This window comes from Variovorax sp. RTB1, from assembly GCF_035018765.1.
GTDB lineage: Bacteria > Pseudomonadota > Gammaproteobacteria > Burkholderiales > Burkholderiaceae_C > Variovorax.
The window spans coordinates 55,566-110,493 of record NZ_JASJXG010000005.1; the positions used below are offsets into that span (position 1 = coordinate 55,566).

Annotated in this window: 61 protein-coding genes and 1 tRNA gene (2 of these 62 only partly in view); 38 read left to right on the forward strand and 24 right to left on the reverse strand. The window is 63.0% G+C overall.

Annotated features, from left to right (window positions below):
• Together QN397_RS05385 and queA are read right to left on the reverse strand one after the other, a co-directional pair.
• Window positions 1-716 carry the 5' portion of a PQQ-dependent sugar dehydrogenase gene (locus QN397_RS05385; RefSeq protein ID WP_323500298.1) on the reverse strand. The gene continues 508 nt to the left of window position 1, outside the view, so only the first 716 of its 1,224 coding nucleotides appear in the window; the start codon lies at window positions 714-716; its stop codon lies beyond the left edge, outside the window.
• Window positions 713-1,774: a tRNA preQ1(34) S-adenosylmethionine ribosyltransferase-isomerase QueA gene (queA, locus tag QN397_RS05390; RefSeq protein WP_323500370.1), complete on the reverse strand. Its 1,062-nt coding sequence runs from the start codon at window positions 1,772-1,774 to the stop codon at window positions 713-715. Before queA ends, QN397_RS05385 begins: the two co-directional genes overlap by 4 nt.
• Before the next feature lie 137 nt (window positions 1,775-1,911).
• Here queA and QN397_RS05395 point away from each other — a divergent pair, with 137 nt between their 5' ends.
• The 5 genes from QN397_RS05395 to ubiA all read left to right on the forward strand — a co-directional run bounded on the left by QN397_RS05395 (window position 1,912) and on the right by ubiA (window position 7,692).
• Window positions 1,912-2,880: a TIGR01777 family oxidoreductase gene (locus tag QN397_RS05395; RefSeq protein WP_323500299.1), complete on the forward strand. Its 969-nt coding sequence runs from the start codon at window positions 1,912-1,914 to the stop codon at window positions 2,878-2,880.
• Window positions 2,881-2,933: 53 nt separating this feature from the next.
• Entirely contained in the window at window positions 2,934-5,045 is a 2,112-nt protein-coding gene (gene recG, locus QN397_RS05400) for an ATP-dependent DNA helicase RecG (RefSeq protein WP_323500371.1), read from the forward strand.
• 43 nt (window positions 5,046-5,088) lie between these two features.
• Window positions 5,089-6,054, forward strand: a complete 966-nt coding sequence (locus QN397_RS05405; protein WP_323500300.1) for a LysR substrate-binding domain-containing protein — start codon at window positions 5,089-5,091, stop codon at window positions 6,052-6,054.
• 102 nt (window positions 6,055-6,156) lie between these two features.
• Window positions 6,157-6,741, forward strand: coding sequence for a Dps family protein (locus tag QN397_RS05410; protein ID WP_323500301.1), 585 nt, complete (start codon window positions 6,157-6,159; stop codon window positions 6,739-6,741).
• An 87-nt stretch (window positions 6,742-6,828) separates the two neighbouring features.
• Window positions 6,829-7,692 carry a 4-hydroxybenzoate octaprenyltransferase gene (gene ubiA / locus QN397_RS05415; protein WP_323500302.1) on the forward strand — a complete coding sequence of 288 codons (864 nt, stop codon included), beginning with the start codon at window positions 6,829-6,831 and terminating at the stop codon, window positions 7,690-7,692.
• A 36-nt stretch (window positions 7,693-7,728) separates the two neighbouring features.
• Here ubiA and proC read toward each other — a convergent pair whose 3' ends face one another.
• Both proC and QN397_RS05425 read right to left on the reverse strand, forming a co-directional pair.
• Window positions 7,729-8,586 (reverse strand): pyrroline-5-carboxylate reductase, encoded by an 858-nt coding sequence (proC, locus tag QN397_RS05420; protein ID WP_323500303.1) that lies wholly within the window; start codon window positions 8,584-8,586, stop codon window positions 7,729-7,731.
• On the reverse strand, window positions 8,583-9,746 hold the full coding sequence (locus QN397_RS05425; RefSeq protein WP_323500304.1) for an esterase-like activity of phytase family protein: 1,164 nt from the start codon (window positions 9,744-9,746) through the stop codon (window positions 8,583-8,585). Before QN397_RS05425 ends, proC begins: the two co-directional genes overlap by 4 nt.
• A 259-nt stretch (window positions 9,747-10,005) precedes the next feature.
• Here QN397_RS05425 and rplN point away from each other — a divergent pair, with 259 nt between their 5' ends.
• From rplN to QN397_RS05515, 18 genes are all read left to right on the forward strand, one after another.
• Complete coding sequence (gene rplN, locus QN397_RS05430; RefSeq protein ID WP_187054103.1) at window positions 10,006-10,374, forward strand: 50S ribosomal protein L14; 369 nt, start codon at window positions 10,006-10,008, stop codon at window positions 10,372-10,374.
• 12 nt (window positions 10,375-10,386) lie between these two features.
• Entirely contained in the window at window positions 10,387-10,704 is a 318-nt protein-coding gene (gene rplX / locus QN397_RS05435; protein WP_187054104.1) for a 50S ribosomal protein L24, read from the forward strand.
• An 11-nt stretch (window positions 10,705-10,715) separates the two neighbouring features.
• Entirely contained in the window at window positions 10,716-11,255 is a 540-nt protein-coding gene (gene rplE / locus QN397_RS05440) for a 50S ribosomal protein L5 (protein ID WP_187054105.1), read from the forward strand.
• Window positions 11,256-11,263: 8 nt separating this feature from the next.
• Window positions 11,264-11,569, forward strand: a complete 306-nt coding sequence (gene rpsN, locus QN397_RS05445) for a 30S ribosomal protein S14 (RefSeq protein WP_068630277.1) — start codon at window positions 11,264-11,266, stop codon at window positions 11,567-11,569.
• 20 nt (window positions 11,570-11,589) lie between these two features.
• On the forward strand, window positions 11,590-11,985 hold the full coding sequence (gene rpsH, locus QN397_RS05450) for a 30S ribosomal protein S8 (RefSeq protein WP_187054106.1): 396 nt from the start codon (window positions 11,590-11,592) through the stop codon (window positions 11,983-11,985).
• A 25-nt stretch (window positions 11,986-12,010) separates the two neighbouring features.
• Window positions 12,011-12,544, forward strand: coding sequence for a 50S ribosomal protein L6 (gene rplF, locus QN397_RS05455; protein WP_323500372.1), 534 nt, complete (start codon window positions 12,011-12,013; stop codon window positions 12,542-12,544).
• A 14-nt stretch (window positions 12,545-12,558) separates the two neighbouring features.
• Complete coding sequence (rplR, locus tag QN397_RS05460) at window positions 12,559-12,924, forward strand: 50S ribosomal protein L18 (protein WP_187054852.1); 366 nt, start codon at window positions 12,559-12,561, stop codon at window positions 12,922-12,924.
• A 29-nt stretch (window positions 12,925-12,953) separates the two neighbouring features.
• Window positions 12,954-13,472 carry a 30S ribosomal protein S5 gene (rpsE, locus tag QN397_RS05465; RefSeq protein WP_187054107.1) on the forward strand — a complete coding sequence of 173 codons (519 nt, stop codon included), beginning with the start codon at window positions 12,954-12,956 and terminating at the stop codon, window positions 13,470-13,472.
• A 24-nt stretch (window positions 13,473-13,496) separates the two neighbouring features.
• A complete protein-coding gene (gene rpmD, locus QN397_RS05470; RefSeq protein WP_187054108.1) occupies window positions 13,497-13,682 on the forward strand; it encodes a 50S ribosomal protein L30 in 186 nt (61 codons plus the stop codon).
• A gap of 11 nt (window positions 13,683-13,693) precedes the next feature.
• A complete protein-coding gene (gene rplO, locus QN397_RS05475) occupies window positions 13,694-14,125 on the forward strand; it encodes a 50S ribosomal protein L15 (RefSeq protein ID WP_187054109.1) in 432 nt (143 codons plus the stop codon).
• Window positions 14,126-14,154: 29 nt separating this feature from the next.
• Complete coding sequence (gene secY / locus QN397_RS05480) at window positions 14,155-15,468, forward strand: preprotein translocase subunit SecY (RefSeq protein WP_187054110.1); 1,314 nt, start codon at window positions 14,155-14,157, stop codon at window positions 15,466-15,468.
• 63 nt (window positions 15,469-15,531) lie between these two features.
• Window positions 15,532-15,645, forward strand: coding sequence for a 50S ribosomal protein L36 (gene rpmJ / locus QN397_RS05485; RefSeq protein WP_017760906.1), 114 nt, complete (start codon window positions 15,532-15,534; stop codon window positions 15,643-15,645).
• A gap of 23 nt (window positions 15,646-15,668) precedes the next feature.
• The gene (gene rpsM, locus QN397_RS05490) at window positions 15,669-16,034 is read left to right on the forward strand and encodes a 30S ribosomal protein S13 (protein ID WP_093243005.1); all 366 of its coding nucleotides are present in this window, start codon (window positions 15,669-15,671) and stop codon (window positions 16,032-16,034) included.
• 12 nt (window positions 16,035-16,046) lie between these two features.
• Window positions 16,047-16,451, forward strand: a complete 405-nt coding sequence (rpsK, locus tag QN397_RS05495) for a 30S ribosomal protein S11 (RefSeq protein ID WP_009124825.1) — start codon at window positions 16,047-16,049, stop codon at window positions 16,449-16,451.
• Window positions 16,452-16,611: 160 nt separating this feature from the next.
• Window positions 16,612-17,235, forward strand: a complete 624-nt coding sequence (gene rpsD / locus QN397_RS05500; RefSeq protein WP_187054111.1) for a 30S ribosomal protein S4 — start codon at window positions 16,612-16,614, stop codon at window positions 17,233-17,235.
• A 130-nt stretch (window positions 17,236-17,365) separates the two neighbouring features.
• Complete coding sequence (locus QN397_RS05505; RefSeq protein ID WP_187054112.1) at window positions 17,366-18,355, forward strand: DNA-directed RNA polymerase subunit alpha; 990 nt, start codon at window positions 17,366-17,368, stop codon at window positions 18,353-18,355.
• An 81-nt stretch (window positions 18,356-18,436) separates the two neighbouring features.
• Window positions 18,437-18,838: a 50S ribosomal protein L17 gene (gene rplQ, locus QN397_RS05510; protein ID WP_187054113.1), complete on the forward strand. Its 402-nt coding sequence runs from the start codon at window positions 18,437-18,439 to the stop codon at window positions 18,836-18,838.
• An 18-nt stretch (window positions 18,839-18,856) separates the two neighbouring features.
• Window positions 18,857-18,933: transfer RNA gene (locus QN397_RS05515), tRNA-Met, on the forward strand.
• 177 nt (window positions 18,934-19,110) lie between these two features.
• On the opposite strand, the gene QN397_RS05520 is transcribed toward QN397_RS05515, so the two are convergent.
• From QN397_RS05520 to QN397_RS05545, 6 genes are read right to left on the reverse strand one after another with little or no spacing between them, the layout of a single operon-like run.
• Complete coding sequence (locus QN397_RS05520) at window positions 19,111-19,506, reverse strand: RidA family protein (RefSeq protein WP_323500305.1); 396 nt, start codon at window positions 19,504-19,506, stop codon at window positions 19,111-19,113.
• On the reverse strand, window positions 19,503-21,116 hold the full coding sequence (locus QN397_RS05525; protein WP_323500373.1) for an AMP-binding protein: 1,614 nt from the start codon (window positions 21,114-21,116) through the stop codon (window positions 19,503-19,505). Before QN397_RS05525 ends, QN397_RS05520 begins: the two co-directional genes overlap by 4 nt.
• Window positions 21,117-21,136: 20 nt before the next feature.
• Window positions 21,137-22,336 (reverse strand): acyl-CoA dehydrogenase family protein, encoded by a 1,200-nt coding sequence (locus QN397_RS05530; protein WP_323500306.1) that lies wholly within the window; start codon window positions 22,334-22,336, stop codon window positions 21,137-21,139.
• A gap of 6 nt (window positions 22,337-22,342) precedes the next feature.
• Window positions 22,343-23,197 carry an enoyl-CoA hydratase family protein gene (locus tag QN397_RS05535; protein ID WP_323500307.1) on the reverse strand — a complete coding sequence of 285 codons (855 nt, stop codon included), beginning with the start codon at window positions 23,195-23,197 and terminating at the stop codon, window positions 22,343-22,345.
• Window positions 23,194-23,673 (reverse strand): MarR family winged helix-turn-helix transcriptional regulator, encoded by a 480-nt coding sequence (locus QN397_RS05540; protein WP_187054117.1) that lies wholly within the window; start codon window positions 23,671-23,673, stop codon window positions 23,194-23,196. The genes QN397_RS05535 and QN397_RS05540 overlap by 4 nt, the downstream gene beginning before the upstream one ends.
• Before the next feature lie 4 nt (window positions 23,674-23,677).
• Window positions 23,678-26,044 (reverse strand): bifunctional salicylyl-CoA 5-hydroxylase/oxidoreductase, encoded by a 2,367-nt coding sequence (locus QN397_RS05545; protein ID WP_323500308.1) that lies wholly within the window; start codon window positions 26,042-26,044, stop codon window positions 23,678-23,680.
• A gap of 96 nt (window positions 26,045-26,140) precedes the next feature.
• Between QN397_RS05545 and QN397_RS05550 the strand changes: the two genes are divergently transcribed.
• Both QN397_RS05550 and QN397_RS05555 read left to right on the forward strand, forming a co-directional pair.
• Window positions 26,141-27,409: a class I SAM-dependent methyltransferase gene (locus tag QN397_RS05550; protein ID WP_323500309.1), complete on the forward strand. Its 1,269-nt coding sequence runs from the start codon at window positions 26,141-26,143 to the stop codon at window positions 27,407-27,409.
• Complete coding sequence (locus QN397_RS05555; RefSeq protein WP_416352307.1) at window positions 27,406-27,744, forward strand: DUF1840 domain-containing protein; 339 nt, start codon at window positions 27,406-27,408, stop codon at window positions 27,742-27,744. The genes QN397_RS05550 and QN397_RS05555 overlap by 4 nt, the downstream gene beginning before the upstream one ends.
• Here QN397_RS05555 and QN397_RS05560 read toward each other — a convergent pair whose 3' ends face one another.
• The 4 genes from QN397_RS05560 to QN397_RS05575 all read right to left on the reverse strand — a co-directional run bounded on the left by QN397_RS05560 (window position 27,745) and on the right by QN397_RS05575 (window position 32,239).
• Window positions 27,745-28,767 (reverse strand): tripartite tricarboxylate transporter substrate binding protein, encoded by a 1,023-nt coding sequence (locus tag QN397_RS05560; protein WP_323500310.1) that lies wholly within the window; start codon window positions 28,765-28,767, stop codon window positions 27,745-27,747.
• A gap of 106 nt (window positions 28,768-28,873) precedes the next feature.
• On the reverse strand, window positions 28,874-29,845 hold the full coding sequence (locus QN397_RS05565; RefSeq protein ID WP_323500311.1) for an alpha-ketoacid dehydrogenase subunit beta: 972 nt from the start codon (window positions 29,843-29,845) through the stop codon (window positions 28,874-28,876).
• Window positions 29,836-30,855: a thiamine pyrophosphate-dependent dehydrogenase E1 component subunit alpha gene (locus tag QN397_RS05570; protein ID WP_410003071.1), complete on the reverse strand. Its 1,020-nt coding sequence runs from the start codon at window positions 30,853-30,855 to the stop codon at window positions 29,836-29,838. The genes QN397_RS05565 and QN397_RS05570 overlap by 10 nt, the downstream gene beginning before the upstream one ends.
• A gap of 73 nt (window positions 30,856-30,928) precedes the next feature.
• The gene (locus QN397_RS05575) at window positions 30,929-32,239 is read right to left on the reverse strand and encodes a GAF domain-containing protein (RefSeq protein ID WP_323500312.1); all 1,311 of its coding nucleotides are present in this window, start codon (window positions 32,237-32,239) and stop codon (window positions 30,929-30,931) included.
• A 114-nt stretch (window positions 32,240-32,353) separates the two neighbouring features.
• On the opposite strand from QN397_RS05575, the gene QN397_RS05580 reads away from it, so the two are divergent.
• A complete protein-coding gene (locus tag QN397_RS05580) occupies window positions 32,354-34,447 on the forward strand; it encodes a PQQ-dependent dehydrogenase, methanol/ethanol family (RefSeq protein WP_323500375.1) in 2,094 nt (697 codons plus the stop codon).
• Between the two features lie 29 nt (window positions 34,448-34,476).
• Here the strand turns inward: QN397_RS05580 and QN397_RS05585 are convergent, their stop codons facing one another.
• On the reverse strand, window positions 34,477-35,451 hold the full coding sequence (locus QN397_RS05585) for a tripartite tricarboxylate transporter substrate-binding protein (protein WP_187054124.1): 975 nt from the start codon (window positions 35,449-35,451) through the stop codon (window positions 34,477-34,479).
• 68 nt (window positions 35,452-35,519) lie between these two features.
• Window positions 35,520-36,470 carry a MerR family transcriptional regulator gene (locus tag QN397_RS05590; RefSeq protein ID WP_323500313.1) on the reverse strand — a complete coding sequence of 317 codons (951 nt, stop codon included), beginning with the start codon at window positions 36,468-36,470 and terminating at the stop codon, window positions 35,520-35,522.
• Window positions 36,471-36,614: 144 nt separating this feature from the next.
• Here QN397_RS05590 and QN397_RS05595 point away from each other — a divergent pair, with 144 nt between their 5' ends.
• Both QN397_RS05595 and QN397_RS05600 read left to right on the forward strand, forming a co-directional pair.
• Window positions 36,615-37,127, forward strand: a complete 513-nt coding sequence (locus tag QN397_RS05595; RefSeq protein ID WP_323500314.1) for a DUF393 domain-containing protein — start codon at window positions 36,615-36,617, stop codon at window positions 37,125-37,127.
• Window positions 37,128-37,157: 30 nt separating this feature from the next.
• On the forward strand, window positions 37,158-38,255 hold the full coding sequence (locus QN397_RS05600) for an NAD(P)/FAD-dependent oxidoreductase (RefSeq protein ID WP_323500315.1): 1,098 nt from the start codon (window positions 37,158-37,160) through the stop codon (window positions 38,253-38,255).
• Between the two features lie 19 nt (window positions 38,256-38,274).
• On the opposite strand, the gene QN397_RS05605 is transcribed toward QN397_RS05600, so the two are convergent.
• The 7 genes from QN397_RS05605 to QN397_RS05635 form a co-directional block, all read right to left on the reverse strand.
• A complete protein-coding gene (locus QN397_RS05605; protein ID WP_323500316.1) occupies window positions 38,275-39,525 on the reverse strand; it encodes a phenylacetate--CoA ligase family protein in 1,251 nt (416 codons plus the stop codon).
• Window positions 39,522-40,358 (reverse strand): ABC transporter ATP-binding protein, encoded by an 837-nt coding sequence (locus QN397_RS05610; RefSeq protein WP_323500317.1) that lies wholly within the window; start codon window positions 40,356-40,358, stop codon window positions 39,522-39,524. The genes QN397_RS05605 and QN397_RS05610 overlap by 4 nt, the downstream gene beginning before the upstream one ends.
• A 47-nt stretch (window positions 40,359-40,405) precedes the next feature.
• The gene (locus QN397_RS05615; protein ID WP_323500376.1) at window positions 40,406-41,671 is read right to left on the reverse strand and encodes an ABC transporter substrate-binding protein; all 1,266 of its coding nucleotides are present in this window, start codon (window positions 41,669-41,671) and stop codon (window positions 40,406-40,408) included.
• A gap of 135 nt (window positions 41,672-41,806) precedes the next feature.
• Window positions 41,807-42,871: a branched-chain amino acid ABC transporter permease gene (locus QN397_RS05620; RefSeq protein WP_323500318.1), complete on the reverse strand. Its 1,065-nt coding sequence runs from the start codon at window positions 42,869-42,871 to the stop codon at window positions 41,807-41,809.
• 13 nt (window positions 42,872-42,884) lie between these two features.
• Entirely contained in the window at window positions 42,885-43,814 is a 930-nt protein-coding gene (locus tag QN397_RS05625; protein ID WP_187054132.1) for a branched-chain amino acid ABC transporter permease, read from the reverse strand.
• A gap of 1 nt (window position 43,815) precedes the next feature.
• A complete protein-coding gene (locus tag QN397_RS05630) occupies window positions 43,816-44,640 on the reverse strand; it encodes an ABC transporter ATP-binding protein (RefSeq protein ID WP_187054133.1) in 825 nt (274 codons plus the stop codon).
• A complete protein-coding gene (locus QN397_RS05635) occupies window positions 44,637-46,619 on the reverse strand; it encodes an AMP-dependent synthetase/ligase (protein WP_416352311.1) in 1,983 nt (660 codons plus the stop codon). Before QN397_RS05635 ends, QN397_RS05630 begins: the two co-directional genes overlap by 4 nt.
• Window positions 46,620-46,742: 123 nt before the next feature.
• Between QN397_RS05635 and QN397_RS05640 the strand changes: the two genes are divergently transcribed.
• From QN397_RS05640 to QN397_RS05680, 9 genes are all read left to right on the forward strand, one after another.
• A complete protein-coding gene (locus tag QN397_RS05640) occupies window positions 46,743-47,546 on the forward strand; it encodes a Crp/Fnr family transcriptional regulator (protein ID WP_323500319.1) in 804 nt (267 codons plus the stop codon).
• A gap of 73 nt (window positions 47,547-47,619) precedes the next feature.
• Window positions 47,620-48,225: a hypothetical protein gene (locus QN397_RS05645; RefSeq protein ID WP_187054136.1), complete on the forward strand. Its 606-nt coding sequence runs from the start codon at window positions 47,620-47,622 to the stop codon at window positions 48,223-48,225.
• A gap of 95 nt (window positions 48,226-48,320) precedes the next feature.
• Complete coding sequence (locus tag QN397_RS05650; protein ID WP_323497109.1) at window positions 48,321-48,527, forward strand: hypothetical protein; 207 nt, start codon at window positions 48,321-48,323, stop codon at window positions 48,525-48,527.
• 116 nt (window positions 48,528-48,643) lie between these two features.
• Window positions 48,644-49,066, forward strand: a complete 423-nt coding sequence (locus tag QN397_RS05655) for a hypothetical protein (RefSeq protein ID WP_323500320.1) — start codon at window positions 48,644-48,646, stop codon at window positions 49,064-49,066.
• A 34-nt stretch (window positions 49,067-49,100) separates the two neighbouring features.
• Window positions 49,101-49,358: a hypothetical protein gene (locus QN397_RS05660; protein WP_323500378.1), complete on the forward strand. Its 258-nt coding sequence runs from the start codon at window positions 49,101-49,103 to the stop codon at window positions 49,356-49,358.
• A 48-nt stretch (window positions 49,359-49,406) separates the two neighbouring features.
• On the forward strand, window positions 49,407-50,309 hold the full coding sequence (locus QN397_RS05665) for an SDR family oxidoreductase (protein WP_323497107.1): 903 nt from the start codon (window positions 49,407-49,409) through the stop codon (window positions 50,307-50,309).
• 114 nt (window positions 50,310-50,423) lie between these two features.
• Window positions 50,424-51,134 carry a GntR family transcriptional regulator gene (locus QN397_RS05670; RefSeq protein ID WP_323500321.1) on the forward strand — a complete coding sequence of 237 codons (711 nt, stop codon included), beginning with the start codon at window positions 50,424-50,426 and terminating at the stop codon, window positions 51,132-51,134.
• Window positions 51,131-52,009 (forward strand): phytanoyl-CoA dioxygenase family protein, encoded by an 879-nt coding sequence (locus QN397_RS05675; RefSeq protein WP_323500322.1) that lies wholly within the window; start codon window positions 51,131-51,133, stop codon window positions 52,007-52,009. The genes QN397_RS05670 and QN397_RS05675 overlap by 4 nt, the downstream gene beginning before the upstream one ends.
• An 11-nt stretch (window positions 52,010-52,020) precedes the next feature.
• Window positions 52,021-53,379: an NAD(P)H-dependent oxidoreductase gene (locus tag QN397_RS05680; protein WP_323500323.1), complete on the forward strand. Its 1,359-nt coding sequence runs from the start codon at window positions 52,021-52,023 to the stop codon at window positions 53,377-53,379.
• 62 nt (window positions 53,380-53,441) lie between these two features.
• Here the strand turns inward: QN397_RS05680 and QN397_RS05685 are convergent, their stop codons facing one another.
• A complete protein-coding gene (locus QN397_RS05685; RefSeq protein WP_323500324.1) occupies window positions 53,442-54,263 on the reverse strand; it encodes an IclR family transcriptional regulator in 822 nt (273 codons plus the stop codon).
• A gap of 192 nt (window positions 54,264-54,455) precedes the next feature.
• Here QN397_RS05685 and QN397_RS05690 point away from each other — a divergent pair, with 192 nt between their 5' ends.
• Window positions 54,456-54,928, forward strand: the 5' portion of a protein-coding gene (locus QN397_RS05690; protein ID WP_323500325.1) for an acetyl-CoA acetyltransferase. The gene runs 694 nt beyond the window's last position; the window shows 473 of its 1,167 coding nt (coding positions 1-473); the start codon lies at window positions 54,456-54,458; its stop codon lies off the right edge, out of view.

Genomic DNA, 54,928 nt, shown 5'->3' on the forward strand with positions numbered 1-54,928 from the left:
AGGACGGTCAGCGCGACCGAATTGCGCAGCCCGGTAGCGAACGGCTTGAAGCTTTGCAGCTTGAAACCCGGCGTCGCCAACACGGCTTCGTAGACCGCCGCGCGCGGCTTCGGTCCGGCCAGGTCGGGGCAGGGCAAGGGAAAACGCTTCGACGTGTCACGGCAATTGTCGGAATCTGAGCCGACGTTGACGAAGAGATGTCCGTCCGGCGCGAACGCCAGTTCCTTGAGAGGATGCGTGCCGTTGCCGGGCAGGCCGTCGATCAACGGCTCGCGCTGCAGCGCGCCGCCGAGAGCAGGGATCGGCGTGCGCCAGATCGCGCTCGACTCCCCGATGTACGCCTTGCCATCCGGTCCGATGACGAGTCCCAAAGGGCGATCGAGCTGCTCAGCCAGTACGGTGAACCGCGCCCGCCGCGGGGCCGGGCCGTCGGTCGGCAGCGTCATCTCGAGCAGTCGGCCATGGCGCGGCTCCCATGAGCCCATGTCGACCACCCAGTAGCGGCCCGGCGCTACTTCGAGGATGCGGCGCGGTGCGCGCAGGCCCTGGGCCTCATCGGCCAGCAGCGCGACGCAGGTGCCGGTAGGACTCGTGATGTCGAGCCGTGCGTAGTCGCCGCACATGCCTTGCGGTGTGTAGCCGCGTGCTTGACCGGCGAAAGGCGCCAGCCCGCACAAAGCCAGCGCGGCAAAGGATGCAAAGCGGGTGAAGGTCATGACGGTGCGCGCGCCAGAAGCATGGCGTCGCCGTAGCTGAAGAATCGATAGTGCTGAGCGATGGCGTGCGCATACAGCCCCATCACGTGTTCGTAGCCGGCGAAGGCGCTGACCAGCATCATCAAGGTGCTCTTCGGCAAATGGAAGTTGGTGACCAGTACATCGACATGCTGGAAGGCGAAACCGGGCGTGATGAAGATGCGCGTATCGCCCGAAGCCTCACCGCTTCTCGCCCACGATTCGAGCGTGCGCACCGTGGTCGTGCCGACGGCGACGACTCGGCCGCCGCGTGCCTTGCAGGCGGCAATGGCGCGCTGCGTGGCCTCGGGCACTTCGTAGCGCTCGGCGTGCATCGTGTGCTCTGCGATGTTCTCGGTCTTGACGGGCTGGAAGGTGCCGGCGCCGACGTGCAGCGTGACGCTCGCGCGCTCGATGCCGCGTGCTGCGAGTTCTGCGAGCAGGGCTTCGTCGAAGTGCAGCGCGGCCGTCGGCGCAGCGACCGCGCCGGGCACGCGCGCGAACACGGTCTGGTAGCGACTCTCGTCGTCGGCCGAGTCGGTGTGCGTGATGTAGGGCGGCAAGGGCACGTGACCGCAACGGCTCATGAGCGCGTACGGGTCTTCGTCGGCTTCACTGCCGAAAGCAAAGCGGAACAGCGCGCCTTTTTCATCGGGCCAGCGTCCGAGCAGCGTCGCGCTGAAGCCGCCGACCATCTGCAGCGTGGTGCCGGCCAGCGGCTTTTTGCTGACCTTCATGTGAGCCACGACTTCGTTGCCGGTGAGCACGCGCTCGACCAGCAGCTCGAGCTTGCCGCCGGTCGGTTTCTCGCCGAAGAGGCGGGCCTTGACGACGCGCGTGTCGTTGAAGACCAGCAGGTCGCCCGCGCGCAGCAGCGAAGGCAGGTCCTTGAAGATGCGATCGACCGCCGTGCCTGCTGAGCCCGCTGTAGCCGCGGTGCTATCTAGCAGGCGGGACGACGTGCGTTCGAGGGCCGGGTGTTGTGCCACCAGTTCAGGGGGCAGATCGAAGTCGAAATCGGAGAGCGTGAAGTTGCGCATGCGCTTGAGGGCTGGACAGGCCCGTTCCAAGGTGGCGGCGAGTGTGCCGGGAAAAAATCAGGACGGATTGTCCCACCCCCGATTCAACGCCACCGGTTCCCAAACTCAAATCTTGTTCAGGCGGCAGAATCGATTGCATGATCTCTTCATCCGACTTCGCGGCGCCGGTTCGTTTCGGCACAGGTCCCGCCCATGTGCTGGTCACCGGCGGGACCGGGTTCATCGGTCGACTGCTGATCGAGGCGCTGCAGGCCGACGGGCACTCGGTCAGCGTCTGGACGCGCGATGCGACGGCGGCCACGCAGCTCTTCGGCACGGGCGTGCGCTGCGTCCGGCGGCTCGAAGAAATCCCGCCCGCGCCGGCCGTCGATGTGATCGTCAACCTGGCGGGCGCGCCCGTCATCGGCCCGCGCTGGACCACACACCGTCGAGCCGAGTTGCTGGCCAGTCGTGAAGGGCTGACGCAAAAGCTGGTCGCCTGGATCGGCACGCGGGCGGTCAAGCCTTGGCTGATGCTGTCGGGATCGGCCATCGGCTATTACGGGGTGCAGTCACAAGACGACACTGCCGAGCTGACGGAGTCGAGCCCGCCGCAAAACATCTTCATGTCGCTTTTGTGCCAGCGCTGGGAGGCCGCAGCGCACACGGCGGCACGCCATGGCGTGCGCGTGGCGTGTCTGCGGTTCGGCCTGGTCCTGGGTCATGGCGGGGCGCTGCCCAAACTGCTTGCGCCGATCCGGCTCGGCGCCGGTGGACGGTTGGGAACAGGGCGGCAATGCACGTCGTGGATTCACGTGCATGACATTGTTCGCGGCATGGCGCACGTGTGGCGCGTCGCGGCGCAGCCCGATGCCCCGCTGGCACCGCAGGCCTATAACTTCACTGCGCCGGGTCACCTCTCGCAGGAGGCGTTCGCGCGTACCGCGGCGCAGGTTCTGCATCGGCCCTGCTGGCTGCCGACCCCAGCTTGGCCGGTCCGGCTGGCGCTGGGCGAGCAGGCGGACGTGCTGCTCGAAGGGCAGCGCGTGGTGCCGGCGAACCTCGAGAGAACCGGCTTCCGCTTTCGCTTCCCGGATGCGCTGAGCGCGTTGCAGGATCTTTGCTGACCGTGCCCAAGGCGTCGCTCCGGAAAAACAAGTCAGCGCCGGCGACGGCGGGTATGGCGGTCGCGACGCCCGCGGCTGCAGCCGGAGCACCCGCGCCACCTGGCGCCGGGCTCAGCCTCGTTCAGCGCGCACTGCGCAAGCTCGGCCTCGTGCGCGACATCGACTTCGCGCTCTACCTGCCGATGCGCTACGAAGACGAAACGCGCATCGTGCGGTTGGCCGACACGCGCGAAGGCGACCTGGCGCAGGTCGAAGGCGTGGTGACCGAAAGCGAAGTCGCGTTTCGTCCGCGCCGCCAGCTGCTCGTGAACATCGACGACGGCAGCGACACCTGCCAGCTGCGCTTCTTCAACTTCTATCCATCACAGCAAAAGCAGCTCGAAGTCGGAGCGCGGGTGCGGGTGCGCGGCGAGGTGCGCGGCGGGTTTATCGGCCGCACGATGATGCATCCGACCGTCAAGGCGGCAGGCACTTCGTTGCCCGATGCGCTGACGCCGGTCTACTCGACCATCGCCGGGCTCGCGCAACCGGTGCTGCGGCGCGAGGTGAGATCGGGCCTCGCGCGTGCTGCGCTAGACGAGACCGTGCCGGAGTCCGTCGGGATTTCGATCGATGCGCAAGAGGTGTGGGACTTGCGGCGCGCGCTGTCGTTTCTGCACTACCCGACGCCCGACGTGGCGATGGCAACGCTGGAAGATCGTAGTCATCCTGCCTGGCAGCGCATCAAGGCCGAAGAGTTGTTGGCACAACAGCTGTCGCAGTTGCAGGCACGGCGCGAGCGCGCCGCGCAGCAGGCACCTCCGCTGCGGTCGATGACGTCCGCCACTTCGTTGTACGCGCAGTTGATGGCGGTGCTGCCGTTCGGCCTGACCGGCGCGCAGCAGCGAGTCGGCGAAGAGATCACGCGCGACCTGGAACGGTCGATTCCGATGCACCGGCTGCTGCAGGGCGATGTCGGCTCCGGCAAGACAGTGGTCGCTGCGCTGGCGGCCGCACGCTGTATCGACGCCGGCTTTCAATGCGCGCTGATGGCGCCGACCGAGATCCTGGCGTCGCAGCACTTTGGCAAGTTGGTGGGCTGGCTCGATCCCTTGCTCGCGGAGCGCGGCTTGCGCGTGGCGTGGCTGACCGGCAGCCAGAAGAAGAAGGAGCGCGACGTCATGTCGGCAGCGGTGGAAAGCGGCGAGGCGGCGCTGGTCATCGGTACGCACGCCGTTATCTCGGAGAAGGTGCGCTTCAGGCGACTGGCGTTGGCCATCATCGACGAGCAGCATCGCTTCGGTGTGGCGCAACGGCTGGCGTTGCGCGGCAAGGCCGTCGGGCACCTCGAGCCCCACTTGCTGATGATGAGCGCCACGCCGATTCCGCGCACGCTGGCGATGAGTTACTTTGCCGATCTCGATGTGTCCACGCTCGATGAGCTGCCGCCCGGCCGCACGCCCATCGTCACCAAGCTGGTGGCGGACCACCGCCGCGACGAAGTCGTCGCGCGCATTCAGGCGCAGCTTTCGCAAGGGCGGCAGGTCTACTGGGTCTGTCCGTTGATCGAAGAAAGCGAAGCGGTCGATTTGCGCAATGCGACAGAAACGCGCGACGAGCTGGCAGACGTGCTGGGTCAGCTGGTCCATGTAGGTCTGCTGCATTCGCGCATGTCGACGCCAGACAAGCAGGCGGTGATGGCTGCCTTCACCGCCAATCAGATCCAGGTGCTCGTCAGTACGACGGTGATCGAAGTCGGCGTCGATGTGCCTAATGCGTCGCTGATGGTGATCGAGCACGCGGAGCGCTTTGGGCTGTCGCAGTTGCACCAGTTGCGCGGGCGGGTTGGTCGCGGCACAGCGGCATCGGCCTGCGTTTTGCTCTACGCGCCGAACGAAGCCGGCCGCGTCGGCGAGGCGGCGCGCGCGCGCTTGAAGGCAATGGCGGAAACCGGCGACGGCTTCGAGATCGCACGTCGCGACCTCGAGATTCGCGGACCCGGCGAGTTTCTCGGGGCGAAGCAATCCGGCGCGCCCCTGCTTCGCTTTGCCGATCTCGAAACAGACGCGTTGCTGCTCGATTGGGCGCGAGATCTCGCGCCTCGTATGCTGGATCAATACCCTGAGCTAGCGCAGAAGCACGTGGACCGCTGGCTCGGCACCAAAGCCGAATATCTCAAAGCATGAGCTCGCTAGACTACGGGGCGACTGCGCATAATTGTCGGAAGCTATGACCCTTACCGAACTCAAATACATCGTCGCAGTGGCGCGCGAACGCCACTTCGGCAAGGCCGCCGAATCCTGCTACGTCTCTCAGCCCACGCTGTCGGTCGCCATCAAGAAGCTCGAGGACGAACTCGAAGTGAAGCTGTTCGAGCGCAGCGCAGGCGAGGTCACGGTCACACCGCTGGGCGAGCAGATCGTGCAGCAGGCGCAGAGCGTGCTCGATCAGGCCGCCAGCATCAAGGAGATTGCCAAGCGAGGCAAAGACCCGCTGGCCGGCGCATTGAACCTCGGCGTGATCTACACGATCGGCCCTTACCTGTTGCCCGACCTGGTGCGCCAGGTGATCACCCGCACGCCGCAAATGCCGCTGATGCTGCAAGAAAACTTCACCGTGAAGCTGCTCGAAATGCTGCGCGCCGGCGAGATCGATTGCGCCATCATGGCCGAGCCTTTTCCGGACAACGGCCTGGCAATGGCCGCGCTGTACGACGAGCCCTTCATGGCCGCACTGCCGATCAACCACAAGCTAGCGGTGAAGGATTCGATCACTTCCGACGAACTGCGCAACGAGACGATGCTGCTGCTCGGAACTGGCCATTGCTTTCGCGATCACGTGCTGGAAGTCTGCCCCGAGTTCGCGCGCTTTTCGAGCAATGCCGAAGGCATCCGCAAGAGCTTCGAAGGCTCGTCTCTGGAAACCATCAAGCACATGGTGGCTTCCGGCATGGGTGTCACGTTGGTGCCGCGGCTGTCGGTGCCAGCAGAGGCGCTCAAGCCCAGAGGCAAGGGCAAGAAAGACAACGAGCAGATGGTGCGCTACCTTCCGGTCGTCGATGGCGAAGGCCGCGAGCCGCCGACGCGCCGCGTGGTGCTGGCATGGCGCCGCAGCTTCACACGCTACGAGGCGATCGCCGCGCTGCGCAATGCGATCTATGCGTGCGAGCTTCCGGGTGTGAAGCGGCTGTCTTGAAGGCACAGACCATCGCTGCCATAGCGACGTGCTGTTGCGGTACCAGCGCTCTGCTCACAGAATCTTAATTTTGAACTCACATCGAAAAGAGATCACATCGTCATGACCAAAGATCTGAAGAAAGCTAAATCGTCCAACCCCGTGGCTGCGTCCGGCAAGGTGCCCAAGAAGGGCGGAACGGTGGTGTCGACGGAGTCGGGCAGTCGCAACGCGCCGATCATCAACATCGGGATCGAACGGCAAGACCGCGCGGACATAGCCGAGGGTTTGAGCCGCGTGCTGGCAGACACCTACACGCTCTATCTCACGACGCACAATTTCCATTGGAACGTGACCGGCCCGCACTTCAACTCGCTGCACGCGATGTTCATGGGTCAGTACACCGAGCTTTGGAATTCGACTGACGTGATTGCAGAACGCATCCGCGCACTCGGCCACTACGCGCCGGGCTCGTATGCCGAATTCAGCAAGATCGCTACCGTGCCCGATGTGCCGCAGCAACCGCCGAAGGCGATGGAGATGGTCCGCATTCTTGTCAAGGGCCACGAAACCGTCTCGCGCATTGCGCGCGAGTTCATTCCGGTGGCCGAAGAAGCCGGCGACGACCCGACCGCCGACATGCTGACCGCGCGCTGCACCGTGCACGACCAGACGGCGTGGATGCTGCGTTCGCTGCTTGAAGACTGAGGCGATGGCCTGTTCGAGAAACGCCGCGAAACAGCCTTTGCCGGGCCGCTGGCGTTGCCCCCTCGGGCGGGGAAGCGGCTATATGAAGTGAGCAAGCTAAGTGGGTGGCATGGCTACCTTGATCTGATTCGCTGGAATCGGCCCGCCGGTTGGTTGCTGCTGCTCTGGCCCACGCTGGGTGCGCTTTGGTTCGCCGCCGATGGTTGGCCGGGGTGGCACTTGGTGATCGTGTTCGTGCTCGGCACGTTTCTGATGCGCAGCGCGGGCTGCTGCATCAACGACGTGGCCGATCGTGATTTCGATCGCCATGTGAAGCGCACCGCACAGAGGCCGGTGACGAGCGGCGCGGTGTCGGTGAGAGAAGCATTGACGCTGGGGGCAGTGCTGGCGCTGCTTGCTTTTGCTCTGGTGCTCACAACCAATCGGCTGACCGTCCTCTGGTCATTCGCGGCGCTCGCCATCACGCTCGCGTATCCCTTCGCGAAGCGCTTCGTCTCGATCCCGCAGGCGGTTCTCGGCATAGCTTTCAGCTTCGGCATCCCGATGGCGTTCGCGGCAGTGCAGTCGGCAGTGCCGGCCTTCGTCTTGCTGCTGCTCGTGGGCAATCTGTTCTGGGTGCTGGCCTACGACACGGAATACGCCATGGTCGACCGCGACGACGACTTGAAGATCGGCATGAAGACCTCTGCCATCACCTTTGGGCGCTTCGATGTTGCTGCGGTCGTGGCGAGCTATGCGGCTTTTCTGTTGCTGTGGACCATTGCGGGTGCGAGCCGCGGTCTGGGCCTGGTCTTCTTCATCGCTATTGCCCTGGCTGCTGCGCAAGCCGTCTGGCACTGGCGATTGGTTCGCACGCGCACGCGCGACGGCTGCTTCAAGGCGTTTCGCCTGAACCATTGGCTCGGCTTCACTGTGTTCGCAGGGGTCGTTGCCGGCTACGCCCTGCGCTGAGCGCGCTTCGCTCGAAAGGCTGGCTTCGGCCGGCAATCAGCCTTTGCCGAATTCTTCTCCCAACTCTGCCGCGCGTTTTTGCGCCGCGAGAATGGCGGTCTTGAACTGGGCTTTTACGTCAGCGGCTTCAAGCGACTTGATGGCAGCGTAGGTCGTTCCACCCTTCGACGTCACCCGCTGTCGCAACACCGACGGAGCCTCCGTTGCGCTCTGGGCCAACGCCGATGCGCCGGTGAAGGTGCCGATGGCCAGGCGCTGCGCCTGGTCGGCAGGCAATCCCATCTCGATGCCCGCCTCTGTCATTGCTTCGATGAAATAGAAGACGTAGGCCGGGCCCGAACCGGACATCGCCGTCACGGCGTCGAGATCGCTTTCAGCGTCGACCCAGAGCAGTTCGCCGGTCGGTGCCAGCAGCTGTGCGACGAGCGCGCGGTCTTCGCTGCTCGTTGCCGGTCGGGCGAAAAGGCCGGTCATGCCCTGGCCTACGAGCGCTGGCGTGTTGGGCATGGCGCGCACGATGCGCTCGCTGCCCAGCCAGCGCGCGATGCTGTCCGAGGTAATGCCCGCCGCGACGCTGAGGTGAAGCGCATCGGGTGCGAAGGCGCGTACCGGTTTCGCCGCGTCCGCAAAGGTTTGCGGCTTGACGGCCCACACGACGACGGCGCAGCGCGCGAGCGCAGGGTTCGCTTCAGTCAGAGCTGCGATGCCAAACTCATTTGCAAGCCGCGTTCGGGCCTCGTCGAATGGCTCGACCACCTCGAAAGTGCCGGCCACCGTGCCTTGGCGAATCAAGCCACCGATGATGGCGCTCGCCATGTTGCCGCCACCGATGAAGGCGATCGGTGGGAGTGGTGTGGCGGCGTTGCGGGGCAGGAAGGTGACGGCGATGGTCATGTGGTCATGGGTCGGTCGATGAACTCGAATGCGGCGAATTGGGTAATTTGCAGCGGATTGAAATTGTCGTCGCTGACGACCACCAGCGTGCGGCGCCCGTTGGCCAGCGGCGGGCCCCAGCACATGCCCTCACTGTTGTCGAGGCGCGAAAGGCCTAGCGTCGCAAAGTCGGCGACGAGCGTCTTGTTCGCTGGGCGATGGTTGGATGGCGTCAAAGTATCGAGCGCCAGCACGTCGCTGGCGGTGCTCGTGTCGATCTCGTAGAGACGCAATGAATTGCCGACGCCGAACGCGTACGCCCTCTCCAGAACCAGCATGCGGTGTGCATCGATCATCAGCACCTCGCTAACGCCGTTGTCCGCGAAGCCACCCGGAACGGTAGGGCGTTGCGGGATGGCGTCAGGGATGTAGGCGATCTGTCGCGTTGCGCGGCCCGAAGCGAGATCGATCTGCGTGAAGCGGCAGGGCCCACCGGGGGCTTCGAGTGTTGGCACGGGCCCGTCCTCTATCAGAGCGTTTTCCATCGCCAGCCAAGCGTGGCGGCCGTCCGGCGTCAGGGCAAGGCCTTCGAACCCGAGGTTGTCGCGTGGTCCGCGTCGCCTGGAGGGGTCGGCTTTGAACATCGAAGGCAACGTGAACTCGCGCAGGAAGCGGCCATCGCGTGTCGATTCATAAAGCGCCGGGCCGAAGCCGCGCGCCACGTCGCCTTCGCTGGACCAAAGAATCGTGCCTGTCGCAGGACGCAACCTCAGGGACTCCGGATCCGGAACGGGCGTGCCCTCGACGGCCTTGGCGCGCCCTGGCCACGGCCCGCTGCCCGGACGCTGCAGGAAAACGACGGAAACTGGTTCGGGCGGCGCGGTGGCCGGGTCACGCCACCGCGCCGTATAAAACCGAACTGGCGCAAGATCCGACCGGTCATCACTCAATAGCAGGTACTCACTGTTCGCGGCGTCGAAGTCGATTCCTGAGAGGCCGCCCGTGGGCGTTTCCGCTATTTGGATCCGGTGCGGCCAACGGGCTTCAGCGAGCAGGCGCAAGCGGACGGGTGAAAGCGGACCGGCGGTCCACTGGCCGCTCGACGAACCGTTACAGGCAGTCAACCCGAAGACGATTGGGTTTGCCGAGAGCAGCATGGCAAGCAGGCGGCGACGCGTCATCGCCGTCGAGATGGCTTGGTGCGGGTCGTTGTGTTGCTTGGTATGCACAGACGCCAGTCTAGTTTCTGGCTTCCATCGGCCAAGCGCAGTTGACGCACCGTCGAACGCATGGCACAATCGTAGGCTTCGCTCTAAACGAGTGAAGCTTCTGCCCAGCGGAAGTGCCCCGAGTGGTTCGGGGTGCGGACGACGGGCCCAAGACTGACTGCAGTGAATCCGCCTTCGGGTTCGCATCGGTACAAGTTGGGAACTATTCGAAATGATCCAAGCTGAATCCAGGCTCGAAGTAGCCGACAACACAGGGGCGAAATCCGTTCTGTGTATCAAGGTGCTGGGTGGCTCCAAGCGACGTTACGCCAGCGTGGGCGACGTTATCAAGGTCAGCATCAAGGAAGCCGCTCCGCGTGGTCGCGTCAAAAAAGGCGAGATCTACAGCGCAGTCGTGGTTCGTACTGCCAAGGGCATTCGCCGTGCCGACGGTTCCCTCGTCAAATTCGACAGCAACGCAGCCGTGTTGCTCAATGCCAAGCTGGAGCCGATCGGCACCCGCATCTTCGGACCGGTGACGCGCGAGTTGCGCACCGAAAAGTTCATGAAGATCGTGTCGCTGGCTCCCGAAGTTCTGTAAGGACAACAACGCATGAACAAGATTCGCAAAGGCGACCAGGTTATCGTGTTGGCCGGTCGTGACAAGGGTAAGCGCGGTGTCGTTTCGCTGCGCAAGGACGACTCGCATCTGATCGTCGACGGCATCAACACCGTCAAGAAGCATACCAAACCGAACCCGCTCAAGGGTACTACCGGTGGCATCGTCGAAAAGACCATGCCCATCCACCAATCCAACGTGGCGATCTTCAATGCCGCGACCGGCAAGGCCGATCGTGTGGGCATCAAGATCGCGGACGGCAAGCGCTTTCGCGTCTTCAAGTCCAGCGGCGACGAAATCAAGATCGCCTAAGGGGTACTCACATGGCACGTCTCCAAAAACACTTCCGCGAAAAAGTCTCCAAAGACTTGATCGAAAAGTTCGGCTACAAGTCGCCGATGCAGGTACCGCGCATCACCAAAATCACGCTCAACATGGGTGTGGGTGAAGCGGTTGCCGACAAGAAGGTTCTCGACAATGCTGTCGCTGACCTGACGAAGATCGCCGGCCAGAAGCCAGTCGTCACCAAGTCGAAGAAGGCCATCGCCGGATTCAAGATTCGGGAAATGCAGCCGATCGGTTGCATGGTCACGCTGCGCGGTGTGCAGATGTATGAGTTCCTGGACCGTTTCGTGACCGTGGCGCTGCCGCGTGTTCGCGACTTCCGCGGCATTTCCGGCCGTGCTTTCGACGGTCGTGGCAACTACAACATCGGCGTCAAAGAGCAGATCATTTTTCCTGAGATCGAATACGACAAGGTCGATGCCTTGCGCGGTCTCAACATCAGCATCACGACAACGGCCAAGACCGACGAAGAAGCCAAGGCGCTTCTCGCTGGTTTCCGTTTCCCGTTCAAGAACTGAGGCGAACCGTGGCTAAACAATCTTTGATCCAGCGCGAACTCAAGCGCGACAACTTGGTCGCCAAGTACGCTGCAAAGCACGCGGAATTCAAGGCAATCGCAAACGATGCCAAGAAGAGCGACGAAGAGCGCGCCGCAGCCCGTCTGGGTCTGCAAAAGCTCCCGCGCAATGCGAACCCTACGCGTCAACGCAATCGTTGCGCCATCACCGGTCGTCCTCGCGGCACGTTCCGTCAATTCGGTCTGGCTCGCGCCAAGATCCGTGAACTGGCTTTCGCTGGCGACATCCCCGGTGTCACCAAGGCCAGCTGGTAAGCCCGGCAGGAGCAAACAACATGAGCATGAGTGATCCCATTGCCGACCTGCTGACGCGTATCCGTAACGCGCAGATGGTGGCGAAGCCCAATGTGTCGATTCCGTCTTCCAAAGTGAAGGTCGCGATCGCACAGGTGCTGAAAGACGAAGGCTATATCGATGGTTTCGAGGTCAAGACTGAGTCCGGTAAGTCCGAACTGGTCATCACCTTGAAGTACTACGCTGGTCGCCCGGTCATCGAGCGCATCGAGCGTGTGAGCCGCCCCGGCCTGCGCGTCTACAAGGGCAGCGCTGCCATTCCACAAGTCCAGAACGGCCTCGGCGTCGCCATCGTCACGACCCCCCAGGGCGTGATGACAGACCGCAAGGCGCGCGCTACCGGTGTCGGTGGCGAAGTCCTGTGCTACGTCGCCTAACCGAGACATCGAGGAGTCACTGAAAATGTCCCGCGTAGGAAAAATGCCGGTCACCATCCCCGCAGGTGTGGATGTGTCGATCAAGGAAGACCAGATCAGCGTCAAAGGCTCGGGCGGAACGCTCAGCCTGCATCGCAATGTGTTGGTCAAAGTCGTCAGCAATGACGGCAAGCTCAATTTCGAACCCGCTAACGATTCGCGTGAAGCGAATGCGATGAGCGGCACGTTGCGCCAGCTGGTCAACAATATGGTTGTCGGCGTCACCAAGGGCTTCGAAAAGAAGCTCAATTTGGTCGGTGTCGGCTACAAGGCCGCTGCATCCAATAACAAGTTGAATCTGCAAGTCGGTTACTCGCACCCGGTTAATATCGAAATGCCTCAAGGCATCACGGTAACCACTGCGACCCCGACTGAAATCGTGATCAAGGGTGCCGATCGCCAACGCGTCGGCCAGATCGCCGCCGAGATCCGAGCTGTTCGTCCACCTGAGCCTTACAAGGGCAAGGGCATCCGGTATTCGGACGAGAAGATCGTGATCAAAGAGACCAAGAAGAAATAAGGGGCAGCAAAATGATGTTGACCAAAAAAGCACAGCGTCTGCGCCGCTCGCGCCAGACCCGCATTCGTATCGCGACCCAGGGCGTCGCCCGCCTCACGGTGAACCGCACCAACCTGCACATCTACGCCACGGTCATTTCCGACGACGGCTCCAAGGTGATTGCGACTGCATCGACGGCCGAAGCCGAAGTTCGCACGTCGTTAGGCGGCGCAGGCAAGGGCGGCAACGCCGCTGCCGCTACCGCGGTTGGCAAGCGCATCGCTGAAAAGGCGAAAGCGGCCGGCGTTGACAAGGTCGCTTTCGACCGTGCAGGTTTTGCGTACCACGGCCGCGTCAAGGCGTTGGCTGAAGCGGCACGCGAAGCCGGCCTGCAGTTCTAAGCGCAAGCAGCGAGTTCAAGGAATTCAAGATGGCAAAAATTCAAGCACGCACCCAGAACGAAGGACCGGAAGACGGTCTGCGCGAGAAGATGATCGCGATCAACCGCGTCACCAAGGTGGTGAAGGGTGGTCGGATCCTCGGTTTCGCAGCACTCACCGTGGTCGGTGACGGCGACGGCAAGGTCGGCATGGGCAAGGGCAAATCGAAGGAAGTGCCGGCTGCAGTGCAAAAGGCTATGGAAGAAGCGCGTCGCAACCTCTTCAAGATTTCGATCAAGAACGGCACACTGCATCATCGCGTGACCGGTCATCATGGCGCTGCATCGGTTGTCATGATTCCGGCCCCAAAGGGCACTGGCATCATCGCTGGCGGCCCGATGCGCGCTGTGTTCGAAGTCCTGGGCATCACAGACATCGTGGCCAAGAGCCATGGTTCTTCAAACCCCTACAACATGGTTCGCGCAACGCTCGACGGTCTGAAGAACTCGACCACGGCATCGCAAGTCGCTGCCAAGCGCGGCCTGACCGTCGAAGAAATCTTCGCGTAAGCGAAGAGACACCAGAAGACTCCCATGACGACGCAACAAACAACCCTCAAGGTGACCTTGGTAAAGAGCCCGATCGGCACCAAGGAATCGCATCGCGCGACCGTGCGTGGCCTCGGCCTGCGCAAGATCAACAGCGTGAGTGAGCTGCAAGACACACCCGCAGTGCGCGGAATGATCAACAAGATCAGTTATCTGGTCAAAGTTCTGTAAGGGAGACTGATATGGAACTCAATGGCATCAAGCCGGCCGCCGGCGCGAAGCACGCAAAGCGTCGTGTCGGTCGCGGTATCGGCTCCGGTATCGGCAAGACCGCAGGTCGCGGTCACAAAGGTCAAAAGTCGCGCGCAGGCGGCTTCCACAAGGTTGGTTTCGAAGGCGGTCAAATGCCTTTGCAACGGCGCTTGCCTAAGCGCGGCTTCAAGTCGCATCTGCTGAAGTACAACGCTGAAGTCACGTTGACTGCTCTCGAGCAACTCGGTCTTGCTGAAGTCGACATGCTGGCGCTCAAGCAAGCAGGTCTGGTCAGTCAGATGATCAAGGTCGTCAAGATCATTAAGACCGGCGAGCTTACCAAGGCTGTCAAGCTGACGGGCGTGGGCGCTACTGCCGGCGCCAAGGCTGCAATTGAAGCTGCCGGCGGCAGCGTCGCCTGATTTCCTCTTCGGACTGAAAGAACCTCTTCGTGGCAACTAACGCGGCAACGCTCGCAAAAACAGGCAAGTTCGGCGACCTCCGTCGTCGGCTGGTCTTTTTGCTGCTCGCCCTCGTGGTCTATCGCGTCGGTGCGCACATCCCTGTTCCGGGCATCAACCCGGACCAGCTGGCGCAGTTGTTTCAAGGTCAGCAGGGCGGCATCCTGAGCCTGTTCAACATGTTCTCGGGCGGCGCGTTGTCTCGGTTCACCGTGTTCGCCTTGGGGATCATGCCGTACATTTCGGCGTCGATCATCATGCAGTTGATGACCTATGTGTTGCCGACCTTCGAGCAAATGAAGAAGGAAGGCGAATCGGGACGTCGCAAGATCACCCAGTACACGCGTTATGGTGCGCTTGGCCTTGCAATGTTTCAGTCGTTCAGCATTGCCGTCGCGCTGGAATCCTCTGCGGGCCTGGTCATCGCACCTGGCTTCGGTTTCCGCATCACTGCGATGGTGAGTCTCACGGCAGGTTCGATGTTCCTGATGTGGCTCGGCGAGCAGATCACTGAGCGTGGTCTTGGCAACGGCATTTCGATCCTGATCTTTGCTGGCATTGCGGCGGGTTTGCCGAACGCGGTCGGGGGCTTGCTTGAACTGGTTCGTACCGGCGCCATGAACGTGATCGTCGCGTTGTTCATCGTCGCCGTTGTGGCCGGTGTGACTTACTTCGTGGTATTCGTGGAACGCGGTCAGCGCAAGATCCTTGTGAACTACGCCCGCAGACAGGTTGGGAACAAGGTCTACGGCGGCCAATCGTCCCACTTGCCGCTCAAACTGAATATGGCCGGCGTGATCCCCCCGATCTTTGCTTCGTCAATCATTTTGCTTCCGGCAACAGTAGTCGGCTGGCTGAGCACAGGCGAAGGTGGCTTCCGTTGGATCAAGGACGTGGCTGGCGCGCTGCGTCCAGGTGAGCCGATCTACGTGCTGCTGTATGCCGCTGCAATCGTGTTCTTCTGTTTCTTCTACACAGCCTTGGTGTTCAACAGCCGCGAGACGGCCGACAACCTCAAGAAAAGCGGCGCCTTCATTCCTGGCATTCGCCCGGGTGATCAAACGGCCCGCTATATCGACAAGATTCTGGTTCGCCTGACGTTGGCCGGCGCGGTGTACATCACCTTCGTCTGCCTGCTGCCCGAGTTCCTGATTCTGAAATACAACGTGCCGTTTTATTTCGGTGGGACCTCTCTGTTGATCATCGTGGTCGTCACGATGGACTTCATGGCCCAGGTACAGAACTACATGATGTCTCAGCAGTATGAATCGCTGCTCAAGAAGGCGAACTTCAAGACGTCGTAGCGCTGGGTTTCAGTATTGAGTTCGGGCGTTAGAGCGCCACGTTTAAAGTTTTAGGAGAATCAAATGAGAGTTTCGGCTTCGGTCAAACCCATCTGCCGTAATTGCAAGGTCATCCGCCGTAAAGGCGTGGTGCGTGTGATTTGTACCGACCCGCGCCACAAGCAGCGCCAGGGTTGATCCAAGAGTATTAGAGGACGCACATGGCACGTATTGCTGGCATTAACATTCCACCGCACAAGCACGCTGAAATTGGCCTGACCGCTATTTTTGGCATCGGTCGCACGCGCGCCCGTCAAATCTGCGAAGCGAGCGGTATCGAATATTCGAAGAAGATCAAAGATCTAACCGACGGTGATCTCGAAAAGATCCGCGATCAGATCGCTCTCTTCACTATCGAAGGCGATCTGCGCCGCGAGACCACGATGAACATCAAGCGCTTGATGGACATCGGTTGCTATCGTGGCTTCCGCCATCGTCGCGGCCTGCCGATGCGCGGTCAGCGCACGCGCACCAATGCCCGTACCCGCAAGGGTCCGCGCAAGGCTGCGCAATCCCTGAAAAAATAAGGACAGACCAGCATGGCTAAAGCTCCTGCAAACAACGCCGCACAGCGCGTTCGCAAGAAGGTTCGCAAGAACGTTGCGGACGGTATCGCTCACGTACATGCCTCGTTCAACAACACCATCATCACGATCACCGACCGGCAGGGCAATGCTTTGTCTTGGGCTTCGTCGGGTGGCCAGGGCTTCAAGGGCTCGCGCAAATCAACACCGTTCGCCGCGCAGGTCGCGTCCGAAGTTGCGGGCCGTGCTGCTGTCGAACAAGGCATTAAGAATCTCGACGTCGAGATCAAGGGCCCCGGTCCTGGTCGCGAATCGTCGGTGCGCGCATTGGCAGCGCTCGGCATCCGGATCAATTCCATTGCCGACGTCACGCCTGTGCCGCACAACGGCTGCCGCCCTCAAAAGCGTCGCCGAATCTGACCGCTTTGCGGTCAGGCGTTGAGGCTCTCCAGTTTCAGCGCCCGGCGCAGTCTGCCTCGCGGCGGCTGCGCATTTTGTTTTTATCAAGCCCACCGCCATCGGCACGCCGCTGATGGCTCCCGCAGTTCAAAGCTGCGGCAGATGACACAAAGGAAATCACGTGGCACGCTACCTCGGCCCCAAGGCCAAACTCTCCCGCCGTGAAGGCACCGACCTGTTCCTGAAGAGCGCTCGCCGTTCGATTCAAGACAAGGCTAAGTTCGATTCCAAGCCCGGCCAGCACGGCCGCACTTCGGGTCAGCGCACCTCGGACTTCGGTCTGCAACTGCGTGAGAAGCAGAAGGTCAAGCGCATGTACGGCGTTCTCGAAAAGCAGTTTCGCCGCTACTTCGAAGAAGCCGATCGTCGTCGTGGTAACACCGGCGCCAACCTGCTGTTTTTGCTCGAATGCCGCCTCGACAACGTCGTGTACCGCATGGGGTTTGGCTCGACGCGTGCCGAAGCTCGTCAACTCGTGTCGCACAAGGCGATTACGGTGAACGGCCAGTCGGTCAACATTCCGTCGTACTTGGTTAAGACCGGCGACGTGATCGCTGTACGCGATAAGTCGAAGAAGCAAACGCGCATTGCCGAAGCGCTTCAGTTGGCTCAGCAAGTCGGCATGCCAGCTTGGGTCGAGGTCAACGCCGACAAGGGCGAAGGCACCTTCAAGAAGGTTCCTGACCGCGACGAATTCGCAGCCGACATCAACGAATCGCTGATCGTCGAACTGTATTCGCGTTAAACGGACGATAACGAGGCTGCTGCGCCGCCTCGTCCTTGTGATTTTTTTGTTCCCTCCGCGCTGCACCGCGACAGGGCACTTCACCAGCCTTACCGGTGTAACGAACCGGGGGTATTGAGAGGAAGTCTGCATGCAAACCACCCTGCTGAAACCCAAAACCATCCAAGTCGAGCAACTTGCGCCAAACAAGGCCAAGGTTACTCTCGAACCTTTCGAGCGGGGCTACGGCCACACGCTCGGCAATGCGCTGCGCCGCGTTCTGCTGTCGTCCATGGTCGGCTATTCGGCCACCGAAGTGACTATTGCCGGCGTTCTGCACGAGTACTCGTCGATCGACGGTGTGCAAGAAGACGTCGTCAATATTTTGTTGAACCTCAAGGGTGTGGTGTTCAAGCTCCACAACCGCGACGAAGTCACGTTGAGTCTGCGCAAGGACGGCGAAGGCCCGGTGTTGGCTTCTGACATTCAGACGCCGCACGACGTTGAAATCATCAACCCGGATCACGTGATCGCGCACCTGTCGCAAGGTGGCAAGCTCGACATGCAGATCAAGGTCGAAAAGGGCCGCGGTTACGTTCCGGGAACGATGCGCCGCTATGCGGATGAGCCGACGAAGTCGATTGGCCGCATCGTGCTCGACGCATCGTTCTCGCCAGTCAAGCGCGTGAGCTACACCGTCGAAAGCGCTCGTGTAGAACAGCGCACCGATCTGGACAAGCTGCTTGTCGAGATCGAAACGAACGGCGCGATCACCGCTGAAGACGCAGTGCGCGCTTCGGCGAAGATCCTGGTCGAACAACTCGCAGTGTTCGCACAGCTCGAAGGTGGCGAACTTGCCGCCTTCGACACGCCAGCGCCGCGCAGTGCACAGCAGTTCGATCCGATCCTGCTGCGTCCGGTCGACGAACTCGAGCTCACAGTGCGTTCGGCAAACTGCCTGAAGGCCGAGAACATCTACTACATCGGCGACCTGATTCAGCGTACCGAAAACGAGTTGCTCAAGACCCCGAATCTGGGTCGCAAGTCGCTCAACGAGATCAAGGAAGTCCTCGCTTCGCGCGGCCTGACCTTGGGTATGAAGCTCGAAAGCTGGCCGCCGGCCGGCCTCGACAAGCGTTAATTTTCAGAGAGCCTTCAAAAAGCTCAGTGCACGGGCAGTACCTGATACGGCTGCCTTTTTAATAAAGTAAAGGAAAGCACCATGCGCCACGGTCACGGCCTCCGCAAACTCAATCGCACCAGCTCGCATCGTCTTGCGATGCTGCAAAACATGATGAACTCGCTCATCGAGCACGAGGTCATCAAGACCACGCTGCCGAAGGCGAAAGAACTGCGTCGCGTCATCGAGCCGATGATCACGCTGGCCAAGAAGCCGACGCTTGCGAACAAGCGCCTTGCATTCGACCGTCTTCGCGATCGCAACAGCGTCGTCAAGCTGTTCGCTGACCTTGGCCCGCGCTACAACACGCGTCCCGGTGGTTACACGCGCATCCTGAAAATGGGTTTCCGCGTCGGCGACAACGCACCGATGGCGCTGGTCGAGTTGGTCGATCGCCCAGAGATCAAAGAAGATGCGTCTGCCGAGCAGAACGCCGCTGAATAAGCTATAATTTCATCTTGCCGCGCGATGGAGCAGCCTGGTAGCTCGTTGGGCTCATAACCCAAAGGTCGCAAGTTCAAATCTTGCTCGCGCAACCAATTTAAAAGGCCCTTTGAGAAAGCAAAGGGCCTTTTTTCTTTGGGTCACGATGGCAAGAAATGTCAGGTCATCCGCTGGGCGCGCAACACGGTCGAATTCAATCTGCGCCGTGGACTCAGTGGATTTAGCTTAGCGGCGCTCTCAGTTCACCCTGCCCGCAGACGCCAGCGTGCAGTTCAGTCCGGCAGAACCGCAGTCACTTCGATTTCCACTTTCGCTCGCGCTTCAACCAGCGCGGCGACCTGCACACACGTCATCGCCGGAAAGTTGCGGCCCATCGCATCGCGATACACCGGCCCCAACTCGCTGAGCCGTGCGTTGTATTCGTCGCGATCGCTGATGTACCAGGTCATCCGAACCATGTGCTCTGGCCCGGCACCGGCTTCACGGAGCACCTCGGCGACGTTGCGCAGTGCTTGACCCGTCTGGACTATGAAGTCGTCGCTCTCGAACTGCTGCTGCGCGTTCCAGCCGATCTGGCCGCCAACAAAAATGGTCGTGCCGCGTGCAGCGATGCCATTTGCATACCCTTTGGGTGCCGTCCAGCCCGGCGGTTGAAGGAATTTCATCATGGTGTTTGTCTGAGTCGGAATCGTTGGAGCTTGCCCGTTTCGGTGCGAGGCAGCACCGTGACGAACTCGATCTCCCTCGGGTACTTATACGGCGCGATGGTCGCCTTGACGTGGTCTTGCAGCGCCTTGACGAGCGCCGCGTCACCGGTCTCGCCCGGCTTCAACACGCAATAGGCCTTGACGATGGTTCCGCGGTCGGCGTCGGCCTTGCCGACCACGCCGCACTCCGCAACCGCAGGGTGTTTCAGCAGCGCGTCTTCGACCTCGGGGCCGCCGACGTTATAGCCGGCGGTCACGATCATGTCGTCGGCGCGTGCCTGGTAGAAAAAGTAGCCGTCGTCGTCCTGCATGAACGCATCGCCGGGGTAGTTCCAGCCGTTCTTCACGTACTCGGTCTGGCGCGCATCGTCGAGGTAGCGGCAACCCACCGGGCCGATGATCGCCAGCTTGCCGACAGTGCCGCGCAGCACCTCGTTGCCTTCATCGTCCACAACCTTCGCGGTGAAGCCGGGCACGGCTTTGCCGATCGCGCCGCGCCGCACCTCGTGGTTCGCCGCCGAAATATAAATGTGGAAGACTTCGGTGCCACCGATGCCGTCGAGCATCTCGATGCCCGTCGCGTCTTTCCAGAGTTGGCGCGTCGCATCGGGCAAAGCTTCACCGGCGCTTACGCAAGTGCGCATTGACGGCACGCCTTGCTGCTTTGCAAACGGTGCCATCTGCCGGTAGAAAGTCGGGGCCGTGTAGCAGATGGTCGCGCCGATCTCGTTGATCAGCTTGACCACGCCTTCAGGCGTGTATGGCGCATCGTGAAAGTAGACAGAAGAGCCCGCCCACATCGGATACACAAGCAGTCCGCCGAGCCCGAAGGTGAATGCCAGCGGCGGCGAGCCGATCACGATATCGTCGCTGCGCGCTTTGAGGATATGCCGCGGCCAGGTCTCGCACATGGCGAGCACGTCGCGATGCGTCGTTACAGGCGCCTTCGGCTTACCTGTCGTGCCCGACGTAAACGCCAACAGCGCGACATCGTCCGCCGACGTCGGACACGCCGCGAATACGCCGCTCTTGGCCCCAGCGAGCGACGACAAAGACGCCGGATCGTCCGGAAGGTTGAACGCAACGATGGTCAACAGCGACGGATATTCGCGCTGTGCTGTTTCCAGCTCAGCGATCAGCTTGCCGTCGCACAGTGCCAGCACCGGACGTGACTTGTCGATGATTTCGCCCAACTCCTTGGCACGCAACAACGGCATGCTTGCCACGGCGATCATGCCGGCCTTGACCACGGCCAGCCACGACAGCGCCATGGCGACCGAGTTGCCACCACGCAGCAGCACGCGGTTGCCCGGCACCAGTCCGAAGTCTTCGACAAGCACCTGTGCGATGCGGCTGACCTCGACTGCAGCCTCGGCATACGTCAGCGTCTGCTGGGGTGAACGCAGCATCGGTTTGTCGCCGAAGCCTTTGGCCGCTGCCTTGTCGAGCAGTTCTTCGACCAGGTTCAACTGGTCGGGCAACTGCAACTCGGGTAAGTCGTACCGAAACATCGGCAATTGCTCAGCCGGCGGTAGCCGGTCGTGCACGAATCGATCCACTTGCGCACTCAAAGACATAGGGGCCTCCACGCTCATCCCTTGAGGACAGACTTGCCGATGATCAATTGCTGTACCTCGGTCGCGCCCTCGTAGATGCGCAACGACCGGATGTCGCGGTACAGACTCTCAACTTTCGTGCCCACTTTCACGCCGAGGCCGCCGTGCATCTGCAACGCCATGTCGATCACGCGGCTCGCATTTTCGGTAGCGCACATCTTGGCCATGGCGGCGGCTGCAGAAACGTCGCCGACAGCCGATGCGCCGCGTTGTTCGGCGTCGTCGCGCATCCATGCGGCGCGGTAGGTGAGCAGCGCGGCGCTGTCGATCAGCGCTGCCATCTCGCCGAGCTTGGCTTGCGTTAGTTGAAAGTCTGCCAGCGTCTGGCCGAACATTTTTCGATGTTGGGCATGGTGCACCGCTTCGGCCAGGGCGCGCCGCCCCATGCCAAGTGCGGCCGCTGCGACGGACGCGCGAAAGATATCGAGCGTACGCATGGCCAGCTTGAAGCCGCCGTTCAGGTCGCCCAACTGTGCCTCGCGAGGCACGCGGCAATCTTCGAAGCGAAGTGTGGCCAGCGGATGCGGCGCCATCACTTCGATGTGCTCGGAAGAGTCGAGGCCAGAGACCGTCGCATCGACGATGAACGCCGTGATGCCCCGCGTGCCGGCGGTCGGCTCTGTCTTTGCGAAAACGCAGTAGAAGTCGGCGATGCCGCCGTTGCTGATCCAGGTCTTTTCGCCGTCGAGTCGCCAGCCATCGACAGTAGCGGTTGCTCGCATGGCCATTGCTCCGACGTCCGAGCCAGCTTCGGGCTCGCTCAGCGCAAACGCGGCGATCTTGCGACCGCTAGCGACCGCGGTCAGGTACTCGGCGTGATGTGCGTGCGTGCCAGCCAATGTGATGGCGCCGCTGCCCAAGCCCTGCATCGCAAACGCGAAGTCGGCAAGCGGCGAATGGAAAGCCAGTGTCTCGCGCAGCAACACGAGCGCGCGCGAATCCAGTCGCTCCAATGCACCGCCCGAGGTCGCGGGCACGCAGTAACGCAGCCACCCGCCATCGCCCAGCTTGCGCACCCACTCACGGCAGGCTGCGCGGTCATCTCGCTCGTCCACACGCTGTGCCGCAGCCCATGGCAAAAGGTCGTTCGCTAGAGCACGGTGCTCATTGCCAAAAAAAGGCAACGCAAGGTGTGCGGTCGAAGGTGGTGCTGGAGGCCAGGCGAAGGCTGACATGATCGCTCAATCCCCTTGAAACACGGGCTTGCGCTTGGCGGAGAACGCCTCGTACGCACGCTTGAAGTCTTCGGTCTGCATGCAGATCGCTTGCGCCTGCGCTTCGGATTCGATCGCCTGATCGATGGTCATCGACCACTCCTGCGCGAGCATCGTCTTCGTCATGCCGTGCGCGAAGGTCGGGCCTTCAGCCAGATCGCGGGCAACTGCTGTTGCGGCTGCAAGCAGTGCATCGCTGTCATGCAGCGCGTTGAAAAATCCCCAGGCAAAACCTTCTTGCGCCGTCATTGCGCGCCCAGTGAAGAGCAGCTCCGATGCACGACCCTGGCCGATCATGCGTGGCAACAGTGCGCAAGCGCCCATGTCGGCACCGGCCAGGCCCACGCGAGTGAACAGGAACGCGGTGCGCGTTGCGGGCGAGCCGTAGCGCAGGTCGCAGGCCAGCGCGATCATCGCGCCCGCGCCGGCGCAGATGCCGTCGATGGCGCCAATGATTGGCTGCGGACATTGCCGGATCGCCTTGACCAGGTCACCCGTCATTCGCGTGAACTCGAGCATTTCCGGCATCGTCATCGTGGTGAGCGGACCAATGATTTCGTGTACATCGCCACCCGAGCAGAAGTTGCCACCCGCACCTGTGACGACGATCGCCTTCACGTCGGTCGCGTAGTTCAGCGCGCGGAACAGGTCGCGAAGTTCGGCGTACGAGTCGAACGTGAGCGGGTTCTTGCGCTCGGGGCGGTTCAGCGTGATGGTGCCGACGCCGGCTTCGTACGACCATGCGAAATGCCTGGCCACGTATCCGGCCTTCGCCTCGAATTGCGCGCGCATGGGGCTGCGCTCACCGATGTAATGTTTCATTTTTCGGCCTCTGCCAACGGGCTGCTGGAATGTTGCTTCACCTTGCCGAGCAGGCGGTGAAGTTGCGTGATCTCTTTGCTGCTCAGTCCGCCGAAAGCCTCGACGATCCAGTGCTCGTGCTGCTCGGCCATGTCGATGAAGGCCTTGCGTCCGCGCACGGTCAGACGCACGCGCCAGGCGCGGCGGTCGCCGGCCACGTCGACGCGTTCGACCAGGCCTTCCGTGACCAGCTGGTCGGTGATGCCGGTCACGTTGCCGCCGGTCACCATCATGCGGCGCGACAGCTCGTTCATCTTCATGCCATCGGGTGCACGCTCGAGCTGCGACATCAGGTCGAAGCGCGGCAGCGTCGTGGCAAAGCGTTCGCGCAGCCCGTTACGCACCTGCTTTTCGATCAACTGGGTGCAGGTCAGCATGCGCAGCCAGAGTCGCAACTCGTCGGGGTGTTCGCTGTGGGCGCGGGCTTCGAGGTCCATCTTTTTATTCCTCGGGCGGCAACGATTTCGAGGCCGCCGCGTTGGCTGCAGCAGCACTGGCGGCGGCCAGCATGTCTTTCTGCTTGGCGATCTCGCGGTACATCTGGTCGCGCCCGCTCAGGTATTGCTGCGGCCATTCGATCGCGCGGCTCTGCAACTTGGCCGCTTCGTGCAGCGTCCACGCCGGATCGGCCAGATGCGGTCGCGCCACCGCGCACAAGTCAGCACGGCCCGCGGCGATGATGCTGTTGGCCTGATCGGCATCGGTGATCGCACCCACTGCGATGGTGGCGATGCCGACCTCGTTGCGGATGCGATCGGAAAACGGTGTCTGGTACATGCGGCCATAGATGGGTGCCGCGGCGCGCGTGGTCTGGCCCGACGACACATCGATGACATCGCAGCCCGCCGCCTTGAAGGCCCGCGCCATCGCGATGGCATCGTCATCGGTGTTGCCGCCAGGCGCCCAGTCGTGCGCGGAGATGCGCACGCTCATAGGTCGTTCTGCCGGCCATGCGGCGCGCATCGCGGCGAAGACTTCGAGCGGATAGCGAAGGCGATTTTCCGTCGCGCCACCGTACTCGTCATCGCGCAGATTGGTCAGCGGGCTCAGGAAGGCAGAGAGCAAATAACCGTGTGCGCAATGCAGCTCGAGCCAGTCGAAGCCAGCCTCGGCCATACGCCGCGTCGACGCCACGAACTGCTCTCGCATCAGGTCCATGTCGGCACGCGTCATCGCTGCCGGCAATTGATTCTGTTCGCCATAGGCCAGCGCACTGGCAGCCAGCAGTGGCCAGTTGCCGGCTTCGAGCGGCTCGTCGGTGCCTTCCCAGCCCACACGCGTCGAGCCCTTCGGGCCGCTGTGACCCAGCTGCATGCCGATCTTCGCGCTGCTCTGGCCGTGCACGAAGTCGACGATGCGCTTGAACGCAGCCGATTGCGCGTCGTTGTACAGACCGGTACAAGCCGGCGTGATGCGGCCTTCGGGGCTCGGGCTCGTCATCTCGACGAAGACCATCGCCGCGCCGCCAAGTGCACGTGCGCCCAGGTGCACCAGATGAAAGTCCATCGGCACGCCATCGACCGCGCTGTACATCGCCATCGGCGAGACGACGATGCGGTTCTTCAGCGTAAGGCCGCGCACAGTGAGCGGCATCAGCATCGGCGAGATCGCCTTCTTGCCGCCGGCCAGCCATTGCTCGTAACCACCGAGCCAGGCGGCATCGCGCAGGCGCAGGTTTTCGTGGCTGATGCGCTGCGAGCGTGTCAGCAGCGAATACGCGAACTGCTCGACCTTCATGCCGGTGTAGCGGCCAACGTTCTCGAACCATTCCGTCGAGTTGCGCGCCGCATTCTGGATCTTCAGTACCTCGACGCTGCGGTGCGCTTCGTAGGCGGCAAGGACCTCGTCGATGTTTTCTTCGAGCGCAAATTCGTTCGCCAGATCGATGGCGTCTTCGAGCGCGAGCTTGGTGCCCGAGCCGATGGAAAAGTGCGCGGTGTGCGCCGCGTCGCCCATCAGCACGACCGGCACCGTCTTGCCGGCCACTTCGATGCGGTGCACCCAGTGCTTGCACACCACGCGCGGAAAGAGAATCCAGTTGGCGGAGCCACGCAGGTGCTGCGCATTGCTGATGAGCGCGTGGCCGCCGAGGTACTTGGCGAAGAGCTTCTCGCAGAAAGCGATCGCCTCCGGTTGCTCCATGGCGTCGAGTCCGTGCGCCTTCCAGACCTCTTCGGGCGTCTCGACGATAAAGGTCGAGGTGTCGTCGTCGAACTGGTACGCGTGGGCTTGAAACCAGCCGTGCTCGGTCTGCTCGAAAGCAAAGGTGAAGGCGTCGAAGGTTTGGTGCGTGCCGAGCCACACGAAGCGGCATTTGCGCAGATCAACGTCGGGCTCGAAGGTCTCGGCGTAGCGTTGACGAATCCGGCTGTTCAGTCCGTCGCAGGCGATCACCAGGTCGGCGTCGTACTTCGCCGCCGCTGCCTGATCGTCAGCAGCATCGGTTTCGAACACGAGGTCGACGCCCAAAGCCAGGCACCGCTCTTGCAGGATGTTGAGCAGGTGCTTGCGGCCGATGCCGCAAAAACCATGGCCGCCAGAGCGAACCGCTTCGCCTTTGAAGAAGACCTGGATATCGTCCCAGTGGTGGAACGAGTTGCCGATCAGCGTTGCGCTGGCATGGTCGGCGGCGTCGAGATTGGCGAGCGTCTGGTCGCTGAGCACCACGCCCCAGCCAAAGGTATCGAATGGCCGATTGCGCTCCAGCACCGTGATTTGCAGCGACGGCTGGCGTGCTTTCATGAGCAGTGCAAAGTAGAGCCCGGCGGGGCCACCGCCGATACAAAGGATGCTTTTTAGGCTGTTCATGGATGAATAGTTTAGGCATAAACATTCCTGTGTCAATGAACATTGAGGCTCGCTCCACAAGCAGAAGACGCTGAAATTCACTAGGATATTTAGACCATGCAAAGCCTGATTCCCAAAATCGAGTCGCAGCTTGCGGCACTCTCTGTCCCGATCGCCTTGCAGTTGCCCGATGGCCGGAGGGTCTCCGCACCAGGCTCTCGAGTCACCTTGGCTTTCTCCGAATGGTCGGCCCTGGCCAAGCTCGCTGGCCGACAGATAGGCTCCATCGGGGAGGCTTATGTCGAAGGCAAAGTGCAGATCGAAGGCGCCATGCGAGACCTGTTCGACGCCGCGGTCGCGTTGGTGCCAAGCAACCCGATCGAAAAATCCGACACCAGCTGGTGGAGCCGCCTGCAGCGGCACGCCAAGTCGCGTGGCTCGCACTCCCTGCACAAGGACGCGAAGCAGATCGAATTTCACTACGACGTCTCCGACGACTTCTACGCACTCTGGCTCGACCCGCGCCGTGTGTATTCGTGCGCTTACTACCGCACCGCCGACATGACACTGGCGCAGGCGCAAGAAGCCAAGCTCGACCACATCTGCAAGAAGCTGATGCTTCAGCCGGGTGAGCGCTTGCTGGACGTCGGCTCGGGCTGGGGTGGCTTGTTGCTGTGGGCTGCCGAGCACTACGGCGTCGACGCCACCGGCATCACGTTATCGAAAAACCAGCACGCGCACGTGCAGCAGCTCATCGAAGAAAAGGGCCTGCAGAGTCGTGTGCGCGTCGAGCTGCGCGACTACCGCACGCTCGACGAGACGCAACCCTTCGACAAGATCTCGTCGATCGGCATGTTCGAGCATGTCGGCGCGGCCAACATGCCGACCTACTTCGAGAAGATCTATGCGTTGCTGAAGCCGGGCGGCCTGGTCATGAACCATGGCATCACTTCCGGTGGCCTAGACTACCAGCAGCTGGGTGCCGGCATGGGCGACTTCATCGAGAAGTATATTTTTCCGGGTGGCGAGTTGCTGCATGTCACCCACGTGCTGCGCGACATGGCAGCGTCGGGGCTGGAAATGGTCGACACCGAAAACCTGCGGCCGCACTACGCGCGCACGCTCTGGGCATGGTCGGACTCGCTGGAGTCCAAGCTCGTCGAGGCCCGCGAAGTGCTGGAGCACACCAGCAATCGCGCCGGCAATGCAGAACGCATCCTTCGCGCCTACCGCCTCTATCTGGCCGGCTCGGCCATGAGTTTCGAGCAAGGATGGATTTCGCTTCACCAGATGCTGGCTACCAAGCCGGACGGTGACGCGGCGACGGGACGTTTGCGCGGTGCGCAATCGGTGTACCCTTTCGCCCGTGATTACATCTACAAGTGAGTGAGACGACCATGCTTTATCGGTTCAAGTCCCGGGCCTCGCCCGATTTCGTGATGCTCGAAGTGCACGCGCGCCAGCTGTTCGAGGTCATCGGCAAAACGCCGTCGCCCAAAGGCGTCGTGACCGTCGAGCAAATTCCAGCGGCCATCGCCGCGCTTCAGGCGGCCATGACGACCGAAAGCGGCAATGCGCACAACAACGACAACTTGGCGGTCGAAGGCCATGCCGCCGATGCTGAAGCACAGCACGTCGGCTTGAGCCAACGCGCCTCGCCGTTGCTTCACATGCTGAAGGACTCGCTCGCCGACAGCAAGGACGTCACCTGGGAGGTTTGATCAGTCCACCTTGGCGCCGCTGGTCTTCACGACCTTGGCCCATTTGACGTGCTCATTGGCGATCAGTGTGGTGAACGCTGCCGGCGTATCGCCACTCGGGATCGCGCCTTGCAACTGCATCTTCTCTTTCATGGCGGGTGTGGCCAGCGACTTGGCCACTTCCTGCTGAATGCGGTTGACGATGTCGGGTGACGTGCCGGCCGGCGCCAGCAGGCCGAACCACGAGCTGGCCTCGAAGCCCTTGAGTTGCGGGCCACCGACTTCTTCGACAGTCGGCACGTCGGGCAGTGCGGACGAGCGGGTCGAGCTGGTCACGGCCAGCGCCTTCAACTTGCCGCCCTTGATCTGTTGCATCGACGAGGGCAGGTTGTCGAACATCACATCGGCACTGCCGCCCACCATGTCCATCAACGCCGGACCCGAGCCACGGTACGGGATGTGGATCATGTAGGTGCCGGTCATGCTCTTGAAGAGCTCGCCGGCCAGGTGGATCGAGGTGCCGCTGCCGCTCGATGCCATGTTGAGTTTGCCCGGATTGGCCTTGGCGTATTTGATGAAGTCGGCCACGCTGTTGATGTTCAGGGCCTTGGCTTTTTCGGCATTCATTTCCATCACGTTCGGTACCGCGGCGACCAGCGTGATCGGCACGAAATCCTTGATCGGGTCGAACGGCAGCTTCGGGTAGAGCGCCCGGTTGATGCCGTGCGTTCCGACCGTGCCCATCAACAGCGTGTAGCCATCGTTCGGTGCGCGCGCGACGATTTCGGCGCCGAGGTTGCCGCCGGCGCCGGGGCGGTTGTCGACGATGAATTGCTGGCCGAAGGCTTTGGAGAGTTCTGGCGCGACCGCGCGGGCCAGGATGTCGGTCGTGCCGCCGGCGGCGAACGGCACGACGATGCGAACCGGTTTGGTCGGCCAGGTGCTTTGGGCGAAGGCAGAGTGGGTGGACAGCGCAGCGGTTGCCAATGCGAGCGCAGACACGGCCAGCGCGGTGCGACGGGGGATCTTGGTGAATGAAGTCATGTGCTCATTTTCACAGGCGAAGCCGCTACAGGCTACCGTGGCGATGGCGTTGCTTCAGGGGCTCGCGCGATGCGGCCCCGAAGCGTTTTTCGATGCGTTCAGCCCCTCAGGCGCTGCGCTCTGCCAGCGCGCGTGCCGCGGCCACGATCGCATCGGCGCTTACGCGCGACTGCGCTTCGAGCACCGCCGAATAGCCAACGGGAATGCGTGGCGCACCGAGCCGTGCGATCTTGCAACCGGTGGCCTCTGCCGCTGACGCTGCGATCTCGGCACCGAAGCCGGCCGCTTGCACCGCCTCGTGCACGACCAGCAAGCGCGTGGTTCGGGCACACGATGCGAGCAAGGTGTCGCGATCCCACGGCCACAGCGTGCGCAGGTCGAGCAGATCGACCGTCACGCCTTGATCGGACAGCGCGTCGCACGCGGCGGCACAAGCCAGCAGCTGCTTGCCCCAGCTGACCATCGTCAGCGTGTCGCCGCTGCGCCGCCGCGCGGCCTGGCCGAGCGGCACCTCCAATGCAACGTCTACCGGGCCACGTGCGCCCCACAGCGCCTTGTGCTCGATGTAGACCACCGGGTCGCCGCATTGCAGCGCGGCGCGCAGCAGGCTGTAGTTGTCTTGCGGTGTCGACGGGCTCACCACGACCACGCCGGGCAGGTGTGTGAACCAGGCTTCGAGCGACTGCGAATGCTGCGCGGCGGAGGCGTCCCAGATGCCGCCCGGCATGCGCGCCACCAGCGGCACGCGCCCTTGGCCGCCGAACATGAAGCGGTTCTTGGCCGCCTGGTTGACCAGTTCGTCCATGCCGCACAGCGCGAAGTCGACCACGCGCATTTCGACCACCGGCCGCAAGCCCGCGAGCGCCATGCCGACGCCGGCGCCCATGATGGCGGCCTCGCTGATCGGCGTGTCGATCACGCGGTCGGGTCCGAAGCGCTGCTGCAGTCCCCGGTACTGGCCGAAGATGCCGCCACGACCGACGTCTTCGCCGATCACGACGACGTTGGCATCGGCGTCCATTTCATGTTGCACCGCGAGCGCCGCGGCCTCGGCGTAGCTGAGTTCGATCAATGCCATTGGCCGGCTCCGATGGTCTGGATGTCGGTGTAGGCGGCGCTGGGGTCGGGCCAGGGGGCTGCGTCGGCGGCGCTGAGTGCGCCTTCGACTTCGGCATGCGCTTCGGCATCGATGCCGTCCAGCGCAGAGGCGGTGATGCCTGCTTTCAGGCATTGCGCGCGCGCATTGGCGATCGGGTCGGTCTCGAGTGCCGCTGCCAGTTCGGCAGGGTCGCGATAGGCCGCAGGGTCGACCGACACGTGGCCTTTGACGCGGTAGGTGAGCGCGTGCAGCAGGCGCGGCCCGCCGCCGCTTCGCACTTCGGCGACGAGCCTGGCGGCCGCCGCATGCACCGCGAACACATCGTTGCCATCGACCTGCGTGGCAGCGATGTCCATCGATTGCGCACGCGCTGATGCGCCATCACCTGCGGTCATCGGACCGCTCGCGGTGGTGGCGCTCCATCGGTTGTCTTCGCAGACGAACAGTACCGGCAAGCCGTAGACGCGCGCCCAGTTGAGCGACTCCAGAAACGGGCCGCGGTTGATCGCGCCATCGCCGAAAAAACAAACTGTGATGGCATCGCGCTTCTGCAGTTTTTGCGCGTGCGCCGCGCCGACAGCGATGGGCAGGCCCGCCGCCACCACGCCGTTGGCGCCGAGCATGCCGACAGAGAAATCGGCGATGTGCATCGAGCCGCCTTTGCCGCCGTTGAAGCCGGTCGCCTTGCCGAACAGCTCGCACATCATTCGCGTCAGGTCGGCGCCTTTGGCCAGCGTGTGGCCGTGGCCGCGGTGCGTCGAGGTGAGGTAGTCCGTCACGTTCAAGTGCGCGCAGACACCCGCAGGTACCGCCTCCTGTCCGGTCGACAAGTGCAGCGGGCCGCGCACCTTGACGAGGCCTGCTGCCTCTTGCCCATAAGCGCTCACGCCCCCTTGGCTGGCGATCTCCGCCGCGTTCTCGAAAGCGCGAATGCGCACCATCGTGCGGTAGAGCGCACGTCGTTTGTCGTCTGACACCAGCAAATCCATATCGGCTCCAGCGCAGAACCGCCTGCGCAAGCCGGCAGATCGTATCGACCGTGACGTGTGGTCGTGAGCGGGCTTACCCGGCTGACGTGTTGGTGTCAGGGACGACGCAGTCGGTGTGCGACCACCGATACAGGCGCCGATACAGCATGCCGTGCGACACTTTCAACTGGCGTGCAGCCTGCGCGATGTTGCCGCCGTGCGCGGCGAGCGCGTCTTCGATCAGCTTGCGGCTATGGCCGCACAACGTGTCTGCTTCTGAAGGTAATGCGGTTGCAGGAATGATTGGCGTGTTGGCCGGCGTCGTTGTTGTCTTCATCGTTGTTGTCGAAGCGGCTGTCTCTGCAACTTCAATGCCCTGGATCGCACGTCCGGCGTCGGCGATCCGTGCCGCCGGCAGAGGCGCCGCATGCCTGAAGTCGATGCCGTCGCGCCCTTGCCATGTCGCCTGCAGCCAGACCGACAAGCCGCTCGTCAGCCGCACCGGTTGCGGCCCGTTGTTGCGCCCGAGCCGAAGCAACGCGCGCAGGTCGAGTCCGAACAATCGCTCGACATCGCCCGGACCACTCTCATCGCAATGCCGCGGTTGAATCAGGCCCGCACCGGCCGTGTTCATCCATGCCACCGTGCCATCCGTCGCGATACCGGCCAGTCCTTCGAGCGGCGTGCCGAAGAGCGAGGGGCTGGCCTGAAAGCGCAGCACCAGATGGTCGTGCGACTGCGCCTGCAGCAGCCGGTTCTCGATGGTGGTGGCGAAGAGCGAGACCATCGACGCCGCATCGAAACCGAAGCGCCGCGATTCGGCGGTGACGTCGAGCACGCCGGCAAGATGGCCATGCACATCGCGGATGGGTGCGGCGGCGCATTGCATCGTGCTGAGGCAGTCGTAATAGTGCTCGGCACCGTTCACCGTGCAGGCCTGGCCGGTGGCGGCCACGATGCCCGGCGCGCTGGTGCCGATCACGCTCTCGGCGATGTTGATGCCGACGCGCGCGGTCTGTCGCAGGATGGGTTGCTGCGCGGCCGCATCGTGTTGTGTCGCATGCACGATCACGCCGTGCGCGTCGGTCAACAGCACGCGGCAATCGGTGCCCGCAAGGGCGCTTTCCATGCTGTGCAAGTCGAGCTGCGCGGCCGCCAGCAACTCGCGGTTGCGGCCGAGCGTGGCGTGCAGGCGGCTCGGCGTGACGGCATCGAACACCACTGCGCGGCGCGTGTTTTCATGCGCGCGGTTGCAGCGCATCCACGACTGGATCACCGCCTCGCCGACCAGTCCCGAAGGCCGCACGCCTTCTTCGAAAAACTGCCGGCGCGCCAATGCGGTTCGCTCTGCGGCCGTGTTCGCTAAGAGTTGCCAGGGCGCGCGCGTGGTGCGGGTGGTCGTCAAGGGCATGTCCGAATGTGTTCCGCAATGGAACAGTCGTGCTTCAGGGAATTCCCGAAGATGAACAAAGCCGCCGTGCGCGCGATCCTCTGGGTCACAACGACAGGAGACATCACGATGAAGATCCCCCATGCCGTGCGCATGCTCGGTGCGCTGCTGTGCCTGGCCGGCGCTGCCGCCACAGCGCAGAACAAACCACCGACCAAGCCGCCCTCGAAGGTCGACGCTGCCTTCATGCGCGCCAATGCCGCCAAAACGCCCGACTGGCCGAGCTACGGCCTCGACTACGCCGAGACGCGCTTCAGCAAGCTCGACCAGGTCAACGCCGGCAACGTGAAGGACCTGGGGCTGGTCTGGTCGTACGACCTGCAATCGACCCGCGGTGTCGAGGCCACGCCACTGGTGGTCGATGGCGTCATGTACGTCACCGCGTCTTGGAGCGTGGTGCACGCGATCGACGTGCGCACCGGCAAGGCGTTGTGGACTTACGACCCCAAGGTCGATAAGGCGAAAGGTTTCAAGGGCTGTTGCGACGTGGTGAATCGCGGCGTCGCGCTGTGGCAGGGCAAGGTCTACGTTGCGTCTTACGACGGTCGCCTCATCGCGCTCGATGCGGCGACGGGCAAGACGGTGTGGGAGAAGGACACTATCGTCGACCACAGCAAGTCGTACACCATCACCGGCGCGCCGCGCGTGTTCAAGGGCAAGGTCGTCATCGGCAACGGCGGCGCCGAGTACGGCGTGCGCGGCTACGTCACTGCTTACGACGCTGCCACCGGCGACCAGAAGTGGCGCTGGTTCATCGTGCCGGGCGATCCGTCGAAACCGTTCGAAGACGCATCGATGGCCAAGGCTGCCAAGACCTGGGACCCTTCGGGCGAGTACTGGAAAGCGGGCGGCGGTGGCACCGCGTGGGATTCGATCACCTACGACCCGGAACTCAACCTCATGTACGTCGGCACCGGCAACGGCTCGCCGTGGTCGCACAAGGCGCGCAGTCCGGGTGGCGGCGACAACCTGTACCTGGCGTCGATCGTCGCGCTCAATCCGGACACCGGCAAGTACGTGTGGCACTACCTGGAAACGCCCGGCGACAACTGGGACTACACCTCGACGCAGCCGATGATCCTGGCCGACATCAAGATCGACAACAAGCCGCGCAAGGTGATCCTACACGCGCCCAAGAACGGCTTCTTCTTCGTGCTCGACCGCATTAACGGCAAGTTCATTTCAGCGAAGAACTTCACCGAGGTGAACTGGGCGACCGGCTACGGCAAGGACGGCCGACCGATCGGCGTGGCCGCGGCGCGCGACGGCACCAAGCCCAACGATGCGATTCCCGGCCCTTTCGGTGCGCACAACTGGCAGCCGATGTCGTTCAACCCGATGACCGGCCTGGCCTATTTGCCTTCGCAGCACGTCCCGCTCAACCTGATGGACGACAAGGACTGGAAGTTCAATGAAAACGCTCCCGGCCGTCCGCATGCGGCACTGGGCTGGAACACCGCCAAGTTCGCCAATGTGGAGCCACCGACCAGCAAGCCGAGCGGACGTCTGGTCGCCTGGGACCCGGTCGCGCAGAAGGAGGTGTGGGGCGTGGAGCACGTGTCGCCATGGAACGGCGGCACGCTGACGACGGCAGGCAACCTCGTCTTTCAGGGCACGGCCGACGGGCGGATGGTCGCCTACAACGCAAAGACCGGCGACAAGCTCTGGGAAACACCGACCGGCACCGGGATCGTCGCCGCACCGTCGACCTACATGGTCGACGGCAAGCAGTACGTATCGGTCGCGGTGGGATGGGGCGGTGTCTACGGCCTGGCGCAGCGCGCGACCGAGACGAACGGGCCGGGCACCGTCTACACCTTCGCTGCGGGTGGCAACGCGGCCAAACCCGACTTCGTCCAGTACCGAATGGACAAGCTGGTGCAAGGCGTCAAGTACGACCCGGCCAATGTCACGGCCGGCACCTACCTGTACGTGAGCAACTGCGTGTTCTGCCACGGCGTGCCGGGCGTGGACCGCGGCGGCAACATTCCCAATCTCGGCTACATGAACTCGAGCTACATCGAAAACCTCGACAAGTTCGTCTTCCATGGCGCTGCCATGGAACGTGGCATGCCCGACTTCACCGGCAAGCTGACGATGGAAGACGTCGAGAAAATCAAGGCGTTCATTCAAGGCACGGCCGATGCGATCCGGCCGAAGTAGTTGCGCACACTGAGGGCGCGCGCAACACGCTAGTCGGCGTACGCGCCGGCGGCCTTGATGATCGGGCCCCACTTGGCGATCTCGGCAGCCACGAACTTCTTGTGGTCTGCCGGCTCGACGCGCTTGTCGGCCATCACAACGGCGCCGAGGTCCTCTTCGCGCTTGATGAAAGCGGGGTCTTTGAGCGCGACTTTCAGTGCCTCGTTGATCTTTTTGGTCACTTCCGGTGGGGTGCCCTTGGGCGCATAGAGCCCGTGCCAGATGGTTACCTCGAAATCCTTGAGGCCCGACTCGGCGAGCGTCGGCAGGCCTTTGAGCGCCGGGGTCGTCAGGCGCTTGGGCGTGGTCACTGCATAGGCCTTGACGGTCTTTGCCGTGATCTGGCCGGTGGTGTTGGTGGTCTGGTCGCATAGCAGGTCGATTTGGCCGCCCATCAGGTCCGCGATGGCCGGCGCGGTGCCTTTGTAGGGCACCGGCGTCATCTCGACCTTCATTGCACTCTGGAACAAGAGGCCACAGAGTTGCGATGCGGCACCCAGCCCGGCGTTGCCGAGGTTGATCTTTCCCTTGTTCTGGCCGATCCAGGTCTGCAATTCCTGAAAGTTGTTGGCCGGCAACTGGGGCTTGCCTATGAGCGTCATCGGCACCTCGTTGATCATGCCGAGGTAATCGAAGTCGGTCTCGACGTTGAACGGCAGCTTGCGGTAGAGCGCAGGCATCGTCGACATGCCGATGTGGTTGAGCAGCAGCGTGTAGCCGTCAGGGGTGGCCCGCGCCACCTTGGCGGTGCCGATGGAACTGCCCGCGCCCGCCACGTTGTCGACCACGATGTTGGTGCCGAGCGGCTTGGCAAGGGCTTCAGCGAGGTCCCGCGCCACGCGATCGGTCGGGCCTCCGGCGGCAAACGGCACGACGATGGTCACCGTCCTTGCGTTCGGGTAGGTCTGGGCATGCGTGGCAACGGCGGTCAGTGCCATCGCGGCGATCGCAAACAAGGTCTTCATGGGTGTCTCCCGTATGAAAAACGCCGATGGTATCGGCTGACCAGACCCTGACCTATACCGACTAGCCCTTAGTTTGGTGCTCGGCCACGCGCTTCGTGCGCCAGCACTTTTTGCAGCGCCTGCTCGAAGGACGTACGTGCGGCGCCAGCCACTGCCGTCAGATGTTTGTGCAATGCGGCATCGGCGGCGTTCGACGAGGCGCAATCCACGCTGTAGCGTTCGAATCCGGCGAGTTGCAGCGCAATCTCGGCCACATGTCGGAGGCACTCGCATGCGATCGTCGAAGGGCGCTCGGCAAATTCAGTCAGTTTTTCGTCACTGAACCGTCGCGGCGCAGCGTGCCATTCCATGTTGACGGGCAATGCGGTGTCGGACTCGTTTCGCATCAGTTGCGAAAGATCGCGGGCGGTGGCGGGTTCACGGCGGACCCTTACACCGACCTTGCGCAACGCCTCGACAGTGCCCTCGGCGGTGAAGTTGTAAAGGACTGCCGTCGTGCCGGCGTTGAGGGACTTGGCGAGCGCCAGCACGCGATCGACCGATGCGGGTTGCAGCGATGCGAGCCGGACAAGCAAGACGTCGATGCTGCCTTCAGCGGTCGGATGCAGCTCGGCTTGGTCCAGGTCTTCGTAAACCGCCCGCAACTCGTACCCCATGACCGACTCGAGTTTGTGCGCCGCACTGCGACCGACGACGACAACGCTTCGAGTCGCGACCGGAGCACCTGAGATGGCGATCGAAACCCCCTCGCCGAGCGACTGGAGGGCAGCGAGCTCGAGGTTGGCGATCGTTCCGATGGCGTGCCCGTTGTGGGTGAGTTGTCGAAGCAACTTGAGACGTGACACGTCATGGCTCGAATAAAGGCGCTGCCCGGTCGACGTTTTCGATGCCGACACCACGTCGTAGCGGCGCTCCCAAACGCGAAGTGTTGCTACCGGCAGCCCGGCCAGGCGCGCAGCCGTTCCGCTTCGAAGGCTTGCATTTGGCGTGGGGTCGATGGGGTCAGTGTTGAGCGGCATGGTCGAGAAGTTGAAGAGGCTATTGCCTACACATCATAGCGAAAGAATGAAGTGGATTTGAATCGCTAATCTATAAGATACGTGCAAATAGCGTGTCATAAACCGCACGTGACAAGGTTATCTGGCTAATATTCGATTCAAGAAGTGTTCAAAACAGGTGCAAATATGACTCAAGAGAACGTTGTCACACAAAATGAAGTGGTTGTGTACTTCGATGGCGCGTGTCCGGTTTGCTCCAGCGAGATCGCTTACTACCGCCGTCAACCGGGTGCGGACACGTGCCAGTGGATCGACGCTTCGAACTGCGCAGACACGGATCTCGGGCCAGGCCTGACCCGCGCTGCCGCCTTGAAACGCTTTCACGTGCGCCGGCCCGATGGAACGCTCGCGGACGGTGCCCGCGGCTTCGGCGTCTTGTGGCAAGCACTGCCCCGCACAGCGTGGCTGGGGCACATCGTTTCGTTCGGTCCGATGCCCGTCGTGCTCGATTTCGCTTACCGCGGATTTCTGGCGGTCCGCCCGCTCTGGCGCAAGACGCCGTCCGAATTGCCCGCGACCTCGGCGACCCCGGTCGACACCACCAACGAGCACGCGGGCGAACCGCGTCCGGTGCAAAGCGGCTCGGGCGCCTTTGGTGCACTAGTTCGCCGTCTCTGATTCACCTTCCATCTCCAAAAGGAAAAACCGATGTCAAGCCGCAAAATTCGTCCCGCCATCGCGGTCATTGGGGCAGGAATAGCCGGGACGTCCTGCGCCGCGGCGCTCCTGCGTGCCGGGCACGACGTCACGTTGTTCGAAAAATCGAACAACGTCGGCGGTCGAATGGCCACCCGACGCGTTCAATGGACCGACGCTTCCGGCGTCGAGAGGTCGACCGATCTCGACCATGGAGCGCAACAGTTCAGTGCGCAAAGCCCGCGGTTCCGGGCGGTCGTCGCTCGCGCAGAGGCGGCTGGGCAAGCCGAGTTTTGGCAGCAGCGGGTGTATGCGGCGTTCCCCGAGCCGAGGATGCGGCTTCGGGTCATGCCGGTTCCCGACATGCCTTCGTTCTGCCGAAACCTTCTCGGCGGCGTGCCCATGCGCATGGGCCAACAAGTGCAAAGGCTGCAGCGGGGGGTCGATGGTTGGCGCCTCGTATTTTCGGACGGCGAGTCGGCTGGATTGTTCGACCATGTGATGCTGGCGATGCCGCCAGCCCAGGCCGCGCTGTTATTGGCGGGACACAAGGACGATTGGGCCGATGCACTTGCAGCCGTTCCCATGACGCCATGCTGGACGCTGATGGCCGTCACTGACGATGTAGATTGGCCCTGGGATGCCGCCGAGCCGGAAAACGGCCCCCTCGCAGTGGTGACGCGCAACGACCGCAAGCCGGGTCGCGACGGCGCTGCCGGCTGTGCCAGTTGGGTAGCCCACGCCACGGCCGCCTGGAGCGAGGCGCATCTGGAAGACGATCCCAAAGCCGTCGTGCAGATGTTGCGTGCTGCACTCACCGCGTTGATGCCTCCGGATTCGCAGCGCGAGTGGCAGCATGTAGGCGTGCATCGCTGGCTGTATGCCTCACTTGGACAGCCATCGTCGGGTCGCTCCGAATGCTGGTGGGATCCGGTGATCGGCCTGGGCGTTTGCGGAGATTCATTCGGCGCAGGCACTGTCGAGGCGGCCTGGCGTTCCGGCGACGAGCTTGCAGACGCGGTGGCTGCCAGCCTCGACACGGAACTGATCGTGGCCGAGGAGATCCCGCAAGTGATGGCGCGGGTCCGGATTGCGCAAGAAATCCATTGAACCCCGGCGGCGGCGCGGCTTACTTGTAGCTGCGCGCGTCTTCGATCACCTTGCCATCGTTCGGAAGACTGTTCGGCGTTACGCATTCGACCGCACCGCGCAGCTTCGTGACTTCGCGAATCGTTTCTGCCACTCGCGCTTCGAGACCTTCGGGTGCGCCGTCGCACTCTAGCTTGAGCGTCATGCGGTCGTCGCCCATCTCGCCTTCGACCACCAGACGTGCGCGCTGCACTTCCGGGAATCGGCGGGCAATGTCTGCCACTTGCGAAGGGTGGACGAACATGCCGCGCACTTTGGTGGTCTGGTCGGCGCGGCCGAGCCATCCCTTGATGCGCTTGTTGGTGCGGCCGGTGGGGCAATCGCCGGCCAGCACTGAAGACAAGTCGCCGGTGCCGAAGCGCACCAGCGGATAGTCTCGATTGAAGGTGGTCACCACGATCTCGCCGACCTCGCCATCGGGCACGGGGTCACCGGTGCCGGGCCGCACGATCTCCACCAGCACGCCTTCGTCGAGCACCAGGCCTTCGCGCGCGCTCGTCTCGTAAGCGACCAGGCCCAGGTCGGCCGTTGCGTAGCACTGCGTGCCGTGCACTCCGTGCGCATCGATCCAGTCGCGCAGGCTGGGTGGAAAGGCCTCGCCCGAGACGAGCGCTTTTTTGAGTCTGGGGAGCGGCGTTTTCAGCTCTGCAGCCTTCTCGAGAATGATCTTCAGGAAGCTCGGCGTGCCAATGTAGCCCTCGGCCTGCAGATCGACCATCGCGTCGACCTGCTGCTCGGTCTGGCCGATGCCGCCGGCAAACACCGTGCAGCCCATCGCGTGCGCGCCGCTTTCCATGATCGAGCCCGCAGGGGTCATGTGATAGCTAAAGCAGTTGTGCACCAGCTCTCCGCTGCGAAAGCCCGCCGCATGCAACGCGCGTGCTGTCCGCCAGTAGTCGCGCGCTTCGCCTTCGGGCTCGTAGATGGTACCGGGGCTCGCGAACACGCGCGGCATGCGCGAGCCACGCGCGATGGCCGCGAAGCCGCCGAACGGGTCGTTCGCGCGTCGTTCTTTCTGCAGCGCGAGCAGTTCCGATTTGCGTGTGACCGGCAACCGGGACAGCGCTTCGCGCGACGTGATGTCGGCCGGCTTCACGCCATCGAGAATCTTCGCAAAGGCCGGCGCTGCAGTCTGCGCCTGCATAATCTGTTTGGGCAATGCAGCGAGCAAGTCGCGCTCGCGTTCGGCCGGGTCGCGCACTTCGAGCGCGTCGTAAAAATCTGTCGTCATGCCAACCACCGCTTTCTGCGCTTGTAGCTCTTCACGTCGCGAAAGCTCTTGCGGTCTGCGCCACCGACGCCGAGGTAGAACTCCTTGACGTCTTCGTTCTCGCGCAGGCTCTTCGCCTCGCCGTCCATGACGATGCGGCCGTTTTCCAGGATGTAGCCGTAGTCGGCGTAGCGCAGTGCCATGTTGGTGTTCTGTTCGGCGAGCAAAAAGGTCACGCGCTCTTTTTCGTTCAGGTCTTTGACGATGCCGAACACCTCGTCGACGATCTGCGGCGCGAGGCCCATCGACGGTTCGTCGAGCAGCACCATGTTCGGTGCGGCCATCAGCGCCCGGCCGATGGCACACATCTGTTGTTCACCGCCCGATGTGTATGCGGCTTGCGAAGAGCGGCGCGTTTTCAGGCGCGGAAAATACGCGTAGACCTTCTCGAGCGTCTGCGCTATGGCGGCCTTGCCGTCGGTGCGTGTGTAGGCACCCGTCATGAGGTTCTCTTCGATAGTCAGGTGCGCGAAGCAGTGGCGGCCTTCCATGACCTGCACCAGCCCGCGCTTGACCAGGGCCGAGGGCGACAGCGCTTCGATGCGCTCGCCGCGCAGCTCGATGGTGCCCTTGGTCACCGCGCCGCGCTCGGCTACCAGCAGATTGCTCACCGCCCGCAACGTGGTCGTCTTGCCGGCACCGTTGCCGCCGAGCAGCGCCACGATGCCGCCCTCGGGCACCTTCAGCGACACACCCTTCAGCACGAGGATCACGTGGTTGTAGATCACCTCGATGCCGTTGACTTCGAGCAGCGGCTTGGCCGTCGGTGCAATGGATGTGGCTGAAGATTCCATGGGCGTTCCTTACGCGGTAGTTCGCTGTCGCTTGGAAGCTTGCAGCCTTAGCTGCAAGAACGCGCCTTGACGTTCTTGTCCTTGGCGTACTTTTCGGAGAATTCCTTGACCAGCGGGTCGATGAACTTCTTGTCCGACTGGTACCAGTCGGACTTGTTCTCCCACTTGCTGCCGTCCCACGTCACGATGCGCGCCCAGTCGGTGCCCATGTGGTTGCTGCAGGATGTCTTGACCGGCCGCATGATTTCGCCGAAGCCCAGCGCCTTCAGCTTGTCGGCCGTGAGGTCGAGGTTTTCATAACCCCAGCGCACCTGCTCCGACGTCAACGCCTTTCCCTTGCCGTACTTTTCCTGCGCGGCGCGAATGGCCTCGACCTGCAGCATCGAGATCATCATGCCGCGCGTGTGCGCCAGCGTGCCGACGCCTTCGGCCGCACCGGTGCCCTGACCCTTGTCGTAGACGAACTTCCTGAGGTCGTCCTGCACCTTGTCCTTGGCTGCGCTGTTGTGGATGGTGATGGCGTTGTAGCCCTTGGCGCCGGCGCCGATGTCCTTCACGTCGTGATCGGACCCGGCCCACCAGATCGCGTACATCTTCTCGCGCGGGAAGCCGCTGGCCTGTGCTTCACGGATGCCGGCGGGCGTCATCACGCCGGCCGACCAGAACAACACGTAGTCGGGCTTCTGTTGGCGAATCTGCAGCCAGACCGACTTTTGCTCGACGCCGGGCGGCGTGACCGGGAACAGCGAGAGCTCGAAGCCTTCGGCTGCGGCGCGCTTTTGCAGCAGCGGGATCGGCTCCTTGCCGTAAGGCGAGTCGTGATAAACCAGCGCGATCTTCTTGCCCTTGAGGTTGCCTTTTTCTTTCTTGGCGATGTCCTGGATCATCACGTCGGCAGCAGTCCAGTAGGTGCCGAGCAACGGAAAGTTCCACTCGAACACCGTGCCGTCGACCGACTGCGACAGGCCGTACCCGGGCGTCTCGATCGCCACCTTGTCTGCGTAGGCCTTGTCGGTGACGGCGAAGGTGATGCCGGTCGATTGCGGATCGAAGCCCGACGCGCCGGTGCCCTTGCCCTTCAGACGCTCGTAGCACTCCACGCCCTTGGCCGCGTCGTACGCCGTCTCGCATTCTTCATACGTGAGCTTGACGCCGTTGACGCCACCATCACGCGCATTGACGAGCTTCAAGTAGTCCTGTTTGCCGTCGGCCCATGGAATGCCCAACGGAGCGAACTGGCCGGTGCGGTACACCAGCAGCGGAACGAACTGTTCGGCCGTCTGCGCCTGGGCAATCGAGGTCGCAGCGACCATCGACAGTGCCGCGACGGCAAAGGCCGCGGTGCGAGCGAAGTTCATCAATCTCATGGCTTGTCTCCTTTTATTGAGCACATAAAAGTGCAGGGTTGGAACGACGTTGAAAACGGTGAGTGAGCGGGTTCAGTGCGGTCAATGCGGGAAGGGCCACAGCCGCAGCTTCTGTCGCGCCGTCGACCACAGCCGCGCCAGTCCGTGTGGCTCGACGATCAAGAAGAAGACGATCAACGCGCCAAAAATCATGTGCTCCAGATGCGACGCCGTGGCGGTCGATATCGACAGGCCGAGCCAGTGCGGCACGTAGTTCAGGAGCAGCGGCAGCATCACGATGAAGGCGGCGCCAAAGAAGGCGCCGGCAATCGAACCGAGTCCGCCGATGATGATCATGAAGAGCAGCTGGAACGACTTGTCGATGCCAAAGGCAGCCGGCTCCCATGCACCCAGATGCACGAAGCCCCACAGCGCACCGGCCACGCCGACGATGAAGCTGCTGACCGCAAACGCAGTGAGCTTGGCGTACACCGGGCGAATGCCGATAACGGCCGCGGCCACGTCCATGTCGCGCATCGCCATCCACTCGCGGCCGATGGCCCCACGCACCAGGTTCTTGGCGAGCAGGCCGAACACCACGACGAAGCCGAGGCACAGCAAATACTTCTGCACCGGCGTGTTGAATTCGAAGCCCAGCATCTGCAAGGTGCGCACGCTGACCGAGCCGGAAGACGAGTCGTTGGTGACCCACTTCACCCGGTTGGTGAACCAGTCGATGAAGAACTGCGCAGCGAGCGTCGCGACCGCCAGGTACAGCCCGCGGATGCGCAAGCTCGGTATGCCGAAGAGAACGCCCAGCACCGTGGCCGCCAGCCCGCCGCCGAGGATCGCGATCAACAGCGGCATGCCGTCGACGCGCGCCTGCAGGTTGAAGGCCGCGTAAGCGCCAATCGCCATGAAAGCGCCCGTGCCGAGCGAGATCTGTCCACAATAGCCGACCAGGATGTTGAGCCCGATGGCCGCCAGCGCGAGGATCAGGAAGGGAATGAGCACCGCGCGAAAACTGTAGTCGCTCACCGTAAGCGGCACCACGACGAACGCGATGACCGCAAGCGCCAGCATCGCCCAGCGGTCTTGCGCGATCGGGAACAGCGCCAGGTCGGCACGGTAGCTGCTCTTGAATTGACCGTTTTCTCTGTAGAACATAGTGGCGGTTTCGTCAGACGCGGTCGATGATCTTGTCGCCGAACAGACCTTGCGGGCGGATCAACAGAACTGCGAGCGCAAGCACATAGGCGAACCAGTTTTCGATGCCGCCGCCGAGGTACGAGCCCAGATAGATCTCTGAAAGCTTCTCGCCGACGCCGATGATCAGCCCGCCGATGATGGCGCCGGGTACCGAGGTAAGGCCACCGAGAATCACCACCGGAAACGCCTTCAGCGCGACCAGCGAAATCGAGTACTGCACGCCGAGCTTGCTGCCCCAGATCACGCCCGCGACCAGCGCGACGATGCCGCCGACCGACCACACGATGACCCAGATTCGGCCGAGCGGAATGCCGATCGACTGCGCCGCCTGATGGTCGTCGGCCACGGCGCGCAGCGCGCGACCGGTGCGCGTCTTCTGGAAAAACAGGGTGAGCAGAATGACCAGCGTTGCCGCAGCGACCGCCGAGTACATGTCTTCCTTGTTCAACAGCAAGCCGCCTTCGAAGATGTTCTCCAGCACCAGCAGCGGATCTTTCGGCATGCCGACGTCGATCTTGTAAGTCGCACTGCCGAAGATCAGCTGGCCTGCGCCGTCGAGCACGTTGCCGATTCCGAGCGTCGCCATCAGCAGGGTGATGCCCTCCTGGTTGACCAGCCGCCGCAACGCGAAGCGCTCGACCAGCCAGGCGACGCCGACCATGCACAGGGCCGCTGCGATGAACGCCAGGATGTTGGCCAGAACCAGGCTGCTGAAGCCGAACCACAGCGGGAACCATTCGGAGAACCGTGCCATCGCCAGCGCCGCGAACAACACCATCGCACCCTGCGCGAAGTTGAAGACGCCGGACGCCTTGAAGATCAGTACGAAGCCCAGCGCGACCAGGGCGTAGAGCATGCCGACCATCAGGCCGCCGAACAGGGTCTCAAGAAAAAAGCCCATGTCAATGTTCCACGCCCAGGTACGCCCGGATCACGTCTTCGTTGTTGCGCACTTCGTCCGGCGTACCGTCGCCGATCTTCTTGCCGTAGTCGAGCACCACGAGGCGGTCGCTGATGTCCATCACCACGCCCATGTCGTGCTCGATCAGCACGATGGTCGTGCCGAACTCGTCGTTGACGTCGAGGATGAAGCGGCTCATGTCCTGCTTTTCTTCGACGTTCATACCGGCCATCGGCTCGTCGAGCAGCAGCACCTGCGGCTCCATCGCCAGCGCGCGGCCGAGGTCGACGCGCTTCTGCAAGCCGTAGGGCAGCTGCCCCACCGGCGTTTTGCGAAACGGCTGGATCTCCAGGAAGTCGATGATGCGTTCGACGAATTCGCGCTGCTCCAGCTCTTCGCGTTCGGCCGATCCCCAGCCGAACGGATTGCGAAATGCTTGCGCGAGCAGGCTGCTCTTCATCTTCAGGTTGCGGCCCGTCATGATGTTGTCGAGCGCGCTCATGCCCTTGAAGAGCGCCAGATTCTGGAAGGTGCGCGCCACGCCCATTTCGGCTACCTGGCGCGAGTTCATGTGCGTGAAGGTCTGGCCGCGAAAGGTGATGGAGCCTTGCTGCGGCTGGTACACGCCGTTGATGCAGTTGAGCATCGAGCTCTTGCCCGCGCCGTTCGGCCCGATGATGGCGCGCACCTCATGCTCGCGCACATCGAAGCTGATGTCCGTCAACGCCTTCACGCCACCGAAGCTGAGCGAGATGTTCTGCACGTCGAGGATGACCTCGCCGACTTTTCTATTTGCTTGCCCGGGGCGGCCCGGCGCGGCGCTCATGCAGCCGCCTTCACTGCAGCGAACCGCTTCGCATCGACGATCTGCAGCGTCGCGCTGACCGATCCGGTGCGGCCGTCTTCGAACTTCACTTGCGTCTCGATGAACTGCTCTGTCTTGCCCGTGTAGAGCGCCTCGATCAGCACCGCGTACTTCTCGGCGATGAAGCTGCGCCGCACCTTGCGGGTGCGAGTCATCTCGTCGTCGTCGGGGTCGAGTTCCTTGTGCAGCACCAGGAAGCGCGCGATCTGCGTGTCGGCCATGCCGGGCTCGGATGCGAGGTCTGCGTTCACCTTGCCGATGCAGTCTGCGATGAGCGTCAGCACCTCGGGCTTTCCGGCCAGGTCCACGTAGCCGGCATACGCCAGGCCGCGTCGTTCAGCCCAGTTGCCGACCGCTTCGTAGTCGATGTTGATGAAGGCGCAGACCGTTTCGCGCGCATCGCCGAAGCACACCGCTTCCTTGATCTGCGGAAAGAACTTGAGCTTGTTCTCGATGTAGTTGGGCGCGAACATCGCGCCACCGGCCATGCGACCCACATCCTTGGCGCGATCGATGATGCGCAGGTGGCCTTCGCTGTCGAGCACGCCGGCATCGCCGGTGTGAAAGTAGCCATCGGCATCGAGCACTTCGGCTGTCGCGTCGGGCCGCTTGTAGTAGCCCTGCAGTACCGACACGCCGCGCACCAGCACTTCGCCGTTGTCGGCAATGCGCAGTTCCATGCCGGGCGCTGCGGTGCCGACGGTTTGCAGCTTGACCTTGCCGTCCTGCTGCATGCAGACGTAGGCGCAGGTTTCGGTCTGGCCGTAGAACTGCTTCAGGTTGACGCCGATCGAGCGATAGAAACGAAACAGGTCGGGCCCGATGGCGGCGCCCGCGGTGTACGCCACGCGGATGCGGCTCATTCCCAGCACGTTGCGCAGCGGCCCGTAGACCATCAAATTACCGACCGCGTACAGCGCGCGGTCCGTCGCACTGACCGGCGCGCCGTTGAGGATGTCGGCACCGACGCGTTGCGCTAGCGCCATGAACTTGGCATACAGCCATCGCTTGGGCGCGGCCGCGTCTTCCATGCGGATCGACACGGCGGTGAGCAAGCCTTCGAACGTACGCGGCGGGCCGAAGTAATAGCTCGGCCCGATCTCGCGCATGTCGTTCATCACCGTGGCCGCCGACTCGGGACAGTTCAGCGTGAAGCCGCCGACCAGCCATTGCGCCACCGAAAAAAGATGGTCGCCTACCCACGCCATCGGCAGGTAACTCATGATGTTGTCGCCGGGGCCGAGTTTGTCGCTCACCACGCCGCCCTGACCTGCGGCGATGAAGCTCGCATGCGTCTGGCACACGCCCTTGGGCCGCCCAGTGGTGCCCGAGGTGTAGAGGATCACGCCGACATCGTCGGCATTGCCACTCGCCACCGCGGCGTCGAAAAATCCCGGATGCGCCGTGTCGAAAGCACGGCCCAATTCGCGCAGTTGCTCGTAGCCGATCAGCCCCGGCTGGTCGTAGTGACGCAGGCCTTTGGGGTCGTCGTAGATGATGTGGCGGATCTGCGGCAGGTCGGGTTGCGCGGCCAGCTTGCCTTGCTGGATCTCACGGCACTCCAGCAGCTTGTCGACCTGCTCCTGGTCTTCGACGATGACGAACTCGATCGACGCGTCTTCCAGCATGAAGACCATCTCGGTCGCGACCGCGTCCTGATAGAGCGGCACCGGCACGCCGCGCAGGCTTTGCGCCGCGACGACCGCCATGTACAGGTGCGGCCGATTCGCGCCGACGATGGCGAGGTTATCGAAGGTCTTGAAGCCGAGGCTCGCGAGGCCGCAGGCGATTTCACGCACCTCCTGCGCGGTCTCGCGCCAGGTCCAGGTCTGCCAGATGCCCAGGTCTTTCTCGCGCACTGCCGGCGCGTCGGGCCGCGCTTTCGCATGCGCCTGCAGCAGGCGGGGAAAGGTGGGTGGCTTGGACGCCGGAGCGAGCAGCGAAGCGGTGGAAAGGGTCGGCACAGTGGGCCGGATCGTAGGCGCCACTTTGACGCCGGCTTGTCGTTCCAACGACAATCTAAGGGACAGTACTCCCCGGACTTTCCCGATGAAGCCCAGCCCATGACGATCGGCAACAACGCCAGCAGCGGCTCGATTCGCGACACGGTTCGCGCCGCGCACCCGCACGAGCTCGACAATATTCCGTGGCTTCACACGCTCACGCCGGCCGAGCGAAAGCGTGCCGAAGCAGCCGTGGTGGTCGGCGATGCCGATGCCGGCGAATTGGTGTGCCGCGTCGGCCGCTCGCCGACCTATTGGTTCGGCGTGGTCGAGGGGCTGCTCAAGATGAGCAACGACAACGCCGACGGCACCTCGATGACCTACAGCGGACTGCCGCCCGGCGGCTGGTTCGGCGAAGGCACCGTGATGAAGCGCGAGCCGTACCGCTACAACATCCAGGCGCTGCGACGCAGCCTCGTCGCCGGCCTGCCGATCGACGAGTTCCACTGGCTGCTCGACCACTCGATCGGCTTCAACCGCTTCGTGATGAACCAGCTCAACGAGCGGCTCGCCCAGTTCATCGCCGCGCGTGAGGCCGACCGCCTGAACAACCCCGACGCCCGCGTCGCCCGCAACCTGGCCGCGCTGTTCAACCCGGTGCTGTTCCCGGGTGTCGGCGAGCTGCTGCGCATCACGCAACAAGAGCTGGCGTACCTGATCGGCCTGTCGCGCCAGCGGGTGAACGAGGCGCTGCGAACGCTGGAAGGGCAGGGCGCCATTCGGGTGGAGTACGGCGGTGTGCGGGTGACCGATCTGATTGCGCTGCGCGCGGGCGGCCTGCCAGGGACGCGCTGGCCAGTGAAGACGGCAAAGCCGGTCAGTTCAACCCATGCGATTCACCCGATGCCGCCCAAAGCCCGCTGATCCCCGCCGTCCGTCCACGCTCACTACACTGCAATCCCGCCTTGCGCGTCTTCGCTTTTTGCCCGCTGCCCTCATGGAAATTCTTGTCCTGGTGATCCTGATCGCCGTCACCGCCTGGGTCCTCAAATCGAAAGAACAGGCCCGCCGCATCGCCCTCCTGGGCGGCCAGCTCGGCAAGTACCAGATCGAAAAGCTGATGGAGAACCTGACCGAGGGCTACATGCGATGCCTCGCCGAAGACGATGCCGAGCGTCGCGATCAGATCTGGAGCATGTTGAACACAGCCGAGGCCGCGCTGGCCGATCAGTTCGGCCGCTTTGCCGCCGGCTTCGGGCGCATCGACGAGGCGCAAACCCGTACGAGCAAGCTGCCGCTCGCGCTGCCATTGGCCGACCGGCTTTTCCCCAACGCGACCTTCGATGCACGCAAGGCCTTTGCCATTCACGCGCAGGGCATTGCCGACGCGGCCAGCAACGCGCTCGGCCAGACTCCCAAGCGCAAAGCCTTCACGATGTCGGCGGAACTGTTCTTGATGCAGCACACCTGCCACTGGTTTTGTCGCTCGAAGTCGGTGGCCTCGGCGCGGTTGCTGGCACGGCACCAGACCTCGTATGCGCTGGCGCTCGATTCGGTCGCGCCGGCCACGCGCAAGGCTTACCAGGCGCTTGTCGGCGGCTGACGGGCGCTTGACCGGCCGTCGGCTGGGCGTCGAATTTCACCGTCGCGTCGACTTTGTCACGCAATGTTTCCGATGAGTCGCGCGATGATGGCGCCATGCTCAGAACCGCTGCACTCCTGATCACGCCGCTGGTGACCCTGGCGCTCGTCTACTGGCTCGGCTTCCTCGCGCTGATCGGCTGCGTGGCGCTGGTGTTTTGCGTGATCTGGTTTTCCAGCGCCAGCAAGAACGTGATGGCGGGTCGTCCGGAGGACGTCGACACGCAAATCGCCGGGCCGACGACTTTCATGGCGGGCCTCTAGCGCCAAGTCGCTTTCCGATGCTGCGGCCCTTCGGGCTGCGCGCGACAATCGCTCCTCAAGCGATCCGCAAAACGAGGTCGCACCCACTTTTCAGTCTCTGCGCCCCACTTACTTTCATGTCCTCTTCCGATAAGCCGTCATCCGGTGCCGTCAAACTCGAAGGCGCGGGCGATGCCTTGCTCGCCGCCAATGCGCAAATCGAGGTGATGTTCGAGCAGCTCCAATCGCTGAACGAACTGCTCGCCAAGCCGCTCGACCAGATCCTCGCCGAGCGCGACAAGTTCAAGGAAGCGGCCGCTGCCTGGGATGCTTTTGCCGCCCAGTGGGTGCTCTCGCAGCGCGCCATGAAGCGTGTTGCGCTCGATCTGGCAGTCGACCAGGGCGTCACCGAAGAAGAGGTCGTCGCTCGCGCGATGGCCTATGCCAACGAGGTGCTCAACGGCGACGAAGTCGACCTCGGCGGCACCATCGCCGAAGCGCAGCTGGCGCACATCGGTCGCCATCGCGCGTTTCTTCGCAAACAATTCCGCCCATCCTGACAACGCTGATCCCGCCTACGCTTTTGGAGCCGTCATCGCCACCGCCAAATCCCTCGCCACCGACGAATACAAGCTGTTCCCTTCACCGCGGAACGTGCATCGCGCCGTGTTCGAGCACCAGGTTTTCCTGCCGTATCCGTACATGCTGATCGACATGGAAAGCTATTACCTGAAAGGCCGCTACAGCCTCTTCGCGGCCTGCCGCCTGGTCGACAACAAGATGGGCCAGCTCGTCACGCTCGAAGACGTTGCCGACGAGGTCAAGTTCAAGAGCAAGTTCGTGCCCGACTGAGCGCTCCACGGCCACCGCAACAAGATTTACAACGAAGGAGACAACACCATGTTCCAGACCGCTCTCATGACCGGCCAGCGCATCCTCGTCACCGGGGGTGGTACCGGCCTCGGCAAGTCGATGTCCGAAAAGTTTTTGGCGCTCGGCGCCGATGTCGCCATCTGCGGCCGGCGTCAGTCGGTGCTCGAAGAAACCGCGGCCCAATGGCGCAAGGATTTTCCGGAGCGGCGCATCGACACCTTCGGCGTCGACATCCGCAATGCGCAGGCGGTCGATGAAATGGTCGAGAGCCTGTTCGAAAGCGGCGGCCTTACAGGCCTGGTCAACAACGCCGCCGGCAACTTCGTCGCACCGACCGAAAGCCTGTCGCCACGCGCCTTCGACGCCGTCGCCAACATCGTGTTCCATGGCAGCTTCTACGTGACGCAAGCCGTCGGCAAGCGGTGGGTCGCACAGGCCAAGTCCGGCGAGTGGAAAAAGGGCAGCCCGTACCGCAGCGTGATGAGCATCATCGTCACCTGGGTCGACAACGGCGGTCCGTATGTCGTGCCTTCGGCCATGAGCAAGGCCGGCATCGAGGTCATGACCAAATCGCTGGCGATCGAATGGGCGCGCTACGGCATTCGACTCAACGCCGTCGGCCCGGGCGAGATCCCGACCGAGGGCATGAGCAAGCGCCTCAATCCCGGCGAAGAGCCGGGTGAGCGCTCCAAGGCCAGCAACCCGATGGCGCGCGTCGGCGAAATGAGCGAGTTGCAGAACCTCGCAGCCTTCCTGATGGCACCGGGCCAGTGCGACTGGCTCACCGGCCAGTCGATCATGATGGACGGTGGCCAGGCCGCGGCCACTGGTGGCAACTTCTACGAGCTGCGCCAGTGGAGCGATGCCGACTGGATCGCGGCCCGCGAGCGCATCGAAGAACAGAACGCCAAAGACAAGCTGCAGCGCTGAGGGCGCGAAAGAATGTTTGTCGCTGCGACGGCGGGCGAGCGATGCCCTAAGTAAAAACCCGTTAGGTCGACATCGGTTTACTCGGTACTCTGTATACAGAGTTCAAAGTAAGTGATGTCAATGCCACTGGTTCAGATCCCCGCCGCACCCGACCTGGTCGATCAGGTCTATCGGGCGCTGCTCGACGCCATCAGCAGCGGCTCGCTGGCGCCGGGCGAGCGGCTCACCCAGGAGGACATCGCGCGCCGCCTGAACGTTTCGCGCCAGCCGGTGCTGCAGGCGTTGCGACTGCTCAAGAAAGACGGTTTCGTGCACGACGCGCCGGGCCGAGGCGTGTGGGTGGCACCACTCGATGCCGAGTGGATGCGCAAGGTCTATCAGGTGCGCGGCGCCCTCGACATGCTGGCTGCGCGGCTGGCCGCAGAGCAGCGCTTGCGCATCGACCCCAAGCTGATCGAGCGCGGCCGGCGCGCCGCGCGCGGGCTCAGCGTGGAGGCCATGCTCGATGCAGACATGGCGTTCCACCAGGCGATCTACGTCGCATCGGGCAACGCGTTGATTGCGCAGAGCGCCGACCTGCACTGGCGCCATCTGCGACGTGCCATGGGCGCGGTGCTGCAGGCAGCGACGCAGCGCGAGTCGCTCTGGGACGAACACGAATCGATTGCCGATGCGATCGCAGCCGGCGACGCCGACGGTGCCGCGCAGCTCAGCAACGACCACGGCGCGCAGGCCAGCGCCAACCTCGGCCGGCGCCTTGCCGAACGACTGAATAGCCCGGCCCTTTCCACTTCAACCACCGCACTTTCCGGAGACATACGATGAAGCTCACACCCGAACAACGCTCGCAATTCGATCGCGACGGCTACTTGTTCTTTCCCGGTCATTTCACGCCCGAAGAAACTCGCACCCTGACCGAGGCGGTGCCGGACCTGTACAGCCGCCGCGAGGCATTCAACGTGCGAGAAAAAGGCAAGGATGCCGTGCGCACCAACTTTGCGGCGCACCTGATCAGCGAGCCTTTCGCTCGCCTGGCGCGCCACCCACGGATGGTGGGGCCGGTGACCGATCTCTTCGAGGAAGAGGTCTACATGCACCAGTTCAAGATCAACGGAAAGATGGCCTTCGAGGGCGACGTGTGGCAGTGGCACCAGGACTACGGTACCTGGCTCAACGACGATCTGATGCCGACCGAGCGTGCCATGAACGTGGCGATCTTCCTGGACGACGTGAGTGAATACAACGGCCCGTTGATGTTCATCCCGGGCAGTCACAAGAAGGGCGTGGTCGATGCCAAGCACGACCTCACCACCACCAGCTACCCGCTCTGGACGGTCGACCACGACCTGATCCGGCAACTGGTCGATCGCGCCGGCGGCAAGGACGGCGGCATCGTCTCGCCCAAGGGCCCGGCAGGCTCGATGATCCTGTTCCACAGTTGCCTGGTGCACGCTTCGGGCAGCAACCTGTCGCCGTTCAACCGTGTCGCGGTGTACTTGAGCCTATGCGCGGTCAGCAACCATATTCGTCGGTTCAAGCGGCCCGAGTTCATCGCGCAGCGCGACTTCACCCCGATCGCGATGCTGCCAGATGACTGCCTGCTCAAGCCCTACCCGGTCGACACGCCGTGGCAGCACGGCTTGCCAGAAAGCGCGCTGCAGACGTCGCTCGACGTCATCGACGAAGCCACCACCGCCTGAAAGGAAGCGTGATGAGCCTCCACTCCAAACTCCAGCAACGCGAAGCCGAAGGCCGTCCGATCCGCATCGGATTGATCGGCGCCGGCAAATTCGGTTCGATGTACCTGGCGCAGATTCCGCGAACGCCCGGCATTCATCTGGTCGCCATCGCCGACCTCTCGCCCGACGCGGCGCGTGCCAGCCTGACGCGGGTCGGATGGGACCCGGCACGCACGCAGGCGCGCTCGGCCCAGGAGGCGCTGAAGACCGGCGCCACCTGGATCACCGACGACTGGCAAGCCGTCACGCGCAACGCCGGCATCGATATCGTGGTCGAGTGCACCGGCAATCCGGTCGCGGCAGTTCAGCACTGCCTGGATGCCTTTGCGCACGGCAAGCATGTGGTCAACGTGACGGTAGAGGCCGATGCGTTCTGCGGCCCGTTGCTGGCGCGCAAGGCGCAAGACGCCGGTGTGATCTATTCACTGGCGTTCGGTGACCAGCCCGCCTTGATCTGCGACCTGGTCGACTGGGCGCGTACCTGCGGCTTTCCGGTGGTGGCGGCCGGTCGCGGCCACAAGTGGTTGCCGCACTTCTCGGAATCGACGCCCGAGACGGTCTGGGGCAACTACGGCCTGACGCCCGAACAGGCCGAGCGAGGCGGCCTCAACCCGAAGATGTTCAACAGCTTTCTCGATGGCTCCAAGCCGTCGATCGAAAGCTCCTCGGTGGCCAACGCCACCGGTCTTTTCGTGCCGTCCGACGGGTTGCTCTATCCGCCGGCCAGCGTGGAAGACATTCCGGTCGTGACGCGGCCGAAAAGCGAAGGCGGCGTGCTGGAGCGCAAGGGCATGGTCGAAGTCATTTCGTCGCTCGAGGCCGATGGCAGGCGCATCCCTTACGACATCCGCATGGGCGTGTGGGTCACGGTCGAGGCCGAGACCGATTACATCAAGAACTGCTTCGAGGAATACAACGCGCACACCGACCCTAGCGGTCGCTACTTCACCCTGTACAAGCGCTGGCACCTGATCGGGCTGGAGGTCGGCGTGTCAGTCGCCAGCGTCGCGCTGCGCGGCGAGGCCACCGGTGTCGCGACCTGCTGGAACGCCGACGTGGTGGCGACCGCCAAGCGCGACCTGATGCCGGGCGAGATGCTCGATGGCGAAGGCGGCTACACCGTCTGGGGCAAATTGCTACCGGCCGATCGTTCATTGCGAATGGGCGGGCTGCCGCTGGGTCTGGCCCACAACGTCAAGGTGCTGCGGCCGGTCAAGAAGGGCCAGAGCCTGAGCTGGGCCGACGTCGCGATGGACATGTCGACCGACGCCTACAAGCTGCGAGCGGAAATGGAGTCGATGTTCGCGCTGCCCGACGCCAAGGTCGCCTGAGCGGGTGCTTGGGAGCGAACAGGATTCCAGCCGTGTCGGGCCCTTCATCCAGTGCTGGCTCTTCAGGTTTGCGCGGCGGCTTTCTCGGCGTCGCGCCGATCGCCCTGGAGCGCCTGCAAGCCGGACAGCTCTCTGCTTGCCATGACCAGGCGATTCCCGATGGCCGCCCCGCGCGCTGGGCCAAGCCGCAATTCGATCGCGGCAGCGCTGATCGCCGCCACAGGCCGATCGTTCGTGTCGAAAACGGGTACGCCGACCGCCCAACTGCCCTCCACCACCAGTCCGGGTTGCAGGCAGTAGCCGAGCGTGCGCGTTTGATGGATCAGCTCCCAAATGGCGGCGTCGGTGCATCGAGGGAAGCGCGCCGCCCTGACTTCTGCATTGCGTGCCAGCACGTCGAAGACCTCTTCGTCCGACAAGGCTGCAAGAAGGGCGGCGGCGCCGGCACCCACGCCCAACAACCAGCGGTCGCCAGCCTTGATGAGTTGATTGCGAATGGGATAGTCGCCTTCATCACGCGACAGGCAGATCGCTTCATGGCCGTGCAGTACCGAGAAGAGCACCGTGTCCCCGGTTTCCAATGCGACCCTGCGCAAAAGGGGCGCCGCCAGTCGCTGCAGTTCGAAGCTGGGTTCGGCCGCGAGTCCCACCGCAAAGGCTTCCGGCCCCAGGCGGTAGCGACCCGAGACAGGGTCGTGCAACACAAAGCCCTCGTCCATGAGTGCACGTGTCAGACGAATGGCGGTGGCCTTGTTCAGGCTCACCCGCCTGCCTATATCGCTCACGCGTATTCCGCCCGGGCCGACACGCGTCAACAGTCGCAACACCGACAAGCCACGGCGAAGAGTCTGTGCTCCTGCAGTCTCGATTCTTCCGCCATCCATATCAGTGCAAACCCTTCATCCTCGGTTCATATGCTGACGCATTAAGTTTCTAATCTGGCGCTCTATTCGGCGCGGACTGGTTGCCCCCTCCTAAACTTTGAGTCTCGTCACTACGACTCGCAAGTGCTGCAAACAATTGCGCCGCATAGTAATCCACCGAGCGCCCTGGCTCGACACCAAAAGACACTGCACATGCCAACTGCACACATCATCGGCTGGGGGCACACGCCCTTCGGAAAGCTCGACCAGCTCGACATAGAGCAGATGTTTCGTGACGCCGCGCTTCCCGCAATGGCGACTGCCGGACTTGAGCCCAAAGACATCGACGGCATATTCGTCGGCACCTTCAATGCCGGATTCGTACCGCAAGACTTCAGCGCGTCGATCGCGGCAGTCGCCATCCCGGCATTCCGGTTCACCCCGGCGGTGCGCATGGAGAACGCCTGCGCCACGGGTTCTGCCGCGATCTGGGCTGCACTCGATGCGCTTGAAAGCGGTCGTATGAAGCGGGTACTCGTCGTCGGCTTTGAGAAGATGAACACGCTGCCGAACAACGAGATCAGCGCGGTGCTTCTCAAGTGTTCTTACGTCAAGGAAGAGGGCAGCGAGCCGGGAGGCTTTGCTGGAGTGTTCGGAAAAATCGCGGCGACCTATTTCGAGCGTTT

Excerpts from the sequence above, each read along its gene's own strand:
- rplN (WP_187054103.1), top strand. The coding sequence starts at position 10,006 with ATGATCCAAGCTGAATCCAGGCTCGAAGTAGCCGACAACACAGGGGCG.
- QN397_RS05505 (WP_187054112.1), top strand. The coding sequence starts at position 17,366 with ATGCAAACCACCCTGCTGAAACCCAAAACCATCCAAGTCGAGCAACTT.
- QN397_RS05540 (WP_187054117.1), bottom strand. The coding sequence starts at position 23,673 with ATGGACCTCGAAGCCCGCGCCCACAGCGAACACCCCGACGAGTTGCGA.
- QN397_RS05615 (WP_323500376.1), bottom strand. The coding sequence starts at position 41,671 with ATGGTCGCTGCGACCTCGATTGCCCAGGCGCAGACGGCCGAACAGTTC.
- QN397_RS05610 (WP_323500317.1), bottom strand. The coding sequence starts at position 40,358 with ATGGAATCTTCAGCCACATCCATTGCACCGACGGCCAAGCCGCTGCTC.
- queA (WP_323500370.1), bottom strand. The coding sequence starts at position 1,774 with ATGCGCAACTTCACGCTCTCCGATTTCGACTTCGATCTGCCCCCTGAA.
- QN397_RS05680 (WP_323500323.1), top strand. The coding sequence starts at position 52,021 with ATGAGCCTCCACTCCAAACTCCAGCAACGCGAAGCCGAAGGCCGTCCG.
- QN397_RS05670 (WP_323500321.1), top strand. The coding sequence starts at position 50,424 with ATGTCAATGCCACTGGTTCAGATCCCCGCCGCACCCGACCTGGTCGAT.
- QN397_RS05560 (WP_323500310.1), bottom strand. The coding sequence starts at position 28,767 with ATGACTTCATTCACCAAGATCCCCCGTCGCACCGCGCTGGCCGTGTCT.
- QN397_RS05405 (WP_323500300.1), top strand. The coding sequence starts at position 5,089 with ATGACCCTTACCGAACTCAAATACATCGTCGCAGTGGCGCGCGAACGC.
- rplO (WP_187054109.1), top strand. The coding sequence starts at position 13,694 with ATGGAACTCAATGGCATCAAGCCGGCCGCCGGCGCGAAGCACGCAAAG.
- QN397_RS05570 (WP_410003071.1), bottom strand. The coding sequence starts at position 30,855 with ATGGATTTGCTGGTGTCAGACGACAAACGACGTGCGCTCTACCGCACG.
- QN397_RS05645 (WP_187054136.1), top strand. The coding sequence starts at position 47,620 with ATGGAAATTCTTGTCCTGGTGATCCTGATCGCCGTCACCGCCTGGGTC.
- rplQ (WP_187054113.1), top strand. The coding sequence starts at position 18,437 with ATGCGCCACGGTCACGGCCTCCGCAAACTCAATCGCACCAGCTCGCAT.
- proC (WP_323500303.1), bottom strand. The coding sequence starts at position 8,586 with ATGACCATCGCCGTCACCTTCCTGCCCCGCAACGCCGCCACACCACTC.
- rplX (WP_187054104.1), top strand. The coding sequence starts at position 10,387 with ATGAACAAGATTCGCAAAGGCGACCAGGTTATCGTGTTGGCCGGTCGT.
- QN397_RS05580 (WP_323500375.1), top strand. The coding sequence starts at position 32,354 with ATGAAGATCCCCCATGCCGTGCGCATGCTCGGTGCGCTGCTGTGCCTG.
- QN397_RS05600 (WP_323500315.1), top strand. The coding sequence starts at position 37,158 with ATGTCAAGCCGCAAAATTCGTCCCGCCATCGCGGTCATTGGGGCAGGA.
- QN397_RS05625 (WP_187054132.1), bottom strand. The coding sequence starts at position 43,814 with ATGGGCTTTTTTCTTGAGACCCTGTTCGGCGGCCTGATGGTCGGCATG.
- QN397_RS05675 (WP_323500322.1), top strand. The coding sequence starts at position 51,131 with ATGAAGCTCACACCCGAACAACGCTCGCAATTCGATCGCGACGGCTAC.
- QN397_RS05605 (WP_323500316.1), bottom strand. The coding sequence starts at position 39,525 with ATGACGACAGATTTTTACGACGCGCTCGAAGTGCGCGACCCGGCCGAA.
- rplF (WP_323500372.1), top strand. The coding sequence starts at position 12,011 with ATGTCCCGCGTAGGAAAAATGCCGGTCACCATCCCCGCAGGTGTGGAT.
- QN397_RS05545 (WP_323500308.1), bottom strand. The coding sequence starts at position 26,044 with ATGAACAGCCTAAAAAGCATCCTTTGTATCGGCGGTGGCCCCGCCGGG.
- rpsE (WP_187054107.1), top strand. The coding sequence starts at position 12,954 with ATGGCAAAAATTCAAGCACGCACCCAGAACGAAGGACCGGAAGACGGT.
- recG (WP_323500371.1), top strand. The coding sequence starts at position 2,934 with ATGGCGGTCGCGACGCCCGCGGCTGCAGCCGGAGCACCCGCGCCACCT.
- rpsH (WP_187054106.1), top strand. The coding sequence starts at position 11,590 with ATGAGCATGAGTGATCCCATTGCCGACCTGCTGACGCGTATCCGTAAC.
- QN397_RS05565 (WP_323500311.1), bottom strand. The coding sequence starts at position 29,845 with ATGGCATTGATCGAACTCAGCTACGCCGAGGCCGCGGCGCTCGCGGTG.
- QN397_RS05530 (WP_323500306.1), bottom strand. The coding sequence starts at position 22,336 with ATGTCAGCCTTCGCCTGGCCTCCAGCACCACCTTCGACCGCACACCTT.
- rpsM (WP_093243005.1), top strand. The coding sequence starts at position 15,669 with ATGGCACGTATTGCTGGCATTAACATTCCACCGCACAAGCACGCTGAA.
- QN397_RS05535 (WP_323500307.1), bottom strand. The coding sequence starts at position 23,197 with ATGAAACATTACATCGGTGAGCGCAGCCCCATGCGCGCGCAATTCGAG.
- QN397_RS05655 (WP_323500320.1), top strand. The coding sequence starts at position 48,644 with ATGTCCTCTTCCGATAAGCCGTCATCCGGTGCCGTCAAACTCGAAGGC.
- QN397_RS05685 (WP_323500324.1), bottom strand. The coding sequence starts at position 54,263 with ATGGATGGCGGAAGAATCGAGACTGCAGGAGCACAGACTCTTCGCCGT.
- rpsK (WP_009124825.1), top strand. The coding sequence starts at position 16,047 with ATGGCTAAAGCTCCTGCAAACAACGCCGCACAGCGCGTTCGCAAGAAG.
- QN397_RS05620 (WP_323500318.1), bottom strand. The coding sequence starts at position 42,871 with ATGTTCTACAGAGAAAACGGTCAATTCAAGAGCAGCTACCGTGCCGAC.
- QN397_RS05425 (WP_323500304.1), bottom strand. The coding sequence starts at position 9,746 with ATGACGCGTCGCCGCCTGCTTGCCATGCTGCTCTCGGCAAACCCAATC.
- QN397_RS05630 (WP_187054133.1), bottom strand. The coding sequence starts at position 44,640 with ATGAGCGCCGCGCCGGGCCGCCCCGGGCAAGCAAATAGAAAAGTCGGC.
- QN397_RS05395 (WP_323500299.1), top strand. The coding sequence starts at position 1,912 with ATGATCTCTTCATCCGACTTCGCGGCGCCGGTTCGTTTCGGCACAGGT.
- QN397_RS05550 (WP_323500309.1), top strand. The coding sequence starts at position 26,141 with ATGCAAAGCCTGATTCCCAAAATCGAGTCGCAGCTTGCGGCACTCTCT.
- QN397_RS05640 (WP_323500319.1), top strand. The coding sequence starts at position 46,743 with ATGACGATCGGCAACAACGCCAGCAGCGGCTCGATTCGCGACACGGTT.
- QN397_RS05520 (WP_323500305.1), bottom strand. The coding sequence starts at position 19,506 with ATGATGAAATTCCTTCAACCGCCGGGCTGGACGGCACCCAAAGGGTAT.
- QN397_RS05590 (WP_323500313.1), bottom strand. The coding sequence starts at position 36,470 with ATGCCGCTCAACACTGACCCCATCGACCCCACGCCAAATGCAAGCCTT.
- rpmD (WP_187054108.1), top strand. The coding sequence starts at position 13,497 with ATGACGACGCAACAAACAACCCTCAAGGTGACCTTGGTAAAGAGCCCG.
- QN397_RS05410 (WP_323500301.1), top strand. The coding sequence starts at position 6,157 with ATGACCAAAGATCTGAAGAAAGCTAAATCGTCCAACCCCGTGGCTGCG.
- rplR (WP_187054852.1), top strand. The coding sequence starts at position 12,559 with ATGTTGACCAAAAAAGCACAGCGTCTGCGCCGCTCGCGCCAGACCCGC.
- rpmJ (WP_017760906.1), top strand. The coding sequence starts at position 15,532 with ATGAGAGTTTCGGCTTCGGTCAAACCCATCTGCCGTAATTGCAAGGTC.
- QN397_RS05585 (WP_187054124.1), bottom strand. The coding sequence starts at position 35,451 with ATGAAGACCTTGTTTGCGATCGCCGCGATGGCACTGACCGCCGTTGCC.
- QN397_RS05650 (WP_323497109.1), top strand. The coding sequence starts at position 48,321 with ATGCTCAGAACCGCTGCACTCCTGATCACGCCGCTGGTGACCCTGGCG.
- rplE (WP_187054105.1), top strand. The coding sequence starts at position 10,716 with ATGGCACGTCTCCAAAAACACTTCCGCGAAAAAGTCTCCAAAGACTTG.
- QN397_RS05665 (WP_323497107.1), top strand. The coding sequence starts at position 49,407 with ATGTTCCAGACCGCTCTCATGACCGGCCAGCGCATCCTCGTCACCGGG.